This is a genomic window from Streptomyces venetus (genome assembly GCF_039540295.1).
GTDB classification, from domain to species: Bacteria; Actinomycetota; Actinomycetes; order Streptomycetales; family Streptomycetaceae; genus Streptomyces; species Streptomyces venetus.
In genome coordinates this window covers 287,029-341,144 of record NZ_BAABET010000003.1, presented here as the reverse complement: position 1 = coordinate 341,144, position 54,116 = coordinate 287,029, and the positions used below count along the sequence as shown (strand labels likewise).

Here is a 54,116-nt window from a genome sequence, read left to right as displayed (position 1 = left end):
AAGCACGCCCACCTCTTCCTCAAGCGGTCCGGCAAGTGGGTGCTGGTGACGTCCACGACCCGGCTGACCGCCGCCGAGCTGCGGTCCGGCGCGGAGTTCGGGGTCGAGGCGACCGACGTCGTGCGGGACACCGCCAAGTGGGACGGCCGGGTCGTGGTCCAGCTGACGGTGACGTCCGGCGCCCGCGCGACCACCTCCGACTCGGTGACCCTGCGCGTCGCCCCGCTGCTCACCCAGCACCACCTGCAGAACACCCAGCAGGTGATGGTGACCGAGGTCCAGGGCGAGGGCCCGTACAGCCGTCTTCAGCAGAAGTTCGTCAAGGAGCTGGCGACGGAGGTCAAGAAGGCCGGGGTCACCACGCCGTTGGTGAAGTTCACGAAGTACGCCGACCCCTGGGCCCAGGACTTCGTCGAACCGGCCTACGTCAGCATGACCGGGCCGGGCGGCAAGCGGCAGGTGATGCGCGTGATGCTGCGTTCCGCCCAGCCGGACCGGGACGCGGGCCGGGAGCTGTTCGAGAAGGTGCGCGGCCGGGACGTCGGCGTGGTGCAGGTGACCGACCGGGCCGAGCCCGACGACTGGTCGCTGAACTCCATGGGGAACCTGGAGACCATCCCGCCCTACGCGCACGGCGGCCGGTCCTTCCCCGCCGGGCGGATCATCCAGGGTTGGCGCAAGGACAGCGGCGCGCGCACGTCGAAGGTGATGAGCACGCTGCTGAAGTCGCAGGGCATGCAGGACCCGCTGCTGCTGGACACCTCCTGGCTGGGCGTCGGGCACGTCGACGAGTTCGTGCAGTTCCTGCCCGCCGACACCCCCCGCGGCTGGCGCATCGGCATCGCCGACCCGCAGGCGGGGCTGCGACTGCTGCGCGACGCCAAGAGCGCGGGACACGGCAGGACGAAGATGTTCTCCGTGCCGGGCCGCAGTGACACTCCGGCGCCCAAAGAGACCATCGACCAGGCGCTCGCCGACCGGCACCTGGTGGCCGACAACGAGATGGCGGCCCGGCGCATCGCGGCCAACCTGGAGATCCTCAAGCGGGAGACGGGCGTCACCGACGACGAGGTCGTACGGGTGCCCGCGCTGTACACCCGGGACTCGGAGGCGGCGGCCGACAGCGGGCAGGAGGTTCCGGTACCGCGTCTGACGCGTATGGGAGCCGACGCCGACCTGGTCGGCGCGCTCAAGGACCGCGGCCAGCAGAAGTGGCTCGCCGGGAATCCCGCCGCCCCGCGTACGGTGACGACCAGCGCGTACGTCCCCGGAGCGGTCAACGGCGTGCTCCTGGGCCGCGACCGGTACCTCGCCCCGCGCCAGTGGGGTCCCGTCATCGACGGCAAGGACATCTTCACGGAGGCGGTGGGCGCCGTGTACCGGCGGGTCGGTCTGAAGGTGTCGTACATCGACGACTGGTACACGTACCACCTCGGCATGGGCGAGGTGCACTGCGGCACCAACACCCTGCGCGACGCGTCGGCCGCGTGGTGGCGGTAGCCGGTAGCCAGTAGTTAGTAGCCGGTAACCGGTAACCGGTAGCCGGGACTGTGCGGGTGCGGTCCGGACGACCGTCCGGCCCGCACCTGACGGCCCTTCACGCCTCAGTCCTCCGTGGGGTCCTCGGCTTCGTTGGGCCAGACGGCGATGGCGACGAGCACGGCCGCCCACACGCCCAGTGGGGCGACGGGCCAGTAGTACGTCAGCTCGCCCTCCCGCGCGCAGCCCACACCCCAGACCCCGGACATGATCACCGCTCCGCCGAGCCAGTAGCGCCATTCGGCCAGCCATTCACGGAGGTCCTTGCGGTCCTGTTCCGAGCGGGTCGGCGTCGGCGCGGGCAAGTCCGCTGTCAGCGCGGCGAGTTCGTCGGCGGTACGCGCCCTCAAGGCGCTCCTCGACCGGACCTCGTGCTCGGACGAGTCCAGCCGCCCTTCGGCCAGCGCCGCCGCCAGCACCTCCAGTGCCGCGTCGCGTTCACGGTCCGACACCCGCATCGCGGGCACGGCAGGCTCACCTCGGTCGTCCACCCCTGTTCCCCCTTCCTGCACCGTGGAGGCATACGGCCTCGACGGCTTTTAGAATACGACCGTATCTTAAAAAGGGGAGTGCGATCGATGCCCAAGACCGTCGACAGGGAGGAACAGCGCCGGCAGATCGGTGCGGCCCTGCTCCAACTCGTCTCCGAGCGCGGCCTCGACGAGGTCAGCGTGCGCACCGTGGCCGCCGCCACCGGCCGCTCCCCAGGGGCCGTGCAGAAGTACTTCCGCACCAAGGACGAGATGCTCACCTTCGCCGCCGAACTGGCCGGGGAGCGCATCGAGCGCCGCATGGCGGGCGTCGACACCACGCTGCCGCTGCGCCGGGCGCTGCGGGAGCTGATCCTCACCACCCTCCCCGTGGACGCCGAGCGCCGCGCCGAGGCCACCGCGCAACTGGCCTTCGCCGTCCACGCGGCACACCATCCCCACCTCGCCGCGATCCGGCGCCGGGTCGACGAGGACGTCCGTCAGGCCCTGGCCGCCTGGCTGGCGGCGGCCGGGCACGGCACGGACGCGACAGCCGTCGCCGACGCGGTGATCGCCCTGTCCGACGGCCTGGCCCTGCGCATGCTGTACACCCCGCAGGAGCACGAGCAGTTGCTCGTCGCGCTGGATCGGGCGCTCGACGTGCTCGTCACGGCCCGCGACCAGCCGTGAGTGCGGCTCAGTGGTCGTCGGTGATGGTGGTCGCGATGCCGTTGCTGATCACGACCTCGGCGCTGACGCCCTGCTTGGCGGCCGTCTCCAGGTCGGCCTCGGTGCACTCGGTGCCCTCCTGGCCGCCCTCGTCACCGCAGATGTCGCCGTAGCCCAGGATCTTGGTGTCCTCGGCGAGGAGGAACTGCTGCTCGACGCCCTTCATGCCGGAGACCGTGTACTTGCCCGGCGCAAGGTAGGAGACGTTGCCGAACCAGGTTCCGTTGACGCCCTTGCCCTTGTTGATGCCGTCTACCACGGTCTCACCGGAGCCGGAGCCGGAGCCGGAGCCGGAGCCGGAGCCGGAGCCGGAGCCGGAGCCGGAGCCGGAGCCGGTGTCCTGCTGGGTGGTGCGCCGCTCGGTCACCAGGGTCGCGATACCGTCCTTCATCTCCACGTCGGCGCTGACGGCACCCTTCTTGGCGGCCGCCTCCAACTGGTCCGGCGTGCACGGCGCGTCCACCTTGGAGCCCGCGTCGCCGCATATCGTGCCGCCGCCGTAGACCTCGGTGTCGTCCGCCACCAGGAACTGCTGGTCGCCCTTGCCCGGTACGGTCACGATGTACTTGCCCGGGGCGAGATAGGTGACCTTGCCGTTCTTGAACGAACCGCTGACGCCCTTCGAGTTCTTGGAGCCCGACGCCTTCTCGGCGACCGCGGCCGAGCCCGTCCCGCTCTTGCCGGACGAGGTGTCGTCGGTGCCGTTCTGGCACGCCGTCATCAGCAGTCCGGCGGTGATGGCGGCGGTGGCGACGACGGCCTTGCGCAGGTGGCGGTTCATCAAGGTTCCTTCCGAGACGGGATGCTGTACCGACTATGAGGGACCCAGGAGTCCGCAGGTCACACCCGTCTTCCCTTCAGGACACCGCAGTGGCACAGCCGTGACACGGCAACACGTCGGCTGTGGAGGACAGTTCGTCGACGCGCCGCCTTGCGTCAGGCGGGCGAGGGCGTGGTGGGGGCGCCGGGGAGGACGCCCCCACGGGGGTGTCAGCGCCGACTGGGGGCCAGATCGGGGTGGTTCATGACCTGCTCCGCGAGCTTCGGGCGCTCCTTGATCAGGTCGGAGGCGATCGGATCGTGGAAGTACTTCTTGTACAGCCTGATGTAGGTGCCGTCGTCGATCATCTCGTCGATCTGGTGGTCGATGTCCTTGAGCAGCCGGGGATCGCCGTTCTTGCGCATCGGGAAGGCGCTGCCCTGGAGACTCGCCAGCTTCACGGCGATGCGCACCGGCTCCTTCGCGACGTACGCGTCCGCGCTGGCACCGCCGAGAACGGCCGCCTCGACGCCTCCCGAGAGCAGCTGCGTGATCAGCGCGGTCTGGTCCTTGAACTTCACCAGATTCGCTCCCCCCATCTCGCGGTGGACGAAGTCCTCCTGCACGGATCCGCTGACGGCGCCGACCCGTTTGCCGTCGAAGTCCGGCAGAGCGTCCTGCTTGCCGTCCTTGAGCGTCAGGACGTCGGTGAAGCCCCAGTAGAACGGGGTGGTGAACGCGACCGACTTCTTGCGCTCGGCGGTCGCGCCGACACCGGCCACGCCGATGTCGTACTGCCCGGCCGACAGCCCCGCGAGGATGCCCTGAAGGGTGGTGGTCTTGTACTGGACCTTCAGGTCGAGGCGCTCGGCGGCTTCGTTCATCAACTCGACGGCGAACCCGGTGGGCCTGCCCGCGCTGTCGGTGATCGCGAAGGGTGGCTGCTCGGACTGGGTGGCGGCGGTGATCACACCGTTCTGGACGAGCTTGTACTCACCGGTCTTGGCGTCCGCCGCCGCACCGCCGCCGCAGGCGGAGAGGGACAGCAGCAGAGCGGTGACCGCGGTGCCGGTGAGCAGGGGTCTGCGCGAAGGGAGGTGCATGATCCGGGCTTTCTGGTGGGAGGGGTCACGACGGGGGAGAGGGCCCGGTGAGGGCTCACAGGACCTGGGAGAGGAACTGGCGCAGCCGGGGGTGGTCGGCGCGCTCGAAGATCCGGTCGGGGGTGCCGATCTCGGCGATGCGGCCGTCGCACATGAAGGCGACGCGGTCGGCGGCCTCCCGGGCGAAGCCCATTTCGTGGGTGACGACGGCCATGGTCATGCCGCCCGATGCGAGGTCCCGCATCACGGCGAGCACGTCCTTGACCAGTTCGGGGTCGAGCGCGGAGGTGGCCTCGTCGAACAGCATCAACTCCGGCTCCATGGCGAGCGCGCGGGCGATGGCCACGCGCTGCTGCTGCCCGCCGGACAGCCGGCCGGGCCGCTGTCCGGCGAAGGCGGCGAGGCCGACTTCGTCGAGGTGGCGCCGGGCGAGCGCACGGGCCTGCTCGCGGTCCATGCCCTTGACGGAGGTCAGTGCGACCGTGACGTTGCGCTCGACGCTCATGTGCGGGAAGAGGTTGAAGTGCTGGAAGACCATGCCGATGCGGGCCCGGGCGGCGTCGACGTCGGCGTGCGGCGCGGTCAGGCAGGTCTCGCCGAGCCGGATCTCTCCGGCCTGGGGCTTCTCCAGCAGGTTGAGACACTTCAGGAGGGTGGACTTGCCGGAGCCCGAGGGGCCGATCAGGCAGAGGGTCTCGGCGCGCCGCACATCGAGGTTGATGTCGTGCAGCACGGGGGTGTCGCCGTAGCTCTTGCTGAGGCGGGTGACCCGCAGGACGACAGGGGCGGCCCGGGTGGCGGGGGTGACGATGTCTCCGGCCGCCGGGTCGATCGTGGTGTGCGCGGTGGTCGCGGGGGCGCTCGGGTCCCCTCCGGAGGTCGCGGGGGTCATCGGCCTTCTCCTCCTGCGGTTCCGGCGGGCTGGAGCGGTGTCTTGGGCAGGTCGGGATCGGCCGGCGCCGGGGGCGTCGCGGGGCGCGGGCCTTCGCGCAGCCGCCTGTCGAGGTGGTTGACGAGGTAGGTCATGGGGATCGTGAGCGAGAGGTAGCAGAGGCCCGCGGCGATCAGCGGCGAGGAGTTGTAGGTCCGGGCGACCTCCTCCTGGGCGATGAAGTAGAGCTCGCGCTGCCCCGCCGCGAGGCCGAGGAGGTAGACCAGCGAGCTCTCCTTGATGTCCTTGACGAACTGGCCGGCCATGGCGGGCAGTACGCGACGGATGCCCTGCGGCACCACCACCAGACGCATCGCCTTGAGATAGCTCAGGCCCAGGCTGCGGGCGGCCTGCAACTGACCGGGGTCGACACTCTGGATGCCGGAGCGGAAGATCTCCGCGGTGTAGGCGCCGGAGATGATGCCGATCGCCAGGATCGCGTAGCCGAACGGATCGGTGCCGAACGGGCGGATCCCGGCCGCGGGCAGGCCCACCCCGACCAGCATCACCGTGATGATCACCGGGAGGCCGCGGAAGACGTCGACGTAGACACGGGCGGGCAGGCGCACCAGCCGCCGTTCGGACAGCAGCAGCATCGCGGCCAGGAGGGCGATGACGACACCGAGGACGATCGCGCCCGCGGCGATGACCAGGGTGTTCAGCAGCCCTTCGGTGATCAGGCGAGGGAAGGTCTGGGCGATCAGGTCCCAGTTGAAGAACGTGTTGAGCAGGGCCTCGGAGGCGAGGCCGGGCGGGGACGAGGAGGTCATGACGGCTCCTGGCCGGCGGTGGGACGGGGGACGGACGCGTCGAACTCCGCACGGACCGCGGTGAGGAACTCCGGGTCGCCCAGCAGGTCGAGAACGAGCGCGGCCATGGCGGTCGCCATCGTCGTGGCCGCCTCGTGCGCCCGCGGGCTGCGGGCGGCCTCACGCATGGGTACGGAGTGGCTCGGGGTGTCGCGGGCGCAGATCTGCACGTACGGATGGATCGCCGGGAGCTTGATCGAGACGTTGCCGATGTCCGAGGAACCGGCCGGGTTGGACGGGGACGGCGGTTCCAGCTCCAGGCCGAGTCCGGCGGTGTAGGCGGCGATCCGCCGGCCCATCACCAGGTTGTCGTTGCGCTCGGCGTAGCGCGGCGCGGTCTCCGCGGTCTCGACGGTGGTGCCGGTGGCGAGCGCCGCTCCGTCGGCGGCGGCGAGGACCCGGGGGACCAGCGCGTCCAGGGCGGCGGAGGTCGCCTCGCGTACGAAGAGGTCCACCTCGGTGCGGTCGGGCACGACGTTGGGGGCGCTGCCGCCGTGCGCGATGATCCCGTGCACCCGGGCGGTCGGCGGCACGAACTGGCGCAGCGAGTCGACCGCCGTGAGGAACAACTGGGCGCCCGCGGCGGCGGATCGGCCGTCCCAGGGCATCTTCGCGGCGTGCGCGGCCACACCGTGGAACGTCAGCCGCAGATGGCACACGGCCAGTGCGTGCCGGGCCATCAGACTGCGGTCGCCCGGATGGAACATCACCGCCGCGTCCACGTCGTCGAACACGCCGCGTTCCAGCATGAGGATCTTGCCGCCGCCGCCCTCCTCGCCCGGGGTGCCGATCACCATCAGCGTGCCGGGATGCTCGGGCCGTACGGCCGCCGCGGCGACGGCGGCGGTCAGTCCGCCGGCCGCGATCAGGTTGTGCCCGCACGCGTGGCCGATACCGGGCAGCGCGTCGTACTCCAGCAGCACCGCGACCGTCGGACCGTCGACCGGCCCCCGGTGGGTGGCGGTGAAGGCCGTCGGCAGTCCGGCCACGCCCTTGCTCACCTCGAAGCCCGCGGCGGCGAGCCGGCCGGCCAACTGCTCGGCGGCGTAGTGCTCCTCGAACCGGGTCTCCGGCGTCGTGTGCAGGTCGAGGCTGAGCTGCTCCAGCAACGGCCGGAGCTCGTGCACGGCGGCGCGGAGGTCGGCGGGGACGGGCTGTTTCATGGCGACTCCGGGGAGGAAGAGGGGGGAGGCTCGGTCGGGTTGCCGGAACCGTAGAGCTCGCCGGAGGCCGTACCTACAATGGTTGTCGCGGTCGCGGTAAGCGACCTTGCCGGCCTGCCGGAGGTGGCCATGAGCGTCGTCGTCTCGCTCGCCGGAGCCTCCCCCTCCCGCGTGTCCGCGGGTGCCTCGCCGCTCGCCGAACTGGGCGCGGCGCTGCACGCCTACACGGAGGCCGAGCACCATCCGCCTGCGCTCCGCTGGGTCCGCGGGCTCGACTCGGACCACCCCGACGGCGACGGGTCCACGCGGGACGGGGCGCCCGCCTCCGCTCTCACCCCCTCCCTGAGGCGGCGCATCAGGGACTGGGCGCCGCTGTGGGCCTCGTACCGCGCCCGGTACCTGTTTCCGCTGGGCGCCTCGGGGGACCGGTCCCTCGAGGCCGAGCTCGCCGACCTGGCGGAGCTGCCGCTGCCGCTCTTCGCCGAACTCACCGGGTACGCGATCCGCGGCGGCAACTCCGGCGCCCCGCTGGACCGGGTGCTGGACGACCGCGCGCAGCGCGAGGGCCTGCTGACGGCCGCCGAGCAGCGCTCCACCGCCCGTGCCGAACTCGCCCGTCGGCTCCTCGACGCCCCGGAACCCCTGCGCGCCGATCTCCTCGACCTGCTGGCCCGGGCGGCCCGTGCCCTGGAACCGGACCTCGCCCGGGCGGCCCGCGTGATCGCCGGGCAGCTGCCGCGGCTGCGTGACTCCCTGGAGCACAGCGGTCCCGGCAGGACGCTGGCGGACCTGGATTCCACGGCGGCGTACCGGGACGACCCGCCGCGCGTGGTCTTCGACAAGTTCCACCACGGGATCGTGACCCTCGCCACCACTCCGCTGCTGGTCGTACCGTCCGCCTTCGGCCGGCCCCACCTGCTGGTGAAGCACGAACCGGGTCTGCCGGCGGTCGTCCAGTACCCGCTGGTGCCGGAGGGCGACGACCAACCCGGCTACGCGGTGGTGCACCGGCGCCTCGAAGTCATGCGTGACCCCGGCCGCCAGCGCATCGCACGCGCCATCGCCCGGGAGCCCCTCACCCCCTCCGCCCTGGCCGACCGCAGCGGCATGACCCTGCCGCAGGTCTCCCGCCATCTGGCCCGGCTGCGCGAGGCCGGCCTCGTCACGGTCGAGCGCGACGGCAGGCGGGCGTACTACCAGCTGCATCTGGAACGCGTGCGCAGCATCGGCGAGGACCTGCTCACCGCGCTGTTCCACTGAGCCGCCCGAGACTTACCGGCGCCGCGACAACTGTCGCCTGCGGCGGGCGGGGCTCTCCTAGCGTTCTCTCACGCCGCGAGGCGCCTCCCCACCCGGAACCGCACGAGGAGCCCGGACACCATGAACGCTGAAGCCCGGAGCACCCGGTCCCTGCACATCCCCGCGCGGCCGGAGCACGTCCCCCTCGCCCGGCGAGCCGTCCTGGACATCCTGCGCGGCTGGAGGGTTCCGGCCGGCGGCGAGGCCGCCCACGCGATACGGCTGATCGCCTCGGAGCTGCTGACCAACGCGGTGCTCCACGCGTCGGCGGCCACGGAGCGGGTCGGTGTCGTGCTGGAACTGTGCGACGGCGCCTGGCTCCGCATGGGCGTGCACGACGGCCATCCCGAGTGCCCCGCCCCCGGCGACGGCGGCACCGAGGCCACCCACGGCCGCGGTCTGAGGATCGTGCACGCCCTGCTGGAGGAGCTGAACGGGGTCGTTCTCACCGAGCGGACCGACGACGGGGGCAAGACCGTCTGGGTCGAGCTGCCGTGCGCCGTGGAGAGACCGACAGCGGAGGCCGGGGCCGTGCTCTTCAGCGCACCGGGAAGCCGCAGGAGTAGCCCTGCTCCTTGAACCAGGGGAGGAGCCGGCGCAGGGCCTCGACGGTCTGCGAACGGTCGCCGCCCGCGTCGTGGAAGAGGACCGTCGGCCCGTTCGGCAGCTCCCGCTCGACGGTGGCGACCATGGCGTCCGCGCCCGGCCGCTCGAAGTCCTTGGAGTCGACGTTCCAGCCCAGCGGCCGCATTCCCCGGGAGGCGGCGACCTTGCGGCTGTAGGGGGTGAAGGCCCCGCCGGGCGCCCGGTAGTACATCGGCCGCACGCCTCCGGACGCCTTGGTGATCATGCGTTCGGCGTCGAGGATCTGCTGCGACTGGTAGGCCTCGGACTTCCTGTCCATGGTGGTGTCGTGCGACACCGAGTGGTCGCACAGCCGGTGCCCGTCCGCGACCACCTTCTTCACCAGATCCGGGTGGGCCTGCGCCTGCTCCCCGACCATGCAGAACGTCGCCTTCACTCCGTACTCCCGCAGCACGTCCAGCACTTGGGGCGTCCACACGGGGTCGGGGCCGTCGTCGATGGTGAGGTTGACGCCGCGCGCTCCCTTGTCCGAGGCGTGCGCGATGGACACCGCGACCGGCTTGACGGCACCGCCCGGCGCGGCCGACGCGGTCGCCTTCGGCGACGAGCCGCCCGTGGCACCGGCCTGGGCGGTCCACACCGACGCACCGGTGGCGAGCATCGTCACCCCGAGCGCCGCCCCGACCACCTTGCCGTACCAGCCCCGCCCGCCGCCGTGCCGTGCCATGTCCGCCCCGCTTTCGCGCAGTCCCTCACCGGTCCTCGGTCACCTGGTGACCACCTGGCAGGACGAGCGGAAGGGGCCGGAGGATGCGTCCGTTACGGAGCACGGACAATCTCGGGGGAGTCCGCGGACAACTTGCCCGGCCGCGGCGTGAGGATGGCCATGCGACGGTCATCAGGGAGGCCGGACGAGACGGACAGAAAGCAGTAAGACGAGGGAGCAAGCAGAAGTGCCTGAGCAGGGACCGCGGGGCGCGGTCGAGTGGATGGAACATCACCAGGTCGCGATCTACCTCGTGGCGATGGCCGTCGGAGGGCTGCTCGGATGGCTCGCCCCGGACGCCGGCCCCGGTCTGGAGCACGCCATCAACCCCGTCCTCGGCGCGCTGCTGTTCGTCACCTTCCTCCAGGTCCCGGCCGCCGAGCTGGTCCGTTCCCTGCGCGACGGCCGGTTCCTCACGGCCGCCCTGGTGGTGAACTTCGTGGTGGTGCCGTCGGTGGTCGCGGCGATGTTCGCCTTTCTGCCCGCCGACCAGGCCGTACGGGTCGGGGTCCTGCTGGTGCTGCTGTGCCCGTGCGTCGACTACGTGATCGTCTTCTCCGGACTGGCAGGCGGCTCCAGCCGCCGCCTGCTGGCCGCGACGCCGCTCCTGCTGGTCGCGCAGATGCTGCTCCTGCCGGGATTCCTCTACCTGTTCCTGGGCTCCGGCCTGGCCGACATCGTGGACGCCGGCCCGTTCGTGGAGGCCTTCGCCGTCCTGATCGTGATCCCGCTCGCCCTGGCCTGGGCCCTTCAGGCATGGGCCGCCCGCCGCCCGGCCGGGCAGCGGGTCTCCGACGCCGCGACCACCGCGATGGTGCCGCTGATGGCCGCGACCCTCGTGACCGTGGTCGCCTCCCAGGTCCCCCAACTCGGCGACAGCCTCCCCGACGTCGCCGCCGTCGTCCCGTTCTACGTGGCGTTCCTCGTGGTCATGGCGTTCGCCGGGAAGGCCGTGGCCCGCCTGTTCCGCCTCGGCGCCCCGGCCGGACGGGCCATCGTCTTCACGGGAGCGACCCGCAACTCGCTCGTCGTACTGCCCCTGGCACTGGCACTGCCCGACTCCCTCGCCGCCGCCGCGGTCGTCGTGGTCACCCAGACCCTCGTCGAAGTCCTGGGCATGGTCGTCTACGTCCGCGTCGTCCCGCGCCTCATGCCGGCCGGGAAACCGGCCGCGCACGAGCCTGCCGTGCCCTGATCTCCTTGGGTTTCCTGGGGCGACGAGGAGCGAACTCGTGCCGAAGCCGCGTGGTAGCGTCCGTATACAAGCTGTATGCGAAAGCTGGGGGTTGCGGTGACGTCCGGTCGGGAGAAGGCGTACGCGTATCTCAAGGACACCGTGCTGACGGATCCCGCGATGCAGGGCGCCTTCCTGTCGGAGCAGGAGCTCGCGGACCGTGTCGGTGTCTCCCGCACGCCGGTCAGGGAAGCGCTGCTCCAGCTCGCGGCCGAGGACCTGGTCGAGCTGGTGCCCAAGCGGGGCGCCCGGGTGTCCCCCCTGACGGGACGGGAGATCCGCGAGCTCATGGAGCTCCGGGGCGTCGTCGAGCGGTACGCCGCCCAGCAGCTCGTGGCCGGGGGAACGGCGCCGGTGGCGGGGCTGCGCTCCCTGCTGGCACGGCAGCGCGAGCTCACCGGAGCCGACCAGGCCCGGGAGTTCATCGCCGTGGACCACTGCTTCCACTCGGCCCTGGTGTCCGCCGTCGGCAACGCCCTCCTCGACCGGCACTACGACGGCCTGCGCAGCCGCCAGGTCCGGGCCGGAGTGGTCGCTCTCTTCAACCAGCAGGGACGCCAGGAAGCCGTGCTGGAGGAACACGAGGCCATCGTGGACGCCCTGGAGGCCGGTGACGCGCAGGCCGCGTGCGCCGCCATCGACCACCATCTGGAGTCGACGCTCAAGGTGCTGCTCGCGGGCTAGGGCCCGCCGATCACCGTCGGCCGGGTTCCGGATAGGTGATCACCAGCATGGTGACCCCGTCGGGGGACGTCCACGGCCCGTGCGGCATCCCGGGCGGGCGGCAGGCGTACATGCCGGCCGTGAAGGTCCGGCCGAGCGTCAGGTCGTGCAGCGCGCCCTCGACGAGGTAGACCTCCTCCCAGAAGTCGTGGCGGGCCACCCCGTCCGCCGAGGTGTCGGTGCCCGGCGCCCAGCGGACGAGCGCCGTACGGGAGCCGCGCTCGGGGTCGTCGGCCAGGACGCGCTCCTCGACGCCCGGGCCGGCACCGGCCGGGATCCGCCACGGTCCGTCGGGGAGGTGGAACTCCAGCTCGGGCTTGCTCACCGCCACACCTCCGGGCGCCTGTTGGCCAGCACGGAGGTCCGCCGCCGGACCGCGGCGACCTCGTCGACGTCCAGGTCGGCCACCAGCAGCTCGGGCTCGGCACCCAGCGCGTGCCGGACGGTCCCGTCGGATCCGACGACGAGACTGTGCCCGATCCCCGTCGGTGCGGAGCCAGAGCCAGAGCCGGAGCCAGAGCCGGAGCCAGAGCCAGAGCCGGAACCCGCGCCCGCGCCGGGGTCGGCCTGGTCCACGGCGGCGAGCCACACGGTGGCGTCCAGCGCACGGGCCCGCACCAGCAGCTCCCACTGCTCGCGCTTGCCGGGCCCGGCGCCCCAGGACGCGGCCAGCAGCGTGGCGACGGCCCCGGCGTCGGCGTGCGCCCGGAACAGCTCCGGGAACCGGACGTCGTAGCAGGTGGCCAGGCCCAGCCGTACGCCGTCCACCTCGATGACCGTCGTGGTGGACCCCGCGGCGACGGTGTCGGACTCGCGGAAGCCGAAGGCGTCGTAGAGATGGATCTTGTCGTACGACGCCTCGACCCCGGGCCCGGTGGCGAGCAGGGTGTTGGCCACCCGGCCCCCGGGAGCAGGGGTGAACATTCCGGCCACCACGACCGTGCCGGTGGCGCGGGAGATCCGCCGCACGCCCTCGGCCCACGGACCGTCGAGGGATTCGGCGAGCGGTGCGAGCGGCGTGCCGAAGCAGGCCATCGACGCCTCCGGGAAGACGACGACACGCGCTCCGGCGTCCGCCGCACGCTCGGTCCATTCCTCCAGGAGCCGGAGGTTCTTCCCGGGATCGGGCCCGGTGGTGAGCTGGCTCAGGGCGATCCGCACGCTGCGGTCCTCCTCGGAAGTCGGGTCGGGGGAAGTCGGGGTCGGTGGGTTCAGTGGGACGGGGTGGCGTCCGCCGGGTGCGGCGCCTTCGGCGCGGCGAGCGCGGCGTCCTCCTCGACGGCGGCCTCGGGGCCGCGCCCCAGCCAGACGCCGACCAGGGAGACGGCCGAGGCCAGGGCGATGTACACGGCCAGCGGGACCCAGGTGTCGTAGGCGCTCAGCAGGCTGGTGAACAGCAGCGGGGCGACGGCGCCGCCGATGATCCCGGCCAGGGTGTAGGCCAGGGACGAACCGGTGGAGCGCAGCCGGGGCGCGAACTGTTCGGCGATGAACGCGGCCTGCGGACCGTACAGGCAGCAGTGGATCACCAGGCCCACGACGACCCCCGTGGCGAGCGGCAGCCAGGTGCCGCCGCCGATCATCGGGAAGAACACGAAGGGCCACACCCCGGCGGCCACCGCGGCACCGCCGTACAGCAGACGGCGGTCGATCCGGTCGGAGAGGGCACCGGCCAGCGGCATGAGGAAGACCTGGATCGAGGAGCCGATGAGCACGGCCGCGAGGGCGGAGCCGCGTGACATGCCGAGCTCCTGGGTGGCGTACGTCAGGACGAAGACGGTGAACAGGGCGTACAGCACGTCGGGACCGACGCGGCAGAGGATCGCGGCGAGCAGGGCGCGGGGCTGCGTGGTGAACACCTCGCGGACGGGTGCCTCCGGCCGGGAGTGCTCGGCCTCCATCGCCTTGAAGACCGGGGTCTCCTCCAGCTTCGCCCGGATCCACAGTCCGAACGCGACGAGCACGCCGGAGAAGAGGAACGCCACCCGCCAGCCCCACGACTCGAACTGCGCCTCGGTGAGCACCGCGCCGAGGGCGGCCAGGACACCGTTGGCCAGCAGATTGCCGGCGGGCGGGCCGACCTGGGCGGCGGAGGCGTAGAAGCCGCGGCGGCGCGGGTCGCCGAACTCGCTGGAGAGCAGGACGGCGCCGCCCCACTCGCCGCCGACGCCGACGCCCTGCGCGAAGCGCAGCACGACCAGGGCGATCGGGGCGGCCACGCCGACCGTCGAGTACGAGGGCAGGACGCCGATGAGGAACGTGGCCACGCCGATGAGGACCAGTGTGGAGATCAGCACCTTCCTGCGGCCGATCACATCACCGAGGCGGCCGAAGACGAACCCGCCCAGCGGGCGTGACACATAGCCGACCGCGTACGTGGAGAACGCCAGGAGGGTGCCGGTGAGCGGGTCCTCCGAGGGGAAGAACAGGTCGCCGAAGACCAGGGCGGCCGCGGCGGAGTAGACGGCGAAGTCGTACCACTCCAGCGCTGTGCCGGTCAGGCTCGCGACGAAGGCCCGGCGGACGCCGGAGCGCCGGTCGGACGCCCGGGCGTCGTCCTTCGTGTCGTCCTTCGGGGTGTCGGACATGGTTCCCATCCTTGCTGGGGGAGGCCGGGGGGACATCGACCTTCCGGCATACTTCTTGTATACAGGTCGTATGCGCAACCCCTGCGCGAGAAGTTAACCGCGGAGAAATGCCGGTCCGCGGACCGCCACCCGATCCCTGGGAGTGCCTCATGGCCGTCCTGACCTTCGAACTGCCCGACGGAACGACACGCGAGGTCGACGTCGTCCAGGTCCTCAACGCCGGGTACGCCGGACGCAGCCAGGAGGACGTCGCCGCACACGTCGCGGAGCTCGCCGAGCTGGGCGTGCCCGGCCCGTCCGTGACGCCCGCCCTCTACCCCGTCTCCCCCTACCTCGCCCAGCAGACCGACCGGGTCCACGCGCAGCACGGGCACACCTCCGGCGAGGCGGAATGGGCGCTTGTCGTGGCCGACGACGGAGAGCTGCTGCTGACCGCCGCCTGCGACCACACCGACCGCGACCTGGAGGTGCACGGCGTGGCCTGGAGCAAGAACGCCGGCCCCGACGTCCTCGCCCGCCGCGCCTGGCGCCTGGCCGACGTGGAGTCCCGCCTCGACGCCCTCACCCTGCGCGCCTGGGTCACCCACGGCGGCACGCGGACGGAGATCCAGCACGGCACCCTCGCCGAACTCCTCACCCCCGCCTACTGGCTCGACGTCCTGCGCGCACGCGAGGCGCTCACCCCCGGCACCGTCCTGATCTCCGGCACCATCCCCATGACCCCCGGCGTCGACCAGTTCGCCGACGCCTGGACCGTGGAACTGTCCGACCCCACCACCGGCGACACGATCCGCCTCCACTACGACGTCCGGCCCATGCCGGCACCGGTCGGCTGATCACCGAAGCCGCCGCAGGCCGAACGCCGTCGGGCCCACCCTCGCCCCTGCGGCCCAGGCCGGAATCACGCACCGCTGACGCAGCGGCTGCCGCCCTGCCGTCGACCGCGACAGCAAGGCCAGTCGGACCAGGCCAGTACGAAGGACCACCGGGTGCGCATGGCCGGAGTTGTCCAACGGCTGAAGGTTGGGCGCTTCTTATCGGTTTCCTGGCTGCTCTCTGGTCTCTTGCTTGAGTCCCCGTTTCTAGGGTCGTTCACGTCCCCGACTCTTTTGGAGATCTTCGACATGAACGCTTCCAAGCGTGCCCTGGCCGCCGCTGTGTCCACCGCCGCCCTGCTGGTCGGACTGGTCGCCTGCGGTGGCTCGGACTCCGGCGATTCCGCTTCGTCCTCGAACAGTGCGACGGCCGGCCAGGCCGGCGGCGGCACCCAGGCCGCGGACGGTGGTGCGCAGGCCGAGGGTGGCGAGGGCGGCGACCCGGTGGAGACCCCGCTGACCGGTGAAGCCAAGCAGAAGGCGGAGGCCGCGGCGCTCGCCGCCTTCCCCGGCAAGGTGGTCAAGTCCGAGGAGGACGCCGAGAACCCCGGCACGTACGCGGTGGAGATCAAGAAGGCCGACGGCAGCGAGGTGGAGGTCTACCTCGACCCGAAGACCTACAAGGTAGTCAAGACCAAGGACGAGGCCGGCGACGACGACTGATCCCGCCCGCCCACGGACAGGCTGGGCCGCGTCGGCCGCGGAAGAGATACCCGCAGCCGAAGGTGCCCGGAGCCGACGAGCCCGGCCGTCTTCGTTGAGCGGACGTGTCCCCGAACGCGTAACAGAGACTGTCCGGACGACTTGGCCGGACGATGTGGACGGGTTGGTGTGATCACCGCGGCGGAGTGGTGGGGGTGTGAGCCTGACGCCATGCAGGTGCTGCTCATCGAAGACGACGAACGGATCGCCGGCCCGCTGGCCGAGGGCCTGACCCGCTACGGGTACACGGTGGAGCGGGCGCGCACCGGCTCGGCGGCGCTGGCCGCTCCCGAGCCGGAGATGGTGCTGCTCGACCTGGGCCTGCCGGACATGGACGGTCTCGATGTCTGCCGGGCCCTGCGCCGGCGCTCGGATGTGCCGATCATCATGATCACCGCCCGGGGTGAGGAGATCGACCGGGTCCTGGGCCTGGAACTGGGCGCCGACGACTACATGGCCAAGCCGTTCGGTGTCCGCGAACTGGTCGCCCGTATTCGCGCGGTCACCCGCCGCACCCGCCCGCAGGCCGGGGCAGGTGGCGACGCTCCCGGCAGCGCGGCCGGACCGAGCCACCACCACCCCGTTCTCACGTCCGCCCCCGACCCCACGCTCGTGGACGCAGGGCAGGCGGTGGGCCCGCTGGTCATCGACCGCCGCACCCGCCAGGTCCGCCTCCACGGTGCTGCCATCGCCCTGGCCCCGAAGGAATTCGACCTGCTGGCCTACCTCGCTCTGGACCCGGGCGCGGTCTGCTCGCGTCAGCAGATCGTCGACCAGGTGTGGGACCCGCACTTCTTCGGCCCCACCAAGACGCTGGACGTGCACGTGGCCGCCCTGCGCCGCAAGCTGGGCGATCCCGCCTGGATCGAGACCGTCCGCCGGGTCGGCTTCCGCCTCCACGCTCCTGATGCCGCGGCGCCGCCCCACGGTGCGGGACGGGAGGCACGGACATGACCCGGCGTCTGCTGGCCGGCTATCTCGGGCTGGTCCTGCTCGTCCTGCTGGGTCTGGAGATTCCCTTCGGGCTTCTGTTCGCCCGCGCCGAAACGTCCCGCTTGTCCAACAGCATGGAGCGGGACGCCGGAATGCTGGCCGAACTCGCCGAGGAACGCATCGAGGAGAACAACACCGACGAACTGCCCGAGCTGGCCACCGAATACGCCGAGCGGACCGGAGCCCGAGTGGTCGTCGTGGACCGCACCGGCGCCGTCCTGACCGACTCGGCCTCCACCACCCCCGCCGGCGCCGACCTGTCAGCACAGCCGGACATCGCCACCGCCCTGCGCAACCGGACCACCGTCGGCACCTCACCCGACCCGGACAGCGGCACGGAGACCCGCTACGTCACCGTCCCCGGCTCCTCCGGCGAGACCATCCGCGGCGCCCTGCGGCTCAGCTACCCCACCGACGTGCTGGACGGCCGGGTCCGCGACATCTGGTTCACCCTCGCCCTGACCGGCCTGGGCGTGCTGGCGGCCGCGGCACTGATCGCCCTGGCACTGGCCCGCTGGATCATCCGCCCCGTCCACGCCCTGGAACGCGCCACCACCCAGCTCGCCGACGGCACCCTCACCAACCTGCCCGCCACCGACCTCGGCCCGCCCGAACTGAGACGCCTGGCCGCCTCGTTCACCCACACCGCGACCCGCCTGCAACACCTGCTCGCCGCTCAGCGCGCCTTCGCCGCCGAAGCCTCCCACCAGCTCAAGACCCCCCTGACAGCGTTGCGGATCCGGCTGGAGAACTTCGAACCCCACCTCGACCCGGCCGTCCACGACAGCCTGGACGAAGCCATCGGCGAGACCGAACGCCTCGGCCGCATGATCCAGGGGCTGCTCTCCCTGGCCCGACTCGAAGCCGCCGCCACCACCCCGGAAGCCTCCGATCTCGACGCCGTGGTCGCCGACCGGGCCGCTACCTGGGCTCCCTTCGCCGCCGAACACGACGTGCGTATCGCCACCACCGGACGACCGGCAGGCCACGTGTGGGCCATCCCGGGCGCACTGGAACAGATCATCGACAACCTGCTGGCCAACGCCCTTCGCGTCTCCCCCTCCGGCAGCACTGTCACCCTGGCCGTCCGCCATGTGCCCCACGGCATCGAGCTGCACGTCATCGACCAGGGCCCCGGCATGAGCGAGACGGAACGCCGGCGCGCCTTCGACCGCTTCTGGCGCGCCTCCGACACCCACCACGACGGCACCGGCCTCGGCCTGCCCATCGTTCGCCACCTCGTCGACGCCTCCGGCGGCGCCATCACCCTCCATCCCGCCCCCGGCACCGGCCTCGACGCGCGCGTACGACTGCGGCCCGTCGCCAGCCACCCGACGCGGCTCGTCGCCAGCCGATAGAAGTTTTCCGGCATCGCGCACGTATGGGGCATATCCGTGTGACGATCGAGACGTCCGTCACCGAGGACGAGCGCATCGCATTACCGACCGCCCCAGGGGCCCGCTCAGTCCAGGAAGTAGGACCAGAAGGGGATCGTGGCGTCCTGATGGCCTTCGGGTGTCGGCACAGGGCGACCGAACTCGTGGTGGAAGTAATCGACCAGATCGGTGCCGTAACAGATGATGTCCGTCTGGTACATCGACAACACGGGCGTACCGGTCCGGTCCGGATCGGCCAGCAAGTACCGGTGCGAACAGATCGGCACCATCACAGGGACCTTGGCCAAGTACGTGCGTGCCACTTCCAAGGCCTCCTGAGGGCCCGCAGGCCGCGGCTCCCAGTCCGGATGCCAGAACGCGTTGTGCTCCACGTCGAACAGCACCCCGTCCACCGGCCAGGCCAGCCGCTCCGCCAGGTCCTCCGGGTCGCCATCCCGCCAATCCGGCCAACGACTCCCCGTAGGCAGCCCTGCGCCCAGCAGCGTTCGATGCTCCGGCGCGAAACGGAACCCCCAGCGCTCCTCGACGTGATCAAGTTCCCGCTCACTCATCCCTCGCTCCACCTCGACGCGGGCGGGGAGCATGGCCAGCAACGCCTGGGCGTCCTCTGAGGTCAGCGGGTTCTCGCGGTTGATCGGGGACATGCGTGGAACGGTAGAACACCAGGACTCTTGACTCTGCTGAAGGGCGCCGCCGTCGGCGGTGCCACGGCCGCCTCCCAGGACGTCTCCGAAATACTCGCCGGCATGGGAGCGGGTGACATGAATCGAACTCGCGCTCTCAGCTTGGGAAGCGACGGCGCTCGCGTGGCCGAATGGGTGCGCTGACCTGGGGCCGTCGTGCGTTATGCGTGTTCGAGCCGACCGGCCCGCGCCACGTGATCAGCTGGAACCGGGAGCGGAGCTGTCGGGCGCTTCCTGTCCGGCACGGCGGCGGTACTCGGCGTTGATGCGCTGCGCCTCCTCGAGCTGGTCCTCAAGGATGACGATGCGGCAAGCAGCCTCGATCGGGGTGCCCCTGTCGACGAGCTCGCGGGCGCGCGCCGCGATCCGCAGCTGGTAGCGGGAGTACCGGCGATGTCCGCCCTCCGAGCGCAGCGGAGTGATCAGACGAGCCTCACCGAGGGCTCGGAGGAAAGCCGGGGTGGTGCCGAGCATCTCGGCGGCCCGCCCCATGGTGTACGCGGGGTAGTCGTCGTCGTCCAGACGATCGCTGAGGGGGATATCTGCTGTCATGTCACCTCGTTGTGCAACGCGTCGAGGGGCCCTGGTGCCGTACGGCACCAGGGCCCCGAAGGAAATTCAACACCATCTGTCGGCCCTAATGCTCTGCCGACCTTCTGTTTCCGCTACCAGCCCTCCAGAAGGGGGGTGCGGGGATCGCGGCTGCGTGACCGGGGACCACCTTCCAATCCGGGGTCTTGCGGTACCCGGACCGAGTGCTTCCCGGCCGGGCGATCCTGATGGCGTCTGCTCCTCCGTCCTTCCTCTTGACCTGCGGTTCTCGTGTACTTCAACCCCGCCAGTTCGTGTCTGTCGGGTATCGCTGGACCGTGTCAACGAGAAAAAGACTAACCGCGTCAGAAGCCAATGTCTACTCTGGCTACAACAGATTTCGGCCCTCGGGGGGAACAGAAAGCCTGTGACCTGCACCAACGGGTGATCTCAGAACGGACGGTGAAACGGCGATGAGGGCCCTGCCGACGCGCGTCGGCAGGGCCCTCACCGGGTCCTGATGGCGGTTCTCCGCCCGTCCTCATACCTCCAGGGAGGCGGCACCGAGCAGTGCCGACGCGGTCTGGAGCGGAGTGAGGACACGTACGGGCTCGGCCTCGGGGCGGTCGTGGCAGGTGAAGCCGAGGCGGGTCATGGCCCGGACGACTTCGCCGCCGGTGAAGTCCCGGCGGTCCTGTCGGGTGATGATCTGGCCCACCTGCTTGACGGGGTAGCGACGGCGGCCGATGGTCACGGACTCACCCGTGACGATCTCGGGCGTGACGCCCTCCATCGAGGCCAGCACGTCGCTCCTGGTCAGGTCGAACGGGTACCGGGCGATGACACAGCGCATGATGCCCCACAGAGAGAGAAGGAGAACGGGCTGGTTCGGGCGATGCGGATCAGCGGGCGAGGGCCAGGACGCCCGGGCCGCCCCGGCCGTGTTCGCCGACGGCGACGGGCCGGGGGGCGGGCGAGGTGAGGGGCCCGTCGAGGACGTCCCGCAGACGGAGCCGGTCCGTGTACGTGGAACTGCCGCGGTGAACGGCGAGTTCGGCTCGGGTGATCGAGCCCGTGCACTGGTCGTCCGCGTCGCACAGGAGGAGGTACTCGACCCGGGCGCCGGCCATGACGGACAGCGCGACCTCGACGGTCATGTCGTCCCGGACCCGGGGCCCTGACACGTCCATGTCGTCGACCACGGTCAGGGGGGACGGACCCGCCTGGTGTCGCTGTGTCTGAACCGGTGTCAAAGCTGCCTCCTCAGGGATGGGGCGCGTTTCTGGTCGGTGCTTCCAGGCCGATGCTTCTAGGCCGATGCTTCTAGGCCGCCGGATCGAAGGCCGACCGCTGTGCCCTGGGCCGCCCCGCTTGTCCGGCGGTGCGCCCGCGAGCGGGGCGGCGACGGCCTCGGGACGAGGGAGTCGCGGACGACCCGGCACGGCCGGGACGTGCCACGGCCGGTGCGGTGATGACGACAGGGACACCGGAAGGGGCCTGGGCGCCTGTGATGCGGCTCAGTTCCGCTTCACCCGAACGGACCGGGGTGACCCGGGGAGTGATGCCGGCCGCGGCCATCAGCCGGTTCATGCCGCGGCGCTGGTCGGGCGTCACCAGCGTGACGACGCTGCCGGACTCGCCGGCGCGGGCGGTACGGCCACCGCGGTGCAGGTAGTCCTTGTGGTCGCCCGGCGGATCCACGTTGACGACGAGGTCGAGGTTGTCGACGTGGATGCCGCGGGCCGCGACGTTGGTCGCCACCAGGACCGTCACATGGCCGGTCTTGAACTGGGCGAGGGTCCGTGTGCGCTGGGGCTGGGACTTGCCACCGTGCAGAGCCGCGGCGCGGACGCCGCTGTTCAGCAGGTGCTTGGTCAGCCCGTCCACGGCGTGCTTGGTGTCCAGGAACATGATCACCCGGCCGTCTCGCGCCGCGATCTCGGTGGTCGTCCGGTACTTGTCCGCTTCGTGTACGTGGAGCACGTGGTGCTCCATCGTGGTGACCGCACCCGCCGACGGGTCGACGGAGTGGACCACCGGGTCGTTCAGGTAGCGGCGGACCAGCCGGTCGACGTTGCGGTCGAGGGTGGCCGAGAAGAGCATCCGCTGCCCTTCGGGGCGCACCTGGTCGAGCAGGGCGGTGACCTGGGGCATGAAGCCCATGTCGGCCATCTGGTCGGCCTCGTCGAGGACGGTGATACCGACGTCGTCCAGTCGGCAGTCACCCCGGTCGATGAGGTCCTTGAGCCGCCCCGGTGTCGCGACGACGAGCTCCGCCCCGGCCCGCAGCGCCCCCGCCTGCCTGCCGATCGACATGCCGCCGACCACCGTGGCCAGCCGCAGCCGTACGGAGCGGGCGTACGGGGTGAGCGCGTCGGTCACTTGCTGGGCGAGCTCGCGGGTGGGGACGAGGACCAGGGCGAGCGGCTTCCGTGGCTCCGCGCGCCGGCCCGCCGTACGGGCCAGCACCGCGAGGCCGAAGGCGAGGGTCTTGCCCGACCCGGTACGGCCGCGGCCGAGCACGTCCCGTCCCGCAAGGGAGTTCGGCAGGGTCGCCCCCTGGATGGGGAACGGTACGGTCACGCCCTCGTGACCGAGCGCGGCCAGCAACGGCGCCGGCAGGGCGAGGTCGGCGAACGACTCGACGGCCGGCAACGCGGGCGTGGTCGTCACCGGCAGCGCGAACTCGCCCTGGGGTGCGGTCTGTCGGCGTCCGTAGCCCTTGGAACGCCGCGGAGCCTCCGAGCGCTGGGCGGCAGAACCCCGGGAGCGGTCGTAGGTGCGGGTCGTGCGTTCAGTGCGGGTAGTGCGTGCGCGGTTCAAGTGGAACCTTCCTCGATGTGGGCACGTAGGCACGTAGCAAGGAATTTCCGCAGCAAAATGAACGGCGCAGAGAATCGCGAGAACGAGCCGAATACGGCAGGGGAGAATCACCCCGGAAATGCAGCGAGCCGGGGCCCGCACCCCAAGGTGCGGGCCCCAGCTGCGAAGTATGTGCTGTCGCCGGTGTCAGGCGGGAACGATGTTCTCGGCCGTCGGGCCCTTCTGGCCCTGCGCGACGTCGAAGGACACCTTCTGGCCTTCCAGCAGCTCGCGGAAGCCCTGGGTGGCGATGTTCGAGTAGTGGGCGAAGACGTCGGGACCGCCGCCCTCCTGCTCGATGAAGCCGAAGCCCTTTTCCGCGTTGAACCACTTCACGGTGCCGTTAGCCATGTCATTTCTCCTTCGGAGACGATGTACAGAATTCGCCCTGTGCGGATTCCGTGTCGCCGTGCTGATTAACCCGTCGGAAAACTGAACCCTCTGGCAACCACACCTGCAACTGAGATCGACATTAGCACGGTGCGACCGGCCCTGCGCGGTCAGAAATTCCACTCCGCTCGGCGGCCGAGGAATACTCGCCGCGCACCGCACCTATTTCTCATGTCGCCGATACAGATATTGATGCGCGCGGAAGCGGTGTTCCGGCCGAGCGCTTCCGGACGCAGCGCCATGACCTCCGTCGATGAGCCGTGCGCCGCTGCCCTCGTCATCGACGGACGGGGCGACGGGGAACGTGTCGACACCCCACTGTCGCGATGAAGGTCACATCGGCCCGGAAGAGCACGACGGCGGTGGCCGACGGGTAGCGCGAGCCGTTCGTCGGCCGTGTTCTAGCCGGCGCGTGCGGCGGTCCAGGTGATGTGCGGGGGCTCGACGCGTGCGCACAGGGGCCCGCCCCGCGCGTCGGTCAGGCCGAGGCGTCCGACCAGCAGCCCGTCGCGTGCGGCGGCGGCGAGTACGTCGGCGGGGACGACGTCGAGCATGAGCTTGGCGCGGCGGAACATCGTGAAGGTGCCCGACTCGTCGACCGTGCCCCACGACAGGTAGATGAACCGTCGTCCCAGACGGTCCTGCACATAGGGGCCTTTGACCTCGATGCCGGTCGGCGAGGCGCTGGTGGTGCACTCCAGGGTCCACGTCGCGGACGGTGCGTCGCCGGGCTGTGGCTCGAGGAGTTCGGCCGGCCGGTCGCGGCGTTGCACGGCGACGTGGATGTTGCCGTACGCGGGGACTTTGCCGTCGGCAGGGGCGGGGCAGGTGAGGCCCGGCAGGTCGACGGCGTCGATGCGGATGCGCATGGTGGTCATGATCCCGCCATCGTCCTGGCAGGGGCCAGCCGGCCTCGGACTGGGGTGGGCCCGGGCAGCGGTGACCGCAGTGCGGACCCGTCACGCCGAGCCCGGCGGCCACCTCGAAGCTCGTCGTCCCTGGTATCCACGGGTGCGGAACGCCCGGTGAAGCCGGGAGCCTGCCCGGCTTGCGCGCGGAAACCGATCGGTTTACTTTGATGGAATCGATCGGTTTCTCATTCTCCGGTGAGAGTTGTGACCGTTTTCGGTGATCCACTCACACCCAAGGAGTCGGCGAGATGCTCAGCCAAGAGCCACGTCCCACCCTTCGCATTCCGGGGACCACCAGCCACACCATCGCCCCGCGCGCGGGATCCGGCGGCCGCCAGGGAACGCTGCGCTACCTCAAGGCGGGCACCGGCGCTCCCCTGGTCCTGCTGCACACCGTGCGCACCCAGGCCGAGCACTTCCGCCACCTCATCCCCCTGGTCGCGGACCACTACACCGTGTACGCCCTCGACCTGCCGGGGATGGGCTACTCCGAGATCGTGCCCGGGGCGTCGTACGACGAGCCGGCCATGCGCGTGGGCGTCGAGCGGCTCCTGACCGAACTCGACCTCCACGACGTGACGTTGGCGGGTGAGTCCATGGGCGCGGTGCTCGCCCTGACCACCGCGGCTGATCTGCCGGAGCGGGTACGGCGCGTCGTCGCGGTCAACACCTACGACTTCCGCGGCGGAATCGCCCGGTCCAGCTTTCTCGCCCGCGTGGTGATCAGCGGTGTCCTCGCTCCGGGCGTGGGGCCGGTGCTCGCCGGGGTGGAGCCCAGGCCCGCCCTCAGCAGGATTCTGCAGGGCGGACTCGGCGACAAGAGCGCACTGCGGGAGGACTACGTCGACGAACTCCTCCAGGTGGGCGCCCGCCCCGGCTACCCGACCGTCGCCCGAGCCGTCTACCAGAGCCTGCCCAGCCTCATCGCCGCCCGCTCGCGCTACCGCGAGGTCAAGGTGCCCCTTCACCTCGTCTACGGCGAGAAGGACTGGTCCCGTCCTTCGGACCGGCAGGCCAACAAGGAGTTGCTTCCGGCCGCCGACTTCACACAGGTCCCCAAGGCCGGTCACTTCATCGCCCTTGAGCGCCCCGACGTGCTGGCCGACCTGTTGAACGCGGTGGCCTGACTGCCGGGACAACCGACTCGAGGACACTCACCCCTGTTCCTGAGACGCCGACCCGGGCTTCGAACAGGACGCGCACAGCAGCACAGCAGCACTGACCGGCGGAGGTTTTCGCCGGGGTCCACAAGCTCCGCCCGCGGCGATCGCCGCATTGTGCGACGAACGAGATTCGGCGCGGGTGGAACGGGCGCCGGGGGCACGCCCCCACTACGTCCCGGGCGCCACCCACACGACCCGCCGTCCGGCGGGTATCTCATTGCGGCTGGGTGCCGTCGAGGACGCCGAGCGTCTGCACAGGGCGGAGAAGCACAGCAGGTGATCTACTCGCTCGACACGTCCGGTCTGGTCCGGCTGCTAACGACGTCCGCGCGTGCCCGTCGGCAGCTCAGGACGGAGACGATCGCGTCCAGCTCGGCCTCCTCATGCAGCAAGCGCTGGTGCTGTCAGGGCCTGTCAGGCACGGGCGAGTTCGGCAGCACCGAAGGAGACGTCGAACCGGTCGCACCAGATGCTGACGCTGCTGAACCGGGCCGGGTCGACGTCGCCGGGGACGACGTAGTTCTGGCTGCCCTTGTTGCCCTTGAGCTTGCCGAGGCTGACGTACTTCCCGTCGTCGAAGACGTGCCAGCCGGCCGTCCCTTCCTTCACCGGTGCGTCGGTGAGCCACACGCGCAGGTCGGGGCCGTTGCTGGTGTCGAGGTTCTCCAGCCGGACGATGTGGGAGCCGTCGGCGAGCCGTACGAGTTTCACGGTGCCCGATGTCGGGTGCTCGTGACTGATCAGCTCACCGCTCGACAGCGTCTGCGGTCCGGCCGACGCGGTGGGCGTCCGGGAGGGCTCCACCGCAGGAGGTGCTGAGGTGTCCACCACCTGGGGCAGGGCCTCCTCGACGGTCTCGTCCTGCCACAGCTTCCACGGCTGGAACCAGTACAGCCCGAAGCCGACTCCGGCGACCACCACCAGTACCGCGATGACCAACGGCCTGGTCAGTACCTTCCACACGCGCCCCATCTCCGCCTCGCCTTCTGGGAGTCTGTCTGTCCTGTCCCATTCAACGGAAGCCGACGTCCGTCCCTCACCTCGCAGGTGATGACGGAATCCTTACGCCGCACCGTCACATTCAGCGGTGCTCGGGGTTGCCGCCCTCGGCCGGCAACCGGCGTTGCGTGACCGCCAGGCCCTGCCGCCGAGCCCGGCCCGGTCGAGCAGGACGAACGTGACCGGTCGCCGCCGGAGGGGGGCCGTGCTGGTCCGCACCACGATTCAACGGGAGTACGGCACCCTGCGCGTGGGCCGCTCTCAGGGAGGATGACGTCCTCGGAGGATGGATCGACGAGGGACGCGCCTTCGCCGAGAGCTTGCCCCCAAGTACTCGACTGCCCGTTCTGGCCCCGAAACCGGAGTCAGCGCGTTGTCTTACGGACTCGTTCGCCGGAGGGCCGGACTTCTCACGGCTTGGGCCCGGACCCGCTGTGCGAGCCCAGGCCCAGCGCTGTCCCCGGGCGGTGGCCGACCCGAGTGAGAGGGCCGAACGTCAGAGGGCGAGGGTGCTGCCGTCGAACCGGCTCAGGGTGAACACCACATCCTCCAGGGTGACTTCCTTCATCTCACGCAGCACGCCGATGGCGATCTCCTCCCCCAGCCGCACGGCCTCCGTGAAGTCGGTGCGCCAGTGCACACCGGCCATGTTGCGGCCCGTAGCGATGTTGGCGGCGACCTTGTTCAGCTCGCCGCCGACTCCCTGCTGCCTGTTGTGCCTTCTCGAGCGGCGACCTACTTGGGCGGCAAACTCGCGGCGAAGGCGCGTCCCTCGTCGAGCCAGGCGCCGAGAGCGTCGTCCTCCGCGACCGCTGCCCCGTCGACCACGACCCAGCCGCGCATCGGGCGGCCGGTCATGTCGAAGACGCGTGTGCCCGGCCGGGTGAGGGCCGCGTCGGTCGCGTCTGGGCCGACCCTGACCATGAGGTCGTCGCCGGTGACACCGACGGCCATGTTGCCCTCGTACAGGAACGCCACCCCGCCGAACATCCGCTTCTCGGTGACGGCCGTGTCCGCACCGATCCGCTCCCGAATCCGCTGCGCGAGTCCCTCGTCGTACGCCATCGTCGCCTCACCCTCACCTCTGCTCCAGAAGTCTCGCTTCGAGATCGCGCAGGTCCTTGACCAGATTGCCGCGGACCTGCCGGGCCAGCAGCGGTGCCGCCAGCCGGTAGAACCCGCCCTCGCCGCCCCGGACGCGGATGCGGGCGAGGGTGCCGTCCGGGTGAGTCTCGAAGGTGTACGTCACGTGCATCGGCATCGGGCCCGCCACGGACACCAGGTCCAGCAGATGGGGCGGTTCGTACGAGGCGACCCGCAGCACGTAGTCGATGCGCCGGCCCAGGAAGTACGCCGTACGGGTCACCTCGGCCCCGGTTCCGAAGCCGCCCCCCTCCGCCTCCCTGGTGAGTTCCGCCGTCCGGATCCCCTGCGTCCAGTCGGCGTCGTGGCGCCAGTCCATGGCGTACGCGGCCACGCCGTCGGGCGGCAGCGGGATGACCCGGTCGGCCGTCACGTCGATCGTCATGACACCGAGCTTCCGCCTTCTCCGGAGCGGTCACCACCCGGTGAGCAGCAGATGGCCCATGAGGAGGGCGAGTGCTGCCCGGGCGGTCAGCGCTGAGTGGTGAGAGCGCCCCCGTCATGGCCGCCCGGCGCTCTCCCCGCGGAGGGTGGAGTGCATCAACACCGGCCGGGAATGGCAGTGACTCCGATGAGCTGTAGCGGCTGACACCACACGGCTGCCCCACCGAGTCTCGGTGGGGCAGCCGTGTTGGGCGTCCCGTCAGGTGGATGCGCCTCCGCCTGTTCGCCCGGGGTGTCACATCGCGGCGATGCCCTCCATGCCGGACTCCGCGAACGCGGGCAGGCCCTCCGCTGTGGTGACCTTGGTGAGGGATCCGTTCCTCTCGACGCGGAAGCCGTCGATCGTTCCGGAGGTGGCGTTCTGGACGTAGACGAACTTCGCGTCCTTGGTCACGGCGATGTCGATCACACCCTGCGACTTCGAGGAGGGCGGGGTGGCGAGGCCGACCTCGTTGGTCAGGGCGAGCCGTCCCTGCCTGTCCATGCGGTACCCGGTGACGGTGGAGTTGCCGGTGTTGCCGCCGTAGAAGTAGTCGCCCGCGCGCTCCAGCCAGCACAGGACCTCCTGGCCGTTGGCGAGCGGTCGCTGGAGGACCTTCAGCCTGCCGTTGTGCTGGACCTGGTAGGCGGTCACCGTGGACTTCTCGGCCTCGGCGACCAGCATCCTGCCGCCGGTCCTGTCGAAGCTGATCGCGAACGGTACGTGGCCCGCGGACTTGTTGACGACCGGCTCGGCGACGGCCGGCAGTCCGTCCTTCTTCAGCGGGAAGACCTCGACGGTGTTGTTCCCCTTGGTGGTGACCACCAGACTGCGACCGTCCGGGGTGATCTCGACCTCGCCGGGCGAGGTGTCGAACTTTGGTACGTCCTCGTTGGCCAGCCCGAGTGAGCGGAGGGAGCCAGGTATCGGCACGAGCCCCTTCGTGGTGATCCGGAAGCCCTGGACGCTGCCCTCGCCGCCCGCGTTCATGATGTACGCGACCTTGCCGCGCACCGCGATGCTGGACGGGAACGCGCCGCCGGTGTCGAGGATGCGACGGTGCTTCAGTTTCGTTCCCTCGACGCGGAAGGAGGTCAGCGTGCCGCTGCCCGCGTTGACCGCCAGCAGCATCCCGGAGGCGTCGTCGTAGACGAGGGAGCCCTGGGAGGCGAGGGAGTCGGTGGGGGCGTCGACCTGGTCGCCGCCCCGGCCACCGGTGGCGTAGGTGCCCGCGGGTTTCAGCTTGCCCTGGCCGTCCCGTGCGAAGACATGAATGGTGTTGCCGTTCAGCTCGTTGCCCTGCACGAAGACGGCGCGGCCGGCTTCCGCCCCGGATGTGCCGTACTGGCTCGCGGAGGCCAGGGAGACGGCCACGGTGGCCGCCGCGGCGGTGGCGAGGGCACTGCCGCCGATCACGATCCGCCGCGTCCTGGACTTCGCCTGATGACCGCGACGTCCTCCGGCCCTCCGGCTCGAACGGTTCCCACTCAGCTCGCCGTGCATACTCACGTCCCGCTCCTTCGATCCTCGTGCGTTGGTGCGTCCCCGTGGTGGTCGTGGACGGGACAAGCGTGATCGTGGTGGCAGTGAGGTGAGTGGGGAACGGGGGTCGCGTCAGACTCTCGTAAGCAGTGGCGTTCTCCGGGCGCCCACGGGCTGTCACTGTTCCGTAAGGCGCTCGGACGTTCCGCGACGGAAGGGCACCGAGTGGGATCGGAGCATGAAACTGCGTGTTCTACCGCCGGTGTTCAGGGGCAGGTTGCACGACGCCCGCACGGCGACCTCGATCGGCCGCTGGCTGGGGCCGGCCTTCGTCCTGTGCTTCGTGACCGGGCTCGTCAGCCACTTCATGCAGCATCCGCCGGTCTGGCTGGCCGACCGCGTTCCCAGTCGCCCGTCGTGGGGTTACCGCCTCACCCAGGGCTTGCACGTCGCTTCCGGCATCGCGGCGATCCCGCTCCTGCTCGCCAAGCTGTGGACGGTGTACCCACGGCTGTTCCAGTGGCCGCCGCTGCGGTCGGCACGGCACGCGCTGGAACGTCTGTCGGTCGCGGTGCTGGTGGCCGGGGCCGTCTTCGAGCTGGCGACCGGGCTGCTGAACACGGTCCAGTGGTACCCGTGGCCGTTCTCGTTCGTGCCGGTGCACTACGCGGTGGCGTGGCTGGTGACCGGAGCCCTGGTGCTGCACATCGCGGTCAAGGCCCCCGACATCCGGGCGCATTGGAGCAGGCGGTCGCCCGGGACGCTCGCCCTGCCGGCACAGGACGGCGCCGACCGGCGGTCGTTGCTGGCGGCGGTGGGCGCGGCGGTCGGAGCCGTCACTCTCACCACGGTGGGCCAGTCCTTCACTCCGCTGAAGGATCTCATCCTGTTCGCGCCGCGCCATCCCGACCACGGCCCGCAGGCCCTTCCCGTCAACCGGACCGCCGCGGCGGCCGGGGTCGGCCGGGTCGCCGACGAGCAGTACCGCCTGGTGGTGGCCGGTCCACGGCCGTACACCCTCACGTTGGACAAACTGCGTGCTCTGCCGCAGCACGAGGTGGAACTGCCGATCGCCTGTGTGGAGGGCTGGAGCAGGTCGGCGCACTGGACGGGTGTACGGGTCGCGGATCTGCTCGAGCGGTCGGGCGCGCCGAGGGACGCGCGGGTGCGGGTCGTGTCGTTGCAACTGCGGGGTGGCTACCGGGTCTCGGAGCTCGGGCATGAGCACGCCCTCGACCCCTTGACGCTGCTCGCGCTCCGTCTGAACGGAGAGGAGCTCGACCCCGACCACGGTTACCCGGCGCGGCTCATCGCCCCGAACCGGCCCGGCGTGCTGCAGACCAAGTGGGTGGGCCGGCTGGAGGTGCTGTCGTGACGGTGACGCGTGTTCTCGTGGGCACGGTGGGTGTGGCCCTCATGGGCGTCGGTGCGTCGCTGCTGACGGACGTCCGTGACCTGACCGGTGTTCTGGTCTGGCTGGGTGGTGCGGTCCTCCTGCACGACGTGCTGCTCGCACCGCTGGTGCTGCTGGCCGGGCTGGTGCTGGTGCGCGGCCGTGCGCGCGGTCCGGTGCGCGGGGCGCTGGTGGTCGGGGGCGCGTTGACGGTGGTGGCGTTGCCGGTGCTGCTGCGCCCGGGACGCAGGGCGAACGCCTCGGTGCTCCCGCTGGACTATCCGCGCAACTGGCTGATCGCGCTGGCCGTCGTGGGCACGGTTATGGTGCTCGCGTGGGCCGTCAGGGGCCTCGTCGGGCGTCGGCGGCCGCCGACGTGAGGGACGGCGGCCCGACCCGGCCGCTCGCGGTGTTACGGAGGTCTTACGCGTACCGCGCAGGGGCACGGCGGAGCCGGCGCGGCCTCCTACGGTGACGGGATGCGATCCTTGCGTGCTCTGTGGACGACGGCGCTGGTGACGGCGGCCCCGCTGCTGCTGGCCGTCGCCGGTCTGGTCCATCCCCGGCATCTGACGGCGGCGACGGCGGGCGACTGGGCCGGGCTGCACGTCGTCCTGCTGCCGGTGTTCCCGTTCCTGGTGCTCGGTCTGGTGGTCCCGTTGTGGGGCAGGCCGCGCCGCGACGTCGAGGGATCCCTGATGGTGCTCGCCTGGGCCGGATGCCTCGTCTACGCGGCGTATTACTCCGGACTCGACGCCGTCGCGGGGATCTCCGCGGGCACGGTGGTGGACCACGGGGTCCACGGGGCGGCCGGGCGGCTGTTCGCGACCGGCGACGAGCTGGGCCGGGCGGGGGTCCAGGCCCTGGCCGTGGCCTGTGCGGCGACGTGCGCGGTGCTGTACCGGCGGCACGGGGCCCGGGTGCTGCCGGGGGCCGTGGTGCTGCTCGCCGCCTGCTGGTCGTTCGTCGACAGTCACATCTTCTGGCCGCGCGGTGTACTCACCATGCTCGGCTTCGCCCTGGGGTTCGCCTTGCTGACGGTGGCGACGTCGCGGAGGGGTGAGGAAAGGGCGGCGAGGGGCGAGGAAAGGGCGGCGACCGGAGACGGCGGGGCACGGCCTCGAAGGCTTACGAACCGCTGACGTACTCCCGCCGAACGGCCCGACGCCGTCGGCGCGGCCGTGCGGGCGGGGCATATTGATCCTGGTCATCGGAGGTGCGGGCTTCATCGGCTCGCACATCGTCACCGCCCTCACCGGCGCCGGCCACGAGGTACGCGTCCCTGGACGCGCTGCTGGCGCGAGCCGGATGAGCCCGGTCGTCCCCCCTGGACCGATGGAGGGGAGCCGGGCTCCCCTTTCCGCCGCCTCAGACCGTCGCGGGGAGGTGGACCTCGAAACGGCAGCCGCCCGGAACGTTGTGCACGGCCGCCCGGCCCTGATGGGCCTCCATGATCCCGCGCACGATGGCCGAGGCGGCGCCGCGGCCGGGCGGCGTTCGGACTCGGCGACTGAAGTGTGAACCCCGGCGCCCTGCTCACCGGTCCAGACAACAAACAATCCCCGGGTCATTGACCGGGAAGCTTGGGTTTTCTGACGACGGTTGCGGCGCTGACCTGCGGCGGAGTGGCCACGGGGTCTGGCCGACTGGCGGCCTGGTCCCCCCTATTCCCCGTGGTTCCCCGAAGAATCTGGCACAGATCTGGCACGCTCGATGTCGGTCAGCAGGGAAGGTTTCAGTAGCGCACGGAAGATTTCAGCGCCGTGCCTCCGGAGGCAGGGTGGGCGTAGGTGACCGTCCGCAAGAGCCGGTGGCCCGCCGGGAGGAAGGCGGCCACGGTGGCGCCGGCGGCGGCGTGAGGGGTCTTCACAGTCTTCAGTGGCCTCCTTCGGCTTCGGCGATTCGTGCCTTGACGGCTGGGTCTTCGGCCAGGTAGGCGGGGAGCTCGGTGGTCGAGTCGATCACAGCCTTCACCACTTGTTCCGCTCGCAGGTACCCCGCGCTGCGTAGTTGCGCACCGGACAGATCCGCGCCGGACAGATTCGTGTTGGGCAGATCCGCGCCGGACAGATTCGCGTTGGACAGATTCGCGTTGGACAGATTCGCGTTGGTCAGGTCTGTGTTGGACAGGTTCGCATCGGTCAGGTCCGTGTTGGACAGATTCGCGTCGGTCAGGTTGGCGTCGGTCAGGTTCATGGTGCGGAGTTCCAGGTAGCGGTACGCGCGAGCCAGGTTCGCGTTGATCAGTTCCGCGCCGGTCAGGTTCACGCCGGCCAAGTTTGCTCCGGCTAGGTTCGCGCCGATCAGGTTCGCGCTGGTCAGGTTCACGCCGGTCAGATTCGCTTTGGTGAGGTTCGCGTCGACCAGAACCGCGCGGGTCAGGTTTGCGTCGGACAAATTCGCGCGGGACAACTCCGCCGATTTGTCGCCGACCTGGCGGGGCCGGAGTTCGATGCCGGGCAGGTGGGTTTTGCGCAGGTCGGGAAAAAAGGAGTCGTCACGGGTGGGGTCGCGATGGGCGAGGACGGTCAGGGCGGCGAACACGTCGGCCGGTACGTCTTGGCCCTTCTTGGGTGGTTTGCTGCTGTGGGTGCGGACGTAGGTGGCCAGAACGTTGGCGATGGTGGGGTGGTCGCGAGGCCAGTCCTGCATGATGCGCTGCAGGGCGTAGATGCCACCCAGACGGACATCCATGGCGTCGTCACCGAGGTTCTCCACAGCATTGGTGTATCGGTCGGTGATCTGGCCTTCCTTGCTGAGAGCAAGCTCCTGGCGCACCTGGTTGGTGGAGTACCACAGGCCGACCACGCCGACGAAGGCGGCGACCAGGACCGAGATCAGCTCGATGCGGCGGGCCCAATCCAGCCCGTGGTTATCCGGGGTGCTCGGCTGAGGGGCACCCTCCGGCTCGGCCGGTAACTGCCTGGGCGCGGCCGGGCGGGCTGTTGCCGCTGGTGTCCGCGGCCGCGGTACGACCAGCACGCTAGGGGCGGCGGTGGGTGAGGGGCGTCCTCGCAGGGCTCGTTCGCGGGCCCTGCGGAGTTGCTGGCTGCGTCGCTGCGACATGAGGGTTATTCGACCGGTTTAGTGGGGGCTGTCGCAGCAGTTCCGACAGATATGGCAGTTGCTGTCGCAGTGGCTCCGTAAAGCCGTGTAGCCGACCGCCCCAGCCACGATGTACCCGTTCTCTGACCTCTGGCGGCTGATTGCTGTGTGCGCGGCACGGGCGCCGGCCGGGCTGGAGCGGGGCGGAGACTGGAGCGCAGGCCCGGACGGGGGCCGGGCCGCGCGCGGCGAGCGCAGCGAGCCGACTTGAACCAGTAGAGAAAGTTGTAACTCAGTCTCTGGCGGGCGCGAAGTCCTCTGTGTAGATGCGGAGTTCGAACGAGTCGTGGGGAGGGGGCTAACGGCAGGAAGATCGCTGGCCGGAGTGTGTGGGGCATTGTGAAGCGCGCGGGCCGTACCTGGCGGTCTCAACGAAGCAGCCCCTGATCGCTACGCTCACCGCATGACTGAGTTTCTGCAGGTGTCGACCGCCACACCGGAACGTGAGCAAGCCATCGAGCTCGCCAAGGGAGCAGTCAAGGGGCGCCTTGCCGCAGGGTCACAGATCATCGGCCCTGTGGCGTCCGTGTTCTGGCACCTCGGCGAGTTCGGCGAAGGGGAGGAGTGGCGGTTGTTGCTCACCACCACGAGCGACCGTTATCCCGAGCTCGAGGCGTACCTGCTGAAGAACCACCCTTGGGACAACCCCGAGGTGATCGCCGCACCGATCCACGGGGCGCAGCGGTGTATGAAGTGGATCGAGGACACCGTCCAGTCCTAGGCGACCTTCTCCAACACGTTGCGGACGAGGCTCACGTCCTGGTGCCGGCGCAGTTGTTCCAGTACCGGGGCCAGGCGCTGCCGGGGACGTACGGACGCTACTCCGACGGACAGGTCCCAGGCGCGGCCTGTCACCCGCGCGGCTTCCTCGACCTCGCCGGCAGCCAGGTAGGCGTCGGCCAGCCAGGACAGGTACAGGGCCTTGTCCCGGGCGTGGTGATCGTCGAAGCTGTCGAGCGCTCGCGTGAGGACCGGCACGGCCCGCAGAGGACGGCGTAGCTCGGTCCAGCAGCGGCCGGTCATGATGTCCAGCTCCGTCTGGTCGACCCAGGCTGCCCAGTCCGGCTGCGGCTCCCCGTCCTGCCGCTCCTGGAGAGCGGCCCGCGCGGCATCCAGTGCTTGCTCGACCAGGTGAGGCTGATCCGCAAGAGCACAGGCCCACGCCATGCGCTCGTGCAGGAGTGCACGTACACCGGCGGGCGTGCTGGGGGTGATGGTGGCGCAGCTGTTCGCAGCCATCTCGACCGCCACATTCCGGTCGGCGGCCTGGTAGCCGAGGAACGCGTAAGCGTTGCCGAGGAGATCACCTTCAGCAGCTTCGCGGGCCGCGTGCCGACTCTCCTCGTACAGGCTCTCGGCCTGCTTCTGCTGGCCTCCGTCAAATGCGGCCCAACCCGCCTGCTGAGCTTGCTCAGCGAGCAGGGCTACCACGCGGCGGTGCGACTCCGGGGTGAAGGTGGAGGTGCGCAACAAGGCCTTGGTGGCCTGGTACTCGCCGAGGTACACGCGGTATGTGTCGCCACCGCCGAGGATTTCGTCGAGTCGGCGCAGACGGGCCGTGCGGTGCCGCAACCGCTCGACGTCACTGTTGGAGAGGTGCCGGGGCGCCGGCGGTTTCGTCAGCGCCGGAAGGGCGGCGGCCAGGCCGGTGCTGGTGGCGGCTTGAAGGACGGTTCTGCGGCGCACGCTGGTCACTCCGATCTGCGGGTCGTACGGGGGCGCAGGAGTTTCGCCGGTCTCCCACGGTCGGGGAGCCAGGCCGACCATGTCCCCCGGTACACGGAGCGCGTCCGCGATCTGCCGGACCTTGTCGATCGTTGTGATCTTGCCCTGCCCCTTGGCCAGCGTGCCGACCCGATCCGGTTTGATGTCGCATTCCGCGGCGATGCGCGAGTAGCTGATCCCGGCACGGCTTCTCGCGAGTCGGAACACCGTCCCGAAGTCGTGCGCCTCCAGTGCTCGGCGCATCTCCTCGTCAGCGAGGAGTTCCCTTGGCAGCGCTGTCGGTGGCTGGTGAATCATGCGGCACTTCCTGCTCGCCTGAGTCTGCGGGATGTCTGGCTGGGGGCTCTACCCATCATGGGTATACCGCGCTGCGGGAAGTGCGCTCTTCGCGAGAAGACCACTCTGGACGCGAAGAGCTCCGGCGGCCGGGTCCGGTCGGCCTGCCGGGGCATGGACGACTGCGAGGAGCCGCCACCATGCGTGAGACTACCCAACGCCTCACGAGATCAGTCGATTTGGCGAAGGTCTGGACGTCTGCGATCTCGATCGACCGTGATCGCGTCCTCGTGATCGAGGACTGGCTGCTGGCCGCCGCTTCCGATGTCCCACGGGCGCGGAGGGAGTGGGACGAGGGCGGGTTGACCTTGCTTCGGTGCGGCGACTTGTTCACCGCGATTCGCTTGCCCGAGGACTCCGTACGCGCTGCCGCCTCCAGCAGCGACCCCGCTGAGGTGAACACCTATCTGGCCAAGGTGCTCGACGGCGGCCCCGTCATCGCCTCCCGCAGCCGCTACTACGCGCTCGTTCCGCCGAGCACGGGCGTGGCCTGGCAGCACCCGGACGCCGAGTGCCTGACGTGGGGCACCTGGCTCGGCGTTCCGCCCGTCCCAAGGACGAGCTGCGAAGACTCCCCGGCGTACTGGGCTGTCCCCATGAGCGGGCCGGGCAAGCTGTGTGACGCCGACGCCGTCTCGCAGCTGGTTCGGCTGGCACGGCAACTGCTCTCGGGGCAGGAGGCCGGCGATGGGAGCTAGTCAGGCGGCGCCGTTCAACGCGGACGAGATCCGGCGGCGGTGCGAGGAAGTGCTGTGGAGTCCCGGAGGGCAGCCGGACGAACAGCAGGCCAGTCTTCGAGAGATGGAGGGGTACGTGCGACGGCTGGCGCCCATGCTGGCAAGGCTCGTGCCGCGGATGCAGGAGGGCATGCAGGGCACGGCGCGCATCGTCCTGAGGCACTCGGGCGAACTCCTGGAGGAGAAGGCCCCGTCGGCTGACCCGGCGACTCGCTTGCATGACGCCGGAGTGAACGCGCGTGCGCTGCTGGGCCTGCTTGAGCGGCCCGGTGAACTCACCCCTGTTCCTGAGACGCCGGTCCGGGCTTCGAACAGGACGCGCACAGCACAGCAGCACTGACCGGCGGAGGTTTTCGCCGGGGTCCACAAGCTCCGCCCGCGGCGATCGCCGCATTGTGCAACGAACGAGATTCGGCGCGGGTGGAACGGGCGCCGGGGGCACGCCCCCACTACGTCCCGGGCGCCACCCACACGACCCGCCGTCCGGCGGGTTTCTCAGTGCGGCACAGAGGAGAGGCATGTTCGTTCACTCCGACCGTCTGCCCGCGAGCCCGGCTATCCCGCTGGGCCTGGTAACCGCCAGGCCATGAGGCCTGGGCCGCATGAGGCCCTCCGCTGGCACCTGGAGTCCCACGCCGAGCCGGGCCCGGACGGCTGCTCTTCGTCGGCGAGCAGGGGGCTCCCTTCCGGCGCAGCACCTTCGGGCGGAAGTGGCGGAAGGCCCGGGAGATCGTCGGCATGCCGGAGGGCTTCCGGTTCTACGGCCTGCGGCACACCGGGCACACGCTCTCGACGCGGTCCGGTGTCACCCTGAGGGACACGATGGTGCTGCTCGGGCCGTCGTCCGAGAAGGCCGCGCTGATCTACCAGCACTCCGACGAGGAGCGCCAGGAGGAGGTCGCCGCCGGCCTCGATGCCACTGTCCGGAAGGTCCGGGAAGAGGCTGCCCGGAAGGCCGCCGAGAAGCGTTCTGGCACGGATCTGGCACGCGGCGAGTGATCACAGCGGACAGCAAAAGGGCCCAGGTCTCTGACCTGGGCCTTCTTCGTGGAGCGGGTGACGAGAATCGAACTCGCGCTCTCAGCTTGGGAAGCTGATGTTCTACCATTAAACTACACCCGCGTAAGACGCCGACGGAGTCGGTGTCCGGACGCTCGTCACTTTACCTCATGTCAGGCTCCCGGTGTTCATGCCGTGGGGCCTGAGTGCTTTTCAGGCTAGGGATGCGGCTGCGGGGTACTGGAGTTGGGGCGTACGGTGGGGTGCCGGCGAGGGTCCGGGCGGGACCGGAGTGCCGCTTGGAGCGCCGTCCCTTTGATCCCGTACTGTGGCTTTTGTCGTCAGGCAAGCAATAGCCCGACGCGGCTCTTGGGGAAGGGACTCTTGGACTTGATGGAGCGCACCGTCGTCCGCTGTGCGGATGGGCACGTGTTCACCACCGCTTCGTTCCCGATGCAGCAGGCCGAGCGGCTCGGTCCGGGCCGGCTCCTCCGCTGTCCGCGATGCGCGCGGCTTCGGAGTGTCGTGCCCGTCAGCTATCAGAAGCGGTAGCAGCACAAACGCGTACAAAGGCGCGCGGAGTCGTCCGGTTGCGGACGCTCCGCGCGCCTTGCGTATCCTCGGGGCGTGCTTCTCTCAGACAAGGACATCCGGGCCGAGATCGACGCCGGGCGGGTGCGGATCGATCCGTATGACGACGCGATGGTGCAGCCGTCGAGCATCGATGTGCGGCTGGACCGCTACTTCCGGGTGTTCGAGAATCACCGGTACCCCCACATCGACCCCTCCATCGAGCAGGCCGATCTGACCCGGCTCGTCGAGCCGGAGGGGGACGAGCCGTTCATCCTGCACCCCGGGGAGTTCGTCCTCGCCAGCACCTACGAGGTCATCTCGCTGCCCGACGATCTCGCCTCCCGGCTGGAGGGGAAGAGTTCGCTGGGGCGGCTGGGACTGGTGACGCACTCGACGGCGGGCTTCATCGACCCCGGGTTCAGCGGGCACGTGACCCTTGAGCTGTCCAATCTCGCCACCCTGCCCATCAAGCTCTGGCCGGGGATGAAGATCGGGCAGCTGTGCATGTTCAAGCTCAGCTCGCCCGCCGACTTCCCGTACGGGAGTGAGCGGTACGGATCGCGGTACCAGGGGCAGCGGGGGCCCACCGCCTCCCGGTCCTTCCTCAATTTTCATCGGACCCAGGTGTGAGCGACCGGATATGAGTGACGTACGGGAGAACCTCTCCTACGAGCAGTTCGGGGTCGCCGTGCGCGAGCTCGCGCAGGTCATCGCCGACGACGGGTACGAGCCCGACGTGGTGCTGAGCATCGCCCGCGGCGGTGTCTTCGTGGCCGGTGGGCTCGCCTACGCCCTGGACTGCAAGAACATCCATCTCGTGAACGTGGAGTTCTACACAGGGGTGGGGACGACCCTCGAGATGCCCGTCATGCTCGCCCCCGTCCCGAACGTGGTCGACTTCTCCGAGAAGAAGGTGCTGATCACCGACGACGTCGCCGACACCGGCAAGACGCTGAAGCTGGTGCGCGACTTCTGCCTCGACACCGTCGCCGAGGTGCGCAGCGCCGTGATCTACGAGAAGTCCCAGTCGCTCGTGAAGTGCGAGTACGTCTGGAAGCGGACCGATCAGTGGATCAACTTCCCCTGGTCCGTCGAGGAACCTGTGGTGCGGCGCGCCGGGCAGGTGCTCGACGCCTGAGCAGGACATGGAAAAGGGGCTCCGGAGGGAGCCCCTTTCTTCGTGTGCGCCGAGCCTCAGACCGTGCCCAGCTTCACGATCGACAGCAGCGCGATCAGCTGGATCGCCGACGCGCCCAGCGCCTTCGGCCAGGGCAGGTCGTGGGAGCGGCCGACCATGAGGGTCAGCAGCGCGCCGCCCGCGACCCAGGTGGCCCAGCCCAGCAGCTGCACGAACGTCGCGTCGCCGCCGGCGAACATCGCGAAGACCAGGCGGGGCGCGTCCGTCAGGGACATGATCAGCATGGACAGGCCGACCGTGGGCTGCCAGGCGCCGTCACCGCCGAGCTGGCGGGCCAGGGTGTGGGTGACCACACCCAGGATGAACGCGCTCAGCACCATCGCGACGGCCGTCGTCAGGACGATGGGGATCGCGTTGGAGAGTGTGGCGTTTATCGCATCCTCGCGGGCGCCGTCGAAGCCGAAGACGGCGAGCAGGCCGTAGAGGAACGTGACGATGAGGGCCGGGCCCCACATCGTGTAGTCCCGCATCTGGAGGAAGGTCTGGTTGGGGGCGAAGACGATGCCCCTCAGCAGGGCCTTCCAGTGCAGGCGCGGGCCGACCGGGCCGGGCGCCGGGGCCGCCGCGCCGGCGCGGTAGGTGTCGCCCTGGCTGTAGGGGTCCTCGCCGACCGAGAAGGCCTGGGTGTGGCCCGGGTTGTTCGCCGCGTACGGGTCGTGCGGGCCCTGCGGGCCGGGCGGGTACGCGCCGTCGCCGAAGTACTCCGGCTCGCCGTGGCCGCCCTGGCCGCCCTGGCCGCCGTAGCCGCCGCCGGGTCCGGCGTTCGGCTGCGGCCAGGTGGGGCCGCCGCCGTTGCCGTACTGCTGGCGCGGGTACGGGGACCGCGGCGCCTGCGGGGAGCCGTACGACGGTCCCTGCGGCGTCTGCTGCCCGTACGGGGGGTTTTGCGGTCGCGTCTGAGGAGCGCCGTTGTTCCGGCCGCGTCCGATCCTGAATCCAGCCACGTCTTCGAACGTACCTGGTCCCGGGCGGTGGTGTGCCGGGCCCAGCCATCCGAGCCCGGCTTTGCGGCCGAGCTGTGACATCCCTTAGGGGGTAAGGCCCTTGGGGATCCGTGGGGGGTCAGGGTTACGCCGTACGGGCGACGTCCTGACCCCCCACCAGGCGGTCAGCCGAGCATGTCCTGGCCCAGCCTCAGGTACCCGGTCGTCGACATGCCGAGGGAGCCGGGGCCGAAGCTGATCGCGTTCTTGCCCGTCACGCCGGAGGCCGAGCCGCGCAGGCTGTAGATCGCGCCGGAGGGGTGGTTCTCACCGTCGGCGCCGACGGACAGGTCCGCCTTGCCGTCGCGGTTGAGGTCGGACAGGCGGACGGACGCGCCGAAGCGGTCGGCGCTCTCGGCGGTACCGGGCACGCCCTCCGTGTTCTGGGTGAACGACTGGGCCCCGGTGCCGGTCATGCCCGCGGCCGAGCCGCGCAGCACGATGACGCTGCCCGCGATCTTGGCCGTGCCGATGGTCTCGTGGAGCACGCCGACGGCCACTTCCGCGTAGCCGTCACCGTCGACGTCGGCGACCGACAGGTCGTTGCCGAACGCGTCCATCTCCTCGTCGGCGCCGGGGACCCCCGGGGTGTCCTGGGTGATCGTCGCCTGCGGCTGGGTGCGGACGCCGTTCGCGCCGCCGAGGTAGGAGACGACGGAGCCGCCGAGGCTCTTGCCGTTGGTGCCGGGGGCCGCGGTGACCACGTCGTCGTAGCCGTCGCCGTTGAGGTCGCCGACGGCGGCCAGCTCCCAGGCGTCGCTCTTGAGGAACGTCTGGAAGGTGAGACCCCCGGAGGCGGAACCCAGGTAGATCATGTTGCCGTCGGCGTACGTCTCCGCGTCGCTGCCCGTGACCACCAGGTCGTCGGTGCCGTCGCCGTTGAGGTCGCCGGCGGCGAGGTCCCGGGCACCGCTCAGGCCACTGTTGGCCTGGAGGCCGGTGGCGAGCTCGGAGCGGGACGCCGCGCCGGAGGCCTTGGTGAAGCCCTGGTGGATCCAGACGTCGCTGCCGGTGCTGCCGACGGCGAGGTCGGGGCGGCCGTCCCCGCTGAAGTCGGCGACCGCGAGGGACATGCCGTACTCGTCGTGGGCCGACACCGCCGGGTCGGAGACGCCCTTGCCGCCGGACAGGCCGCTCTTGCCGCCCCAGACGACCGTGACGGAGCCGCCGTCGGCATCGGAGCCGACGTCCTCGCCGGTGCTGCCGATCACGAGGTCGGCGTACCCGTCGGCGTTCAGGTCGCCGGAGGCGAGGGCCTTGCCGAACCGGTCGCCCTGCTCGGCGGTGCCGGGGATGCCGGCCGTGTCCTGGGTGAGGGCGGTGCGGCGGGCGGCGCTGATGCCGTTCGCTGAGCCGTAGGTGACGACGACGGCGCCCGCGTCCGTCTTGCCGCCGACCGGGGCGTAGGGCGCGGCGAAGGCGAGGTCGCGGTAGCCGTCGCCGTTGAAGTCGTCGGCGTACTTCGCGGGCGCGGCGGAGGCGGGGGTGGTGAGGAGTACGGGGGTGACGCCGGTCGCCAGCAGGGTGGCGACGAGGGCGATCGTGGTGGATCTGCGCATGCTGCTGTCTCCCTGGCCGGTCAGCCGATGAGGTTGGCGCCGAACGCGCCGTACGAGCGGGTCTGGCCGAGGCTGCCCGGCCCGAAGGAGCGGGCGCCGTCGGTGACGGGGCCGGTGGCCGAGCCGCGCAGGGCCGTGACGGCGCCGATGCCCTCGTCCTCGAAGCCGGCGGTGATGGTGAACTCGGCGCGGCCGTCCTTGGTGACGTCGGCCAGCAGGACGTCGGAGCCGAAGTAGTCCATGGCCTCGGCGGAGCCCGGCACACCGGCGGTGGCCTGGGTGAAGGTGCGGGCGCCGGTACGCGAGACGCCGGCGGCCGAGCCGTTCATCAGGATCGTGGCGCCGGTGTCCTCGGTGGTGCCGACGTCCTCGAAGACGACGCCGATGGCGAGGTCGCCGTAGCCGTCGGCGTTGGTGTCGCCGATGGAGACGGAGCCGCCGAAGCCGTCGTTCGCCTCGTCGGCGCCGGGGACGCCCTCGGAGTCCTGGGTGAGCTCGGCCATGGGCGCGTCGCCGTTGACCGGGCCGCCCTCCGAGCCGCGGATGACGACGACCCGGCCGCCGAGGCTGCCGCTGTGGTCGTCCTCCTTGGAGAAGACGTTGCCGAGGGCGATCTCGTCGTAGCCGTCGCCGTCGACGTCGCCGAGCGCGAGGGAGGTGCCGCCGTTCAGGGCGCGGGGGACGGAGGTGTCCGGGCCGGTGGGGGAGCCGAGGTAGGCGACGCCCTTGGACCAGCTGCCCGACTCGTCCTCGTTCAGCCGGACGCGGTAGGTGAGGACGAGGTCCGAGCGGCGGTCGCCGTTGGTGTCGCCGGCCTTCATGGCGTCCACGCTGTACGCCGTCTCGGGCGTGCTGATCTTCTGGGCGGCGCCGGTGGTGCCGGTGGTGGTGAAGGGGCCGCGGACCACGTAGACGTGGGACGAGCCGGTGCCGACGGCCAGGTCCGCCTTGCCGTCGCCGTCGAAGTCGCCCGCCGTCAGCAGCCGGCCCCAGTTGTCGTGCGCGGAGACCGCCGGGTCCTTGACCGTGGTGCCGTTCTTCAGGCCGCTCGCCGAACCCCACAGCACGGTGACGGAGCCGCCGTCGCCGTCGGTGCCGACGTCCTCGCCGGAGGAGCCGACCGCCAGGTCGGTGTAGCCGTCGCCGTTGAGGTCGGCCGCGGCGAGCGCGTCGCCGAAGGTGTCCTCGGCCTCGGCCTCGCCGGGCACCCCGGCGGTGTTCTGGCTGACCACGGTGTGCTTGGCCGGGTCGAGGCCGGTCGCGCCGCCGTAGACGACGGCGACGTAGCCGGCCATGCCCAGGCCGTCGACCTTGGCGTACGGCGCGGCGAAGGCGACGTCACCGTAGCCGTCGCCGTTGAAGTCGGCCTTGGGGCCGGTGGCGGGCGCGGCGGTGGCCGTCGTCGCGGGCAGGGCGGTGAGCAGGCCGGTGGTGAGGGTCGCGGCCAGGAGGAGGGTGCGTCTGCGCATGGGGGTCCCCGTTGTCGTCAGGAGGTGTGATCGAGAGCTGCGATCAGGAGTTGAGTGCCGTGCCGTAGCCCGGGGCGCCGGCCGTCGAGATGCCCGTCGTGCCCGGGCCGAAGCTCGTCGAGCCGGTGGCCGTCGGGCCGGTCGCCGTACCGCGCAGGGACCAGACCGCGCCGTCGCCCGCGTTCTCGCCCGGCGCGGTGACGGACAGGTCGGCGCGGCGGTCGCCGGTGTGGTCGGTGAGCGTGACGCGCTCGCCGAACCGGTCGCCCTTCTCCGAGGCACCGGCCACACCCGCGGTGTTCTGCGAGTACGACGTCGCGCCCTTGGTGGTGAGGCCGGACGCCGAGCCGTACAGGACGGTGACCGCGCCGGCGGCGGAGTTCTCGCCCGCGGCGCCGATCGCCAGGTCGGCGTAGCCGTCGCCGTTGATGTCGCCGAGGGAGACGCCGCTGCCGAAGCGGTCGCCCTTCTCGGAGGCGCCGGGCACCCCGGCCGTGTCCTGGGTGAGGACGAGCGGGGCGCGGCCCGTGTCCCGGCCGCCCGGTCCGCCGTAGACGACCGTGACCTTGCCGCCGAGCGCGCCCGAGGGGTCGGCGGAGGTCTCGCGGTCGTTGCCGACGGCGATGTCGGCGTAGCCGTCCTTGTCGATGTCCCCTACGGCGGACACGTACCCGCCGGGCAGGTCCTGGAGCCAGTCGTTGTAGTTGCTGATCTCCATGTCGGCCAGGGCGGTGGCGGCGTCGTCGGTGCCCTTGGTGCTGCCGTGCAGGACCACCCAGGGGTGGCCGCCGCTGCCGGTGACACGGCCGGAGGAGAGGTGGGTGATGCCGTACGAGGTGGACCACCAGTCGTTGCGCGAGCCGGAAGCCCCGTTGTCCGCGCCGGTCTTGGTGATCGGGCCGTTGATGAGCGTGAGGGTGATCGGGCCCGTGGAGCCGACCGCGACGTCGAGCTTGCCGTCGTTGTCGAAGTCGCCCGCGGCGAGCGACTGTCCGTAGCGGTCGTAGTCGCGGTCGAACGGGCTGTACAGCGAACGGGCGCCGCTCAGACCGGCCTTGGCGCCCCAGACGACGGTGACGGTGCCGTTGTTCGTGTCGTACGCGTCCTCGCCGGGCACGCCGATCAGCAGGTCGGCGTAGCCGTCGGTGTTGAGGTCGGCGGAGGCCAGGGCGGAGCCGAAGGCGTCGTCGGCCTCGGCGGCGCCGGGCATGCCGGCCGTGTCCTGGGTGAGGAGCGTGCGCGTCGAGGACTTGGGCCCGCTGGTGCTGCCGTAGACGACGGACACGGCACCCGCCTTGGCCTTCCCGGAGACCGTGGCGCCCGGCGCGCCGATCGCGAGGTCGGTGCGGCCGTCGCCGTTGAAGTCGTACGGGGCGGCGGCGGTGACGGCGTGGGCGGCGGGTGCCGTGAGGGCCGGGGTGAGCGGGGTGAGGGCCGCGACGAGGAGCGCGGCGCTGCGCAGACGCATGGGGTTCCTTGGTGTGTGGCGGGGCTGACGGGACGTCACTGGGCGATGGCCCAGGCGAAGTCCGCGCTGCCCTTGAGGGAGACGTCGCGGGCCGAGAGGAACGTCGAGCCGGAGGTGGTCAGGCCGGAGGCGGTACCGCGCAGGACGGTGACCGCGCCGTAGCCGTTCTCGTAGCCGGCGCCGCTGACCAGGTCGGCCTTGCCGTTCTTGTCGAGGTCGACCAGGCGCACGGTCATGCCGAAGGCGTCCATCGTCTCGTTGCTGCCGGGGACGCCCGCGGTGTCCTGCGACCAGGACTTGGCGCCCTTGCCGGTCAGGCCGGAGGCCGAGCCGAACAGGATGGTCACCGAGCCGGCGTCCTCGACCGTGCCGATGTCCTCGGCCCAGGCGCCGACGGCGATGTCGGCGTAGCCGTCGCCGTTGACGTCGCCCGCGCTGATCGCCGAACCGAAGAGATCGCCGTTCTCGCCGGCACCGGGCACGCCCGCGGTGTCCTGGTGGATGACGGTCGGCGTCTGCGCCGGGTCGGGGCCGGTGGGGCCGCCGTACCAGACGGTGATCTGGCCGCCCTTGTGGCCGCCGGGCTTGGCGGCGCGCGGGTCCTGGTAGTCGCCGAGGACGAGGTCGCCGTAGCCGTCGCCGTTGACGTCGGCGATGGCGCCCTCCTCGCCGTCGGCCTGGGGCAGGTAGGTGCGGGCGTACTTGGTGCCGGTCCAGCGGTGGTAGCTGATCTCGCCGCCCTCGTCGCCGTCGACGAGGAAGGGGTAGACGCGCTCGGCCGCGCCGTCGCCGCTCATGTCACCCGCGAACACCTCGTACGTCGACCCGAACTCGCTGAGGCCGATGTGACTGGTGGGGCCGGTCGTACGGCTGAAGGGGCCCTTGTAGAGGCGGGTGTGGCTCTGGCCGGTGACCGTCACGTCCGTCGCCCCGTCACCGTCGAAGTCGCCGGTCGCCACGCCGGAGGAGAAGCCGCCGCCCTCGGAGAGGGTGGACGGCTGGGGCAGGCCCTTGCCGCCGGACAGGCCGGACTTGCCGCCCCAGATGACGGTGGCCGAGCCGACGCCGTCCCGGTCGCCGATGGCCTCGTACTGGGCGCCCACGACCAGGTCGGAGTAGCCGTCGCGGTCCAGGTCGCCGGCGGCGAGGCTGCTGCCGAAGCGGTCGCCGTACTCGGCGGCGCCCGGGACGCCGGGGGAGTTCTGCGTGATCACGGTCTTCCTGGCCGCGGAGACGCCGGACGACGACCCGTACAGCACGACGACGGCACCGGCGCTCTGCACCGAGCCGACGTCGGCGCCCATGGCGCCGATGGCGACGTCCCGGTACCCGTCGCCGTTGAAGTCGCCGGCGAGACCGGAGGGGGCGGCGGTCGCCGGGGAGGAGACGGTGAGGAGGCCGGTGGTGAGGGTGGCGGCCAGGAGGAGGGTGCGCTTGCGCAAGGAGGGGCTCCGGGTGGGGAGGGGGCCGGGCCGGTGGGGGCCCGGCCCCGGGGGATGCGGGTGGTTCAGCGGGGTGTGGCGGTGCAGCCGGTGAGGCGGCTCAGCGGCGCGAGGCGCTGGCGGATGCCGAGTCGTCCGGGGCGCTGGGGGAGACCGAGACGCCCGAGGGACTGAGGAAGACGGTGCGGGAACCCGTGGCGGAGATCTTCGCGCCGTTGCACGGCAGGTGGTGGCCCGCGCCGTCGCCGTCGTTCTCGAACGAGCCGGCCGGCAGGCCCGCCTGGTCCGCCCGGCCGTCGCCGTAGAGGTCGGCCCGCGGGGCGTGCGTCGAGTCCGCGGCGGTCGCCAGGGCGAGCCGCGGGTGGGGGCACCGGAGCGGGTACGCGCCTGCTTGCAGGCGCCCGGAGGGGCGCTCGTGCTGCTGCATGCGAGGTCTCCTGCTGCATGCGGGGGATGCCTGGCGGACATCCACAGTCGATGGAGGGCCGGACCGTCCGTGTTCGCCGGGGGTTGTCCCGGCATTCACGGGGGGTCGGCGATCAGGAGACCTGTGTGGGGACGTAAGGGTTGTACGTGAGTTCGGTTAATTTTCGCGGCTGTTGGGACAGGGCAGGATCAGTCGGCGGGGCGCCGGGCGGCACCGCACGTCCCGAGATCGAGGAGCCCGGGACGGCGCCGGTCCTCGTTCCATGACGGCACTGGGGAAGAGGGGCGTTGTTCGAAGTGTGCGCTCTGCCCTTGCTCGGGAGGCGGTCCAGCCGGATGTGTCCGGAAAGGGACCGGACGGAGGCCATGGGAAGGGTAAGGGCGCCGGGCAGAGGGAACCTCGCCTTGAGTCCTGTCCCGACCGGAGCGGAGACGAGCGATGGCCACCACGATGGGCGAGGCCCGGGCCGGCATGGCACAGCCGGCGAGTATCCAGTTGCCGGGCATCGTGCTCGGAGTGGGGATGGGCGGCTTCGTCGACGGCATCCTGCTCCACCAGCTCCTGCAGTGGCACCACATGCTCTCCAGCACCAACGAGGACCACATCGGGGTGAAGTACTACAACCCCCACACCGTCTCGGGCCTGGAGATGAACACGCTCTGGGACGGCATCTTCCACACCGTGTGCTGGCTCGCGGTCCTCCTCGGCCTCGCCGTCCTGTACTCGCGGGTCATCCACAACCGGCTGCGAGTGTGGACCTCCCGTGTGCTGTGGGGCTGGATGCTCGTCGGCTGGGGCTTGTTCAACCTCGTCGAAGGCGTCCTGGACCATCACGTCCTGGGCATCCACCACGTCTACGCCGGGGACGGACAGGTCTGGTGGGACACCGGATTCCTCGTCCTGGGCGCGCTGCTGGTGGCCGGAGGCTACCTGCTCCAGCGCAGCGGTCAGCCCTTCGACCCCAACGCCTCCACCCTGCGTGAGGGCCGCAGCGCCTGATGGACCACGACATGCCCGCACACGGGCACGACGCGGGCAGCGGCTTCCTGGAGTGGCTGCTGCCCGCGCTCGTCCTGCTGGCCGTCGCCGGTGCCTATCTGCTGCTCGTTCACCGCGCTCGCCGTCGCAATCCGGCCCTGGGCTGGAGCCGGTGGCGGACCGGGTGGTTCCTGGGCGGGATCCTCCTGCTCGGCGTGGCGCTGCTGCCGCCCGTTGCCCCTTTCGCCGCCGAGGACTTCCGGGGCCACATGGTGCAGCACATGCTGATCGGTATGTACGCGCCACTTGCGCTGGTTCTGGCCGCCCCGGTCACGCTCCTGCTGCGCACCCTGCCGGCGGCCCGTGGACGGCGGCTGACCTCGGTGCTGCACAGTCCGCCCGCCCGGCTGGCCGCCCATCCGGCGGTCGCGCTGGCGCTGTCGACGGGCAGCCTCGCGGTCCTCTACTTCACCCCGCTGTACAACGCGACCATGGGCAACGCGGCAGCGCACTGGCTGCTGCATGCGCACTTCCTGATGTCCGGGTGCCTGTTCGCCTACGTCATCGCCGGACCCGACCCGGCCCCCGCCCGGCCGGGTGTGCGGGCGCGGCTGGTCTACCTCGGCGTCGCGATCGCCGCGCACGCGGTGATCTCCCAGCTGATGTACGGCGGGTTCTGGGTCGACGTCCACGCGTCGATCGTCCAGGTGCAGGGTGGCGCGGAGATCATGTACTACGGCGGCGACATCGCCGAGCTGCTGCTGGCCGCCGCTCTGGTCGCCACCTGGCGACCGGAACCCCGGAGCGCGAGCCGTGGGTCGTCGGTGACCGCCTGACCTGCCGCGCGGTTCGGTGGCCGATGCGGGGACCGGCAGCCTGGGTGCCACCCCTCGGGCCTCGGCGAGTGCGGCACAACCACGATGTGCTCGCCCTCGGGCGGGGCGCCCTCCCACCCGTAATGCGTCCGGGGGCCGGGGTGGCCCTTCCGGTATGCACAGACCTCCCGCGAGCCCGGAACTCGTCGTCCGGGCTCGGGAGAGGGCGCGGTCACACGTTCAGCAGCTTCTCCGAGGGCGCGCGGTGCCGTCCCTTGGGCAGGGCCGTCTTCGCCGTCAGGCCCCGGGACTGCCACGCGTTGTCGCGGAGCTTGAACAGGGCCCAGTAGCGGGTCGGGCAGAGCAGCACGATGTTCATGAACACGGCCGCCGGGGTGCCGACGAGCCAGGAGTGCCAGCGCTGGCGGGCGGTCATGTCCGGGCGCATGAGCACGTAGAGCCCGGACTGGCCGAAGCGGACCACGAGGTACACGGCGAGATACACCAGGGCGACGCCGGGGTTGTGGTAGCGGCCGCCCAGGGTCAGGAACGTCATGATGACGGTCCAGGCCAGCATCACCGGGGTGATGACGAGCTGGAGCAGGCCGAACGTCGGCGATATCAGCTGCTTCAGCGAGAGCCGCGCGAACACGAACGGCAGCATCCACCACCACGACCGGGCCCAGCGCAGCCGTTGCCGGTAGGTCTTCTTCAGCGTCGTGGGCATGTCGGTGACCACACCGGCCTCGTTGACGGCGACGACCTCGCCACGCATGAGAGCCCGCAGCGCCAGCCAGCGGTCGTCACCCGTGCCGCACTCCACCTCGTAGGCGTCGAGGTGGTCGTAGAGCAGCTCGGCCCGGTAGAGGGCCAGGGCCCCCGAGGTCGTCTCCAGGGCTCCGAGCATGGAGCGCGAGGAGCGCATCATCACGCACGAGGTGCCGATGTCGATGTCCGCGGCCCGGGAGACCCAGGTCTCCTCGAAGTTGCGGATGTAGATCATGCCGGTGGTGGCCTGGATCCGCGGGTTGCTCATGGCGCGGAGCTGCTGTTCGAGCGCGTCCGGGAAGGGCTCGCCGTCGGAGTCGATGGTGAGGACGTAGTCGAAGTGCTTGTTCTGTTCCTGAAGGTGCCGGAGCACGGTGACCTGGGCCCCGCGCTTGCCCTTGTTCTCCTGCCGGTGCCAGAAGACCCGGGGGTGGTCGAAGGGCTCGACGGGGTGTTGCTGCGAGCCGTCGTCGATCACGTGGATCTCGTCGACCGGGTGCGTCTGCGCCAGCAGTGACCGCACCGTGCGGTGGAGGTTCTCCGAGGGTTCCTCGAAGGCCGGGATGATCGCCACGGTCCGCCCCGGGGCCACCGGGAGGTGGGTGAAGGACCGGCCCTTCAGGAACGAGACCAGGCAGAGCACGATCACCGACATGCCCAGCCACCAGTAGAAGGTGAGGATCGGGCTCTTCGACTGGATGTGCACGACCACGGTGGCGGCGGCCAGTGCCGCCACCACCACGGCCGTCACGACGGTGAACCTCACCCGTGACGCGCGGGCGTGCGCGGCGCTCAAGCGGTCACCCGCTTGCCGCGGGTCGCCATGCGGAAGACCGCCACGCCGCCGAGCACGAAAAGCATCGCCGCCAGCACGATCCACCCGAGGGCCGTACCGCCCGTGGCAGCCAGGGCGGCTCCGCCCGTGGCGGTACCGATCGCCGCGCCCACACCGTTCTGTCCGTACATGTCATTCCTCTTTTCCTGCGGCCCTGGAGCCGGTGTCCTGTGGTGGCCCTAGAGCCGTTCGATGTGGGCTGCCGCGGCCATGACGCCACGGGTGTCCAGTACGTAGGCCGCCTCGTCGGCGAGCCGGGCGAGGTCGAACTCGTCGTGCGGGGTGAGCAGGACGACGGCGTCGAAGTCGGCGACGTTCACTCCCTGCTCCGTCGCCGTGAAGGGGATCTCCCGGCAACTCCCCTCCGCCACCGGCAGATAGGGGTCCACGACGGTGACGTCCGCCCCCATCGCGCGCAGCCGGTCGGTGACCTCGACGGCCGGCGACTGGCGGGCGTCCGACGTGCCCGGCTTGTAAGCCGCCCCCAGCGCAAGGATCCGCGCCCCGTGCACGCTCCGCCGGAACCGGCGGCTGAGGGCGTCCTGGAGGCGGCGCACCACGTAGTCCGGCTGGCTCTCGTTGATGTCCTGGGCCAGCTCGATGAGCCGGAAGGTCTGTCCGTGCCGGGCCTTGACGTGGTGGCTGAGGTAGACCGGGTCGATGGGCAGGCAGTGTCCGCCGACGCCGGGGCCGGGCAGGAACTTGGTGAAGCCGAACGGCTTGGTCGCCGCCAGCTCCAGGGTGTGCCAGACGTCCACGCCCAGCGTGTGGGCCATCCGCGAAAGCTCGTTGACCAGCGCGATGTTGACGTGCCGGTAGGTGTTCTCGAAGACCTTGGCCAGCTCGGCCTCCTCGAGCCCCGAAGCGGGCACGGTGACCTCGGTGACGGAGTCGTAGAACTCCTTCACGCGCCGCAGGCAGTCCTCGGTCATCCCGGCGACGATCTTCGGCGTGTTCTCCAGCCGCCAGTCGGCGTTGCCCGGGTCGATGCGCTCGGGGCTGAACCCGACGTGGAAGTCGCGCCCGGCGACGAGGCCGGAGCCCTCTTCCAGCAGCGGGACGAGCACGTCACGGGTGGTGCCCGGGTGGGTGGTGGACTCGAGTACGACGGTGGCGCCCGGCTCGATCCACTGGGCGAGCGCGCGACCGGCGTCCCGTACGCAACTCAGGTCGGGCGCCCGGTCGGTCAGCGGAGTGGGCACGGTGATGACGGCGACGTCGAAGCCCTTGAGGTCCTGCGGGTCGGAACTGGCACGGTACGCGCCCGAGGCCGACACGGCCTGAAGCCGGCTGGACGGGATGTCCTCGACGTACGACGACCCTGCCGCCAGCGCCTCGCAGCGCGTCGGGTCGGGCTCGTAACCGGTCACGGTGTGACCGGCCTCTGCGGCCCTCACGGCCAAGGGCAGGCCGACGTAGCCCTGCCCCAGCACACATATGTGCATGGTGGTTTCCTCACCTTGAGCCGGCCCGTGCGCGCACGCTGGGCCGGGAAAACGGCGCCCCTGAAGTGCGGTTGCCTGTTCCTGAAGCAGGCGACCGCGGCGTCGGGTACTGCGGGTACTGCATGGAGCGGCGTGGGAACGTCACCACCACCACCGCGTCACCGGCCTGCCCGGGCCCCCTGCCCGAACGTGCGCGAAGCGCAACCAGTGATCTTCACAAACCCCCCTCATTTGTGGACCTTCATAGTTCAACAAAGGTTCGCTAGACGGAACCCCTTTTACTGTTTCGATACCTTTGAAGTGTGAAGAGATGAGTTCTGGTTGAGGGGTGACGCTTGGTCAAGTGCCAGATCGGAGGCTTTTTCCGGGGGAGATGATCTTCATATTTCAGGGGTGGGCGGACTCGTGCGGCGGCTCTCGGCGGGTGCATTCGCGAATACCGCGCGCCCCAATGTGCGCCCCCGCACCACCCCTCCGCGCACTGGCGCCGGTTACCCGTGGTTATCCCAGGTGGATCCAGGTGGGACCAAGCGGGTACAGGTGGATACCAAGTGGATCCCAGGCAGATCCCCATGCCAGCGGCGTCAGCCGCAGAGGAGCTGCGCCACCGCCCTGCTGAAGTCGCCGGCTGCGAGCGCCTCGGCCGGGATCGTGAAGTACAACGTCCCCGCGTCTCCCCAGCCCCACCCCAACTCGGCGTCCTCCGCGAGCTGGAGCAGATGGACGGCCGCCCTGCCGTCCGCGTCACGGGACGACACCGGCAACGTGTGCGAGGTGTCCGGCCAGCCGAAGGCACAGTGACTGCCTGCGGTGTTGCCGTCGAGATCCGCCATCTCGGTGAGGAACAGCGATGCCGCTCCCCAGTGCTCATCCCTGTCGTAGTCCAGGTCACCGTCCTCGACGTCCCAGCAGTCCGGGAGCATGGTGACCCCGGCCGCGTGGACAGGGATTGCCGGGTAACTCCTCGCCGGCCGTGGGGCCGTCACCTCGACCGCCCGCGCCGGGTCGGCGGGAACGACGCGCCACACACCGGAGTGATACAGGTCCAGCGTGCGGTACTCCTCGTACGGCACGTCCGGATCCAGATAGAAGAAGTTGAGCAGGCCGGGCCGCACGGGCAGTTCGGCGCCCAGCCAGGGAGCGAGGGCATCCGTGTCCAGCACGGCGTGCAGGGACAGCGGAACACCGTCGTGCTCGGGCCAGCGGCTCTCCGGTTCGAGAAGGGCGGGACCACCGAGCCGGCACCGACCGGTCGCCTCAGCCCCCTCAGCCCCCTCGGCCGGGCGGATCAGCCGGAAGCCACGGCGCGCCATGGCGGCGAACTGCCGCCCGGCTCTCTCGCCGAGCCGCTGTGTGCACACGTCGTTCAGGATGCCGGGATCGTCGAACTGCATGCCAGGATCCTGGCGGACGGTCCGTAGACATGCAGGGGTGGGGCTGGTGGAAAACGTGGAGCATCGTCTGGACGGGGTCGGGGACGCCGGCGACCCGCGGTCGGGGGTGGACGGCGCCCGGCTGGCACGTGCCGCGAAGGAACAGGCTGGGCGCACCACCCCAGGTGTCCAGGACATGCGGTCCTACCTGGCCTCCCAGGTCCGCGACGTCTCACATCGGGAGGTGCTGGGCCCCCTCCTCGACGGACAGGGAGCGAGCGGTGTCGTGGTGCGGCGCGGAGTGGTGCTCGCTTCCTGGGGAGACCTTGAGCGGACGGAGATGGCCTTCAGCGCCACCAAGAGCGTCCTGTCCCTGGTGGCCGGGCTGGCCTACGACGACGGACTGCTCCGGCTGGACGAGCCCGTGTGCCGCTCGGTCGGTCTGCCGCAGTTCGGCGACGCCCACGCACGGCGAATCACCTGGCGGCACCTGCTGGACCAGTCCAGCCAGTGGGAGGGCGAGTTGTGGTCCAAGCCCACCTGGGCCGACGCCCAGAGCACCCGCGAGGGAACGGAGTCCGCCGGCGGGCCGCCCGGGGCGGGCTGGGCCTACAACGACGTCCGGGTGAACCTGACCGCCCTGGCGCTCACCGTCCTGCTCCGCAGGCCCCTGCCCGAGGTACTGCACGAGCGGATCATGGCACCGATCGGGGCCTCGTCCGGCTGGTCCTGGCACGGCTATGCCGACTCCGCGGTCGAGATCGACGGCCGGCGGGTCCCCGTGGTGTCCGGCGGCGCGCACTGGGGCGGCGGACTGTGGATCAGCGCCCTCGACCTGGCCCGGATAGGTCAACTGTGTTTGAGGAACGGAGTGTGGGGCGGGCGCCGGCTGCTGTCCGCCGGGTGGATCGAGGAGATGTGGCAGCCCTGCCCGGTCAAGTCGAACTACGGGCTGTCGTGGTGGCTGAACGACGACCGCACGGTCTGGCCCAAGGCCCCCTCCACCGGGCGCTGCGCCCGCGGAAACGGCGGCGGCCACCTGCTCTGGGTCGACCCCGCAAGGGACTTGGTGGTGAGCTCGCGCTGGGGAGCGGAGGTCGAGTCGCTTCTCGTCGAGGTGTCCGCCGCGATCGAGTCATGACCCCGAAAGGCCGCGGGGCACCGCCAAAGCGAAACACGCGCGACGGCCGTCAACACACGGCCACGGAAAGGGCGTTCGGCCGTGCAGGCGCGG

The 54,116-nt window shown here is 70.7% G+C and carries 57 protein-coding genes, 1 tRNA gene and 2 pseudogenes (1 of these 60 running past the window's edge); 24 read left to right on the top strand and 36 right to left on the bottom strand.

Translation table 11 applies throughout. The annotated features are described in order from the left end of the window. A protein-coding gene (locus ABEA82_RS11360) for a protein-arginine deiminase domain-containing protein (RefSeq protein WP_345661273.1) crosses the window boundary here: on the top strand, positions 1 to 1,500 show its 3' portion. The gene continues 435 nt to the left of window position 1, outside the view; 1,500 of the gene's 1,935 nt are visible here — the last part of the coding sequence; its start codon lies beyond the left edge, outside the window; it ends in the stop codon at positions 1,498 to 1,500. 104 nt (positions 1,501 to 1,604) lie between these two features. Here the strand turns inward: ABEA82_RS11360 and ABEA82_RS11355 are convergent, their stop codons facing one another. Next, the gene (locus ABEA82_RS11355) at positions 1,605 to 2,030 is read right to left on the bottom strand and encodes a DUF1707 SHOCT-like domain-containing protein (protein ID WP_345661272.1); all 426 of its coding nucleotides are present in this window, start codon (positions 2,028 to 2,030) and stop codon (positions 1,605 to 1,607) included. A gap of 87 nt (positions 2,031 to 2,117) precedes the next feature. On the opposite strand from ABEA82_RS11355, the gene ABEA82_RS11350 reads away from it, so the two are divergent. Continuing rightward, positions 2,118 to 2,699, top strand: a complete 582-nt coding sequence (locus ABEA82_RS11350; RefSeq protein WP_345661271.1) for a TetR/AcrR family transcriptional regulator — start codon at positions 2,118 to 2,120, stop codon at positions 2,697 to 2,699. Positions 2,700 to 2,706: 7 nt separating this feature from the next. Here the strand turns inward: ABEA82_RS11350 and ABEA82_RS11345 are convergent, their stop codons facing one another. From ABEA82_RS11345 to ABEA82_RS11325, 5 genes are all read right to left on the bottom strand, one after another. After that, the gene (locus ABEA82_RS11345) at positions 2,707 to 3,519 is read right to left on the bottom strand and encodes a hypothetical protein (RefSeq protein ID WP_345661270.1); all 813 of its coding nucleotides are present in this window, start codon (positions 3,517 to 3,519) and stop codon (positions 2,707 to 2,709) included. A gap of 209 nt (positions 3,520 to 3,728) precedes the next feature. Next, positions 3,729 to 4,601 carry a substrate-binding periplasmic protein gene (locus tag ABEA82_RS11340; RefSeq protein ID WP_345661268.1) on the bottom strand — a complete coding sequence of 291 codons (873 nt, stop codon included), beginning with the start codon at positions 4,599 to 4,601 and terminating at the stop codon, positions 3,729 to 3,731. Positions 4,602 to 4,656: 55 nt separating this feature from the next. Beyond that, positions 4,657 to 5,493 carry an amino acid ABC transporter ATP-binding protein gene (locus ABEA82_RS11335; RefSeq protein ID WP_345661266.1) on the bottom strand — a complete coding sequence of 279 codons (837 nt, stop codon included), beginning with the start codon at positions 5,491 to 5,493 and terminating at the stop codon, positions 4,657 to 4,659. Beyond that, the gene (locus ABEA82_RS11330) at positions 5,490 to 6,302 is read right to left on the bottom strand and encodes an amino acid ABC transporter permease (RefSeq protein ID WP_345661265.1); all 813 of its coding nucleotides are present in this window, start codon (positions 6,300 to 6,302) and stop codon (positions 5,490 to 5,492) included. Before ABEA82_RS11330 ends, ABEA82_RS11335 begins: the two co-directional genes overlap by 4 nt. After that, complete coding sequence (locus ABEA82_RS11325; protein ID WP_345661263.1) at positions 6,299 to 7,504, bottom strand: amidohydrolase; 1,206 nt, start codon at positions 7,502 to 7,504, stop codon at positions 6,299 to 6,301. Before ABEA82_RS11325 ends, ABEA82_RS11330 begins: the two co-directional genes overlap by 4 nt. A gap of 129 nt (positions 7,505 to 7,633) precedes the next feature. Here ABEA82_RS11325 and ABEA82_RS11320 point away from each other — a divergent pair, with 129 nt between their 5' ends. Both ABEA82_RS11320 and ABEA82_RS11315 read left to right on the top strand, forming a co-directional pair. Continuing rightward, positions 7,634 to 8,764, top strand: a complete 1,131-nt coding sequence (locus tag ABEA82_RS11320; RefSeq protein ID WP_345661262.1) for an ArsR/SmtB family transcription factor — start codon at positions 7,634 to 7,636, stop codon at positions 8,762 to 8,764. Between the two features lie 120 nt (positions 8,765 to 8,884). Beyond that, entirely contained in the window at positions 8,885 to 9,382 is a 498-nt protein-coding gene (locus ABEA82_RS11315) for an ATP-binding protein (RefSeq protein ID WP_345661261.1), read from the top strand. Here ABEA82_RS11315 and ABEA82_RS11310 read toward each other — a convergent pair. After that, entirely contained in the window at positions 9,342 to 10,115 is a 774-nt protein-coding gene (locus ABEA82_RS11310; protein WP_345661260.1) for a polysaccharide deacetylase family protein, read from the bottom strand. The genes ABEA82_RS11315 and ABEA82_RS11310 overlap by 41 nt on opposite strands. A 262-nt stretch (positions 10,116 to 10,377) precedes the next feature. Between ABEA82_RS11310 and ABEA82_RS11305 the strand changes: the two genes are divergently transcribed. Both ABEA82_RS11305 and ABEA82_RS11300 read left to right on the top strand, forming a co-directional pair. After that, positions 10,378 to 11,349, top strand: a complete 972-nt coding sequence (locus ABEA82_RS11305) for a bile acid:sodium symporter (protein ID WP_345661700.1) — start codon at positions 10,378 to 10,380, stop codon at positions 11,347 to 11,349. A gap of 75 nt (positions 11,350 to 11,424) precedes the next feature. After that, positions 11,425 to 12,072, top strand: coding sequence for a GntR family transcriptional regulator (locus tag ABEA82_RS11300; protein WP_425588509.1), 648 nt, complete (start codon positions 11,425 to 11,427; stop codon positions 12,070 to 12,072). A 10-nt stretch (positions 12,073 to 12,082) separates the two neighbouring features. Here the strand turns inward: ABEA82_RS11300 and ABEA82_RS11295 are convergent, their stop codons facing one another. The 3 genes from ABEA82_RS11295 to ABEA82_RS11285 are packed head-to-tail and all read right to left on the bottom strand — an operon-like array spanning position 12,083 to position 14,699. Then, positions 12,083 to 12,436, bottom strand: a complete 354-nt coding sequence (locus tag ABEA82_RS11295) for a cupin domain-containing protein (protein WP_345661259.1) — start codon at positions 12,434 to 12,436, stop codon at positions 12,083 to 12,085. Then, positions 12,433 to 13,272, bottom strand: coding sequence for a carbon-nitrogen hydrolase family protein (locus ABEA82_RS11290; RefSeq protein WP_345661258.1), 840 nt, complete (start codon positions 13,270 to 13,272; stop codon positions 12,433 to 12,435). Before ABEA82_RS11290 ends, ABEA82_RS11295 begins: the two co-directional genes overlap by 4 nt. Before the next feature lie 50 nt (positions 13,273 to 13,322). Further along, the gene (locus ABEA82_RS11285; protein WP_345661256.1) at positions 13,323 to 14,699 is read right to left on the bottom strand and encodes an MFS transporter; all 1,377 of its coding nucleotides are present in this window, start codon (positions 14,697 to 14,699) and stop codon (positions 13,323 to 13,325) included. A gap of 149 nt (positions 14,700 to 14,848) precedes the next feature. Between ABEA82_RS11285 and ABEA82_RS11280 the strand changes: the two genes are divergently transcribed. The 4 genes from ABEA82_RS11280 (at position 14,849) to ABEA82_RS11265 (ending at position 18,627) form a co-directional block, all read left to right on the top strand. Next, a complete protein-coding gene (locus tag ABEA82_RS11280) occupies positions 14,849 to 15,535 on the top strand; it encodes a DUF2848 domain-containing protein (RefSeq protein ID WP_345661255.1) in 687 nt (228 codons plus the stop codon). A 288-nt stretch (positions 15,536 to 15,823) separates the two neighbouring features. Then, the gene (locus tag ABEA82_RS11275; protein WP_345661254.1) at positions 15,824 to 16,237 is read left to right on the top strand and encodes a PepSY domain-containing protein; all 414 of its coding nucleotides are present in this window, start codon (positions 15,824 to 15,826) and stop codon (positions 16,235 to 16,237) included. 210 nt (positions 16,238 to 16,447) lie between these two features. Next, positions 16,448 to 17,230 carry a response regulator transcription factor gene (locus tag ABEA82_RS11270; RefSeq protein WP_345661253.1) on the top strand — a complete coding sequence of 261 codons (783 nt, stop codon included), beginning with the start codon at positions 16,448 to 16,450 and terminating at the stop codon, positions 17,228 to 17,230. After that, on the top strand, positions 17,227 to 18,627 hold the full coding sequence (locus ABEA82_RS11265; protein WP_345661252.1) for a sensor histidine kinase: 1,401 nt from the start codon (positions 17,227 to 17,229) through the stop codon (positions 18,625 to 18,627). The genes ABEA82_RS11270 and ABEA82_RS11265 overlap by 4 nt, the downstream gene beginning before the upstream one ends. Before the next feature lie 104 nt (positions 18,628 to 18,731). On the opposite strand, the gene ABEA82_RS11260 is transcribed toward ABEA82_RS11265, so the two are convergent. From ABEA82_RS11260 to ABEA82_RS11230, 7 genes are all read right to left on the bottom strand, one after another. Next, entirely contained in the window at positions 18,732 to 19,310 is a 579-nt protein-coding gene (locus ABEA82_RS11260; protein WP_345661251.1) for a hypothetical protein, read from the bottom strand. 237 nt (positions 19,311 to 19,547) lie between these two features. Continuing rightward, the gene (locus ABEA82_RS11255) at positions 19,548 to 19,901 is read right to left on the bottom strand and encodes a helix-turn-helix domain-containing protein (protein WP_345661250.1); all 354 of its coding nucleotides are present in this window, start codon (positions 19,899 to 19,901) and stop codon (positions 19,548 to 19,550) included. A gap of 520 nt (positions 19,902 to 20,421) precedes the next feature. Continuing rightward, positions 20,422 to 20,733, bottom strand: coding sequence for an SCO5918 family protein (locus tag ABEA82_RS11250; protein ID WP_345661249.1), 312 nt, complete (start codon positions 20,731 to 20,733; stop codon positions 20,422 to 20,424). A gap of 49 nt (positions 20,734 to 20,782) precedes the next feature. Continuing rightward, entirely contained in the window at positions 20,783 to 21,133 is a 351-nt protein-coding gene (locus ABEA82_RS11245) for a CBS domain-containing protein (protein ID WP_425588508.1), read from the bottom strand. A gap of 70 nt (positions 21,134 to 21,203) precedes the next feature. Next, entirely contained in the window at positions 21,204 to 22,703 is a 1,500-nt protein-coding gene (locus ABEA82_RS11240) for a DEAD/DEAH box helicase (RefSeq protein ID WP_345661247.1), read from the bottom strand. 186 nt (positions 22,704 to 22,889) lie between these two features. Beyond that, a complete protein-coding gene (locus ABEA82_RS11235) occupies positions 22,890 to 23,093 on the bottom strand; it encodes a cold-shock protein (RefSeq protein ID WP_345661246.1) in 204 nt (67 codons plus the stop codon). 440 nt (positions 23,094 to 23,533) lie between these two features. Further along, positions 23,534 to 24,001, bottom strand: a complete 468-nt coding sequence (locus tag ABEA82_RS11230) for a DUF5990 family protein (RefSeq protein WP_345661698.1) — start codon at positions 23,999 to 24,001, stop codon at positions 23,534 to 23,536. A gap of 290 nt (positions 24,002 to 24,291) precedes the next feature. Between ABEA82_RS11230 and ABEA82_RS11225 the strand changes: the two genes are divergently transcribed. Further along, the gene (locus tag ABEA82_RS11225; protein WP_345661245.1) at positions 24,292 to 25,170 is read left to right on the top strand and encodes an alpha/beta fold hydrolase; all 879 of its coding nucleotides are present in this window, start codon (positions 24,292 to 24,294) and stop codon (positions 25,168 to 25,170) included. A 450-nt stretch (positions 25,171 to 25,620) separates the two neighbouring features. Here the strand turns inward: ABEA82_RS11225 and ABEA82_RS11220 are convergent, their stop codons facing one another. The 5 genes from ABEA82_RS11220 to ABEA82_RS11200 all read right to left on the bottom strand — a co-directional run bounded on the left by ABEA82_RS11220 (position 25,621) and on the right by ABEA82_RS11200 (position 29,188). Further along, on the bottom strand, positions 25,621 to 26,178 hold the full coding sequence (locus ABEA82_RS11220) for a DM13 domain-containing protein (RefSeq protein WP_345661244.1): 558 nt from the start codon (positions 26,176 to 26,178) through the stop codon (positions 25,621 to 25,623). Positions 26,179 to 26,701: 523 nt separating this feature from the next. Further along, complete coding sequence (locus ABEA82_RS11215; RefSeq protein ID WP_345661243.1) at positions 26,702 to 26,854, bottom strand: hypothetical protein; 153 nt, start codon at positions 26,852 to 26,854, stop codon at positions 26,702 to 26,704. An 86-nt stretch (positions 26,855 to 26,940) separates the two neighbouring features. After that, entirely contained in the window at positions 26,941 to 27,270 is a 330-nt protein-coding gene (locus tag ABEA82_RS11210; protein ID WP_345661242.1) for a TfoX/Sxy family protein, read from the bottom strand. Positions 27,271 to 27,283: 13 nt separating this feature from the next. Beyond that, complete coding sequence (locus ABEA82_RS11205; protein WP_345661241.1) at positions 27,284 to 27,733, bottom strand: SRPBCC family protein; 450 nt, start codon at positions 27,731 to 27,733, stop codon at positions 27,284 to 27,286. 294 nt (positions 27,734 to 28,027) lie between these two features. Next, complete coding sequence (locus tag ABEA82_RS11200) at positions 28,028 to 29,188, bottom strand: lactonase family protein (RefSeq protein WP_345661240.1); 1,161 nt, start codon at positions 29,186 to 29,188, stop codon at positions 28,028 to 28,030. 304 nt (positions 29,189 to 29,492) lie between these two features. On the opposite strand from ABEA82_RS11200, the gene ABEA82_RS11195 reads away from it, so the two are divergent. The 4 genes and pseudogenes from ABEA82_RS11195 to ABEA82_RS11180 form a co-directional block, all read left to right on the top strand. Then, positions 29,493 to 30,629: a molybdopterin-dependent oxidoreductase gene (locus ABEA82_RS11195; protein WP_345661239.1), complete on the top strand. Its 1,137-nt coding sequence runs from the start codon at positions 29,493 to 29,495 to the stop codon at positions 30,627 to 30,629. Next, positions 30,626 to 31,027 (top strand): hypothetical protein, encoded by a 402-nt coding sequence (locus ABEA82_RS11190; RefSeq protein ID WP_345661238.1) that lies wholly within the window; start codon positions 30,626 to 30,628, stop codon positions 31,025 to 31,027. The genes ABEA82_RS11195 and ABEA82_RS11190 overlap by 4 nt, the downstream gene beginning before the upstream one ends. A gap of 99 nt (positions 31,028 to 31,126) precedes the next feature. Further along, positions 31,127 to 31,789, top strand: a complete 663-nt coding sequence (locus tag ABEA82_RS11185; RefSeq protein ID WP_345661237.1) for a hypothetical protein — start codon at positions 31,127 to 31,129, stop codon at positions 31,787 to 31,789. Further along, positions 31,707 to 31,904, top strand: a pseudogene (locus ABEA82_RS11180) (hypothetical protein); the annotation flags it as partial. The gene ABEA82_RS11185 and the pseudogene ABEA82_RS11180, both read left to right, overlap by 83 nt. 478 nt (positions 31,905 to 32,382) lie before the next feature. Here ABEA82_RS11180 and ABEA82_RS11170 read toward each other — a convergent pair. Together ABEA82_RS11170 and ABEA82_RS11165 are read right to left on the bottom strand one after the other, a co-directional pair. Continuing rightward, positions 32,383 to 32,517, bottom strand: a complete 135-nt coding sequence (locus tag ABEA82_RS11170) for a hypothetical protein (RefSeq protein WP_345661236.1) — start codon at positions 32,515 to 32,517, stop codon at positions 32,383 to 32,385. A 5-nt stretch (positions 32,518 to 32,522) separates the two neighbouring features. Continuing rightward, positions 32,523 to 33,629, bottom strand: coding sequence for a pentapeptide repeat-containing protein (locus ABEA82_RS11165; protein WP_345661235.1), 1,107 nt, complete (start codon positions 33,627 to 33,629; stop codon positions 32,523 to 32,525). Positions 33,630 to 34,155: 526 nt separating this feature from the next. Here ABEA82_RS11165 and cutA point away from each other — a divergent pair. Continuing rightward, complete coding sequence (cutA, locus tag ABEA82_RS11160) at positions 34,156 to 34,473, top strand: divalent-cation tolerance protein CutA (RefSeq protein ID WP_345661234.1); 318 nt, start codon at positions 34,156 to 34,158, stop codon at positions 34,471 to 34,473. Here cutA and ABEA82_RS11155 read toward each other — a convergent pair. Then, positions 34,470 to 35,774: an NsdA family TPR-like regulatory protein gene (locus tag ABEA82_RS11155; RefSeq protein ID WP_345661233.1), complete on the bottom strand. Its 1,305-nt coding sequence runs from the start codon at positions 35,772 to 35,774 to the stop codon at positions 34,470 to 34,472. The genes cutA and ABEA82_RS11155 overlap by 4 nt on opposite strands. A 179-nt stretch (positions 35,775 to 35,953) precedes the next feature. On the opposite strand from ABEA82_RS11155, the gene ABEA82_RS11150 reads away from it, so the two are divergent. The 3 genes and pseudogenes from ABEA82_RS11150 to ABEA82_RS11140 form a co-directional block, all read left to right on the top strand. After that, positions 35,954 to 36,511, top strand: a complete 558-nt coding sequence (locus ABEA82_RS11150) for a hypothetical protein (RefSeq protein WP_345661232.1) — start codon at positions 35,954 to 35,956, stop codon at positions 36,509 to 36,511. Next, positions 36,501 to 36,890 (top strand): hypothetical protein, encoded by a 390-nt coding sequence (locus ABEA82_RS11145; RefSeq protein WP_345661231.1) that lies wholly within the window; start codon positions 36,501 to 36,503, stop codon positions 36,888 to 36,890. Before ABEA82_RS11150 ends, ABEA82_RS11145 begins: the two co-directional genes overlap by 11 nt. A gap of 270 nt (positions 36,891 to 37,160) precedes the next feature. Beyond that, positions 37,161 to 37,549 (top strand): annotated as a pseudogene (locus tag ABEA82_RS11140) (tyrosine-type recombinase/integrase); the annotation flags it as partial. 49 nt (positions 37,550 to 37,598) lie between these two features. On the opposite strand, the gene ABEA82_RS11135 reads toward ABEA82_RS11140, so the two are convergent. Continuing rightward, positions 37,599 to 37,672 (bottom strand) — tRNA-Gly (locus ABEA82_RS11135). Positions 37,673 to 38,176: 504 nt separating this feature from the next. Between ABEA82_RS11135 and dcd the strand changes: the two genes are divergently transcribed. Beyond that, entirely contained in the window at positions 38,177 to 38,752 is a 576-nt protein-coding gene (gene dcd / locus ABEA82_RS11130; RefSeq protein WP_193500959.1) for a dCTP deaminase, read from the top strand. Between the two features lie 10 nt (positions 38,753 to 38,762). Further along, on the top strand, positions 38,763 to 39,260 hold the full coding sequence (locus ABEA82_RS11125) for a phosphoribosyltransferase (RefSeq protein ID WP_345661230.1): 498 nt from the start codon (positions 38,763 to 38,765) through the stop codon (positions 39,258 to 39,260). Positions 39,261 to 39,316: 56 nt separating this feature from the next. On the opposite strand, the gene ABEA82_RS11120 is transcribed toward ABEA82_RS11125, so the two are convergent. From ABEA82_RS11120 to ABEA82_RS11095, 6 genes are all read right to left on the bottom strand, one after another. Then, positions 39,317 to 40,345, bottom strand: coding sequence for a Yip1 family protein (locus ABEA82_RS11120; RefSeq protein WP_345661229.1), 1,029 nt, complete (start codon positions 40,343 to 40,345; stop codon positions 39,317 to 39,319). 83 nt (positions 40,346 to 40,428) lie between these two features. Beyond that, positions 40,429 to 41,862 carry an FG-GAP-like repeat-containing protein gene (locus ABEA82_RS11115; protein WP_345661228.1) on the bottom strand — a complete coding sequence of 478 codons (1,434 nt, stop codon included), beginning with the start codon at positions 41,860 to 41,862 and terminating at the stop codon, positions 40,429 to 40,431. A gap of 20 nt (positions 41,863 to 41,882) precedes the next feature. Beyond that, the gene (locus tag ABEA82_RS11110) at positions 41,883 to 43,331 is read right to left on the bottom strand and encodes an FG-GAP repeat domain-containing protein (RefSeq protein WP_345661227.1); all 1,449 of its coding nucleotides are present in this window, start codon (positions 43,329 to 43,331) and stop codon (positions 41,883 to 41,885) included. Positions 43,332 to 43,374: 43 nt separating this feature from the next. Further along, a complete protein-coding gene (locus ABEA82_RS11105; protein WP_345661226.1) occupies positions 43,375 to 44,799 on the bottom strand; it encodes an FG-GAP-like repeat-containing protein in 1,425 nt (474 codons plus the stop codon). Positions 44,800 to 44,834: 35 nt separating this feature from the next. After that, positions 44,835 to 46,241 carry an FG-GAP-like repeat-containing protein gene (locus tag ABEA82_RS11100; protein WP_345661225.1) on the bottom strand — a complete coding sequence of 469 codons (1,407 nt, stop codon included), beginning with the start codon at positions 46,239 to 46,241 and terminating at the stop codon, positions 44,835 to 44,837. A 100-nt stretch (positions 46,242 to 46,341) separates the two neighbouring features. After that, entirely contained in the window at positions 46,342 to 46,668 is a 327-nt protein-coding gene (locus ABEA82_RS11095; protein ID WP_345661224.1) for a hypothetical protein, read from the bottom strand. A 438-nt stretch (positions 46,669 to 47,106) separates the two neighbouring features. On the opposite strand from ABEA82_RS11095, the gene ABEA82_RS11090 reads away from it, so the two are divergent. Together ABEA82_RS11090 and ABEA82_RS11085 are read left to right on the top strand one after the other, a co-directional pair. Then, positions 47,107 to 47,667, top strand: coding sequence for a DUF2243 domain-containing protein (locus ABEA82_RS11090; protein ID WP_345661223.1), 561 nt, complete (start codon positions 47,107 to 47,109; stop codon positions 47,665 to 47,667). 11 nt (positions 47,668 to 47,678) lie between these two features. Continuing rightward, positions 47,679 to 48,482 (top strand): cytochrome c oxidase assembly protein, encoded by an 804-nt coding sequence (locus ABEA82_RS11085; protein WP_345661222.1) that lies wholly within the window; start codon positions 47,679 to 47,681, stop codon positions 48,480 to 48,482. A gap of 211 nt (positions 48,483 to 48,693) precedes the next feature. Here the strand turns inward: ABEA82_RS11085 and ABEA82_RS11080 are convergent, their stop codons facing one another. From ABEA82_RS11080 to ABEA82_RS11065, 4 genes are all read right to left on the bottom strand, one after another. Then, entirely contained in the window at positions 48,694 to 50,025 is a 1,332-nt protein-coding gene (locus ABEA82_RS11080; RefSeq protein WP_345661221.1) for a glycosyltransferase family 2 protein, read from the bottom strand. Further along, positions 50,022 to 50,195 carry a hypothetical protein gene (locus ABEA82_RS11075; RefSeq protein ID WP_345661220.1) on the bottom strand — a complete coding sequence of 58 codons (174 nt, stop codon included), beginning with the start codon at positions 50,193 to 50,195 and terminating at the stop codon, positions 50,022 to 50,024. The genes ABEA82_RS11080 and ABEA82_RS11075 overlap by 4 nt, the downstream gene beginning before the upstream one ends. A 48-nt stretch (positions 50,196 to 50,243) precedes the next feature. After that, positions 50,244 to 51,509 (bottom strand): nucleotide sugar dehydrogenase, encoded by a 1,266-nt coding sequence (locus tag ABEA82_RS11070; RefSeq protein WP_345661219.1) that lies wholly within the window; start codon positions 51,507 to 51,509, stop codon positions 50,244 to 50,246. 584 nt (positions 51,510 to 52,093) lie between these two features. Then, on the bottom strand, positions 52,094 to 52,903 hold the full coding sequence (locus ABEA82_RS11065; RefSeq protein ID WP_345661218.1) for a DUF1963 domain-containing protein: 810 nt from the start codon (positions 52,901 to 52,903) through the stop codon (positions 52,094 to 52,096). A gap of 55 nt (positions 52,904 to 52,958) precedes the next feature. On the opposite strand from ABEA82_RS11065, the gene ABEA82_RS11060 reads away from it, so the two are divergent. Continuing rightward, a complete protein-coding gene (locus ABEA82_RS11060; RefSeq protein WP_345661217.1) occupies positions 52,959 to 54,023 on the top strand; it encodes a serine hydrolase domain-containing protein in 1,065 nt (354 codons plus the stop codon). Positions 54,024 to 54,116: the final 93 nt, after the last annotated feature.

Bases quoted from the DNA above. Each gene is read 5' to 3' on its own strand.
- ABEA82_RS11350 (WP_345661271.1), top strand. From the start codon at position 2,118: ATGCCCAAGACCGTCGACAGGGAGGAACAGCGCCGGCAGATCGGTGCG.
- ABEA82_RS11345 (WP_345661270.1), bottom strand. From the start codon at position 3,519: ATGAACCGCCACCTGCGCAAGGCCGTCGTCGCCACCGCCGCCATCACC.
- ABEA82_RS11340 (WP_345661268.1), bottom strand. From the start codon at position 4,601: ATGCACCTCCCTTCGCGCAGACCCCTGCTCACCGGCACCGCGGTCACC.
- ABEA82_RS11335 (WP_345661266.1), bottom strand. From the start codon at position 5,493: ATGACCCCCGCGACCTCCGGAGGGGACCCGAGCGCCCCCGCGACCACC.
- ABEA82_RS11330 (WP_345661265.1), bottom strand. From the start codon at position 6,302: ATGACCTCCTCGTCCCCGCCCGGCCTCGCCTCCGAGGCCCTGCTCAAC.
- ABEA82_RS11325 (WP_345661263.1), bottom strand. From the start codon at position 7,504: ATGAAACAGCCCGTCCCCGCCGACCTCCGCGCCGCCGTGCACGAGCTC.
- ABEA82_RS11320 (WP_345661262.1), top strand. From the start codon at position 7,634: ATGAGCGTCGTCGTCTCGCTCGCCGGAGCCTCCCCCTCCCGCGTGTCC.
- ABEA82_RS11315 (WP_345661261.1), top strand. From the start codon at position 8,885: ATGAACGCTGAAGCCCGGAGCACCCGGTCCCTGCACATCCCCGCGCGG.
- ABEA82_RS11310 (WP_345661260.1), bottom strand. From the start codon at position 10,115: ATGGCACGGCACGGCGGCGGGCGGGGCTGGTACGGCAAGGTGGTCGGG.
- ABEA82_RS11305 (WP_345661700.1), top strand. From the start codon at position 10,378: ATGGAACATCACCAGGTCGCGATCTACCTCGTGGCGATGGCCGTCGGA.
- ABEA82_RS11300 (WP_425588509.1), top strand. From the start codon at position 11,425: ATGCGAAAGCTGGGGGTTGCGGTGACGTCCGGTCGGGAGAAGGCGTAC.
- ABEA82_RS11285 (WP_345661256.1), bottom strand. From the start codon at position 14,699: ATGTCCGACACCCCGAAGGACGACACGAAGGACGACGCCCGGGCGTCC.
- ABEA82_RS11280 (WP_345661255.1), top strand. From the start codon at position 14,849: ATGGCCGTCCTGACCTTCGAACTGCCCGACGGAACGACACGCGAGGTC.
- ABEA82_RS11275 (WP_345661254.1), top strand. From the start codon at position 15,824: ATGAACGCTTCCAAGCGTGCCCTGGCCGCCGCTGTGTCCACCGCCGCC.
- ABEA82_RS11270 (WP_345661253.1), top strand. From the start codon at position 16,448: ATGCAGGTGCTGCTCATCGAAGACGACGAACGGATCGCCGGCCCGCTG.
- ABEA82_RS11265 (WP_345661252.1), top strand. From the start codon at position 17,227: ATGACCCGGCGTCTGCTGGCCGGCTATCTCGGGCTGGTCCTGCTCGTC.
- ABEA82_RS11260 (WP_345661251.1), bottom strand. From the start codon at position 19,310: ATGTCCCCGATCAACCGCGAGAACCCGCTGACCTCAGAGGACGCCCAG.
- ABEA82_RS11255 (WP_345661250.1), bottom strand. From the start codon at position 19,901: ATGACAGCAGATATCCCCCTCAGCGATCGTCTGGACGACGACGACTAC.
- ABEA82_RS11250 (WP_345661249.1), bottom strand. From the start codon at position 20,733: ATGCGCTGTGTCATCGCCCGGTACCCGTTCGACCTGACCAGGAGCGAC.
- ABEA82_RS11235 (WP_345661246.1), bottom strand. From the start codon at position 23,093: ATGGCTAACGGCACCGTGAAGTGGTTCAACGCGGAAAAGGGCTTCGGC.
- ABEA82_RS11230 (WP_345661698.1), bottom strand. From the start codon at position 24,001: ATGCGCATCCGCATCGACGCCGTCGACCTGCCGGGCCTCACCTGCCCC.
- ABEA82_RS11225 (WP_345661245.1), top strand. From the start codon at position 24,292: ATGCTCAGCCAAGAGCCACGTCCCACCCTTCGCATTCCGGGGACCACC.
- ABEA82_RS11220 (WP_345661244.1), bottom strand. From the start codon at position 26,178: ATGGGGCGCGTGTGGAAGGTACTGACCAGGCCGTTGGTCATCGCGGTA.
- ABEA82_RS11215 (WP_345661243.1), bottom strand. From the start codon at position 26,854: ATGGCCGGTGTGCACTGGCGCACCGACTTCACGGAGGCCGTGCGGCTG.
- ABEA82_RS11210 (WP_345661242.1), bottom strand. From the start codon at position 27,270: ATGGCGTACGACGAGGGACTCGCGCAGCGGATTCGGGAGCGGATCGGT.
- ABEA82_RS11205 (WP_345661241.1), bottom strand. From the start codon at position 27,733: ATGACGATCGACGTGACGGCCGACCGGGTCATCCCGCTGCCGCCCGAC.
- ABEA82_RS11195 (WP_345661239.1), top strand. From the start codon at position 29,493: ATGAAACTGCGTGTTCTACCGCCGGTGTTCAGGGGCAGGTTGCACGAC.
- ABEA82_RS11185 (WP_345661237.1), top strand. From the start codon at position 31,127: ATGCGATCCTTGCGTGCTCTGTGGACGACGGCGCTGGTGACGGCGGCC.
- cutA (WP_345661234.1), top strand. From the start codon at position 34,156: ATGACTGAGTTTCTGCAGGTGTCGACCGCCACACCGGAACGTGAGCAA.
- ABEA82_RS11155 (WP_345661233.1), bottom strand. From the start codon at position 35,774: ATGATTCACCAGCCACCGACAGCGCTGCCAAGGGAACTCCTCGCTGAC.
- ABEA82_RS11150 (WP_345661232.1), top strand. From the start codon at position 35,954: ATGCGTGAGACTACCCAACGCCTCACGAGATCAGTCGATTTGGCGAAG.
- ABEA82_RS11145 (WP_345661231.1), top strand. From the start codon at position 36,501: ATGGGAGCTAGTCAGGCGGCGCCGTTCAACGCGGACGAGATCCGGCGG.
- ABEA82_RS11125 (WP_345661230.1), top strand. From the start codon at position 38,763: ATGAGTGACGTACGGGAGAACCTCTCCTACGAGCAGTTCGGGGTCGCC.
- ABEA82_RS11120 (WP_345661229.1), bottom strand. From the start codon at position 40,345: ATGTCACAGCTCGGCCGCAAAGCCGGGCTCGGATGGCTGGGCCCGGCA.
- ABEA82_RS11115 (WP_345661228.1), bottom strand. From the start codon at position 41,862: ATGCGCAGATCCACCACGATCGCCCTCGTCGCCACCCTGCTGGCGACC.
- ABEA82_RS11110 (WP_345661227.1), bottom strand. From the start codon at position 43,331: ATGCGCAGACGCACCCTCCTCCTGGCCGCGACCCTCACCACCGGCCTG.
- ABEA82_RS11105 (WP_345661226.1), bottom strand. From the start codon at position 44,799: ATGCGTCTGCGCAGCGCCGCGCTCCTCGTCGCGGCCCTCACCCCGCTC.
- ABEA82_RS11095 (WP_345661224.1), bottom strand. From the start codon at position 46,668: ATGCAGCAGCACGAGCGCCCCTCCGGGCGCCTGCAAGCAGGCGCGTAC.
- ABEA82_RS11090 (WP_345661223.1), top strand. From the start codon at position 47,107: ATGGCCACCACGATGGGCGAGGCCCGGGCCGGCATGGCACAGCCGGCG.
- ABEA82_RS11085 (WP_345661222.1), top strand. From the start codon at position 47,679: ATGCCCGCACACGGGCACGACGCGGGCAGCGGCTTCCTGGAGTGGCTG.
- ABEA82_RS11075 (WP_345661220.1), bottom strand. From the start codon at position 50,195: ATGTACGGACAGAACGGTGTGGGCGCGGCGATCGGTACCGCCACGGGC.
- ABEA82_RS11070 (WP_345661219.1), bottom strand. From the start codon at position 51,509: ATGCACATATGTGTGCTGGGGCAGGGCTACGTCGGCCTGCCCTTGGCC.
- ABEA82_RS11065 (WP_345661218.1), bottom strand. From the start codon at position 52,903: ATGCAGTTCGACGATCCCGGCATCCTGAACGACGTGTGCACACAGCGG.